Annotated in this window: 44 protein-coding genes (2 of these 44 only partly in view); 22 read left to right on the forward strand and 22 right to left on the reverse strand. The window is 59.6% G+C overall.

What is annotated here, in order from left to right; translation table 11 throughout:
• The 3 genes from AC1D2R_RS20470 to AC1D2R_RS20480 all read left to right on the forward strand — a co-directional run.
• Positions 1 to 1,160 carry the 3' portion of an FGGY-family carbohydrate kinase gene (locus AC1D2R_RS20470; RefSeq protein WP_477969867.1) on the forward strand. Its footprint begins 223 nt before the window's first position, so only the last 1,160 of its 1,383 coding nucleotides appear in the window; the start codon falls outside the window, past its left edge; the stop codon is at positions 1,158 to 1,160.
• A gap of 81 nt (positions 1,161 to 1,241) precedes the next feature.
• Positions 1,242 to 2,009, forward strand: coding sequence for a fumarylacetoacetate hydrolase family protein (locus AC1D2R_RS20475; RefSeq protein ID WP_477969869.1), 768 nt, complete (start codon positions 1,242 to 1,244; stop codon positions 2,007 to 2,009).
• Positions 2,010 to 2,104: 95 nt separating this feature from the next.
• Positions 2,105 to 2,608: a hypothetical protein gene (locus AC1D2R_RS20480; protein ID WP_477969871.1), complete on the forward strand. Its 504-nt coding sequence runs from the start codon at positions 2,105 to 2,107 to the stop codon at positions 2,606 to 2,608.
• 60 nt (positions 2,609 to 2,668) lie between these two features.
• Here the strand turns inward: AC1D2R_RS20480 and AC1D2R_RS20485 are convergent, their stop codons facing one another.
• The 3 genes from AC1D2R_RS20485 to AC1D2R_RS20495 form a co-directional block, all read right to left on the reverse strand.
• Entirely contained in the window at positions 2,669 to 3,850 is a 1,182-nt protein-coding gene (locus AC1D2R_RS20485; protein WP_477969872.1) for a hypothetical protein, read from the reverse strand.
• 62 nt (positions 3,851 to 3,912) lie between these two features.
• On the reverse strand, positions 3,913 to 4,701 hold the full coding sequence (locus AC1D2R_RS20490; RefSeq protein ID WP_477969874.1) for a CpsD/CapB family tyrosine-protein kinase: 789 nt from the start codon (positions 4,699 to 4,701) through the stop codon (positions 3,913 to 3,915).
• 55 nt (positions 4,702 to 4,756) lie between these two features.
• Entirely contained in the window at positions 4,757 to 6,298 is a 1,542-nt protein-coding gene (locus AC1D2R_RS20495; protein WP_477969876.1) for a GumC family protein, read from the reverse strand.
• Positions 6,299 to 6,812: 514 nt separating this feature from the next.
• On the opposite strand from AC1D2R_RS20495, the gene AC1D2R_RS20500 reads away from it, so the two are divergent.
• Positions 6,813 to 8,069, forward strand: a complete 1,257-nt coding sequence (locus tag AC1D2R_RS20500; RefSeq protein ID WP_477969878.1) for a polysaccharide biosynthesis/export family protein — start codon at positions 6,813 to 6,815, stop codon at positions 8,067 to 8,069.
• 151 nt (positions 8,070 to 8,220) lie between these two features.
• Positions 8,221 to 9,729, forward strand: coding sequence for an O-antigen translocase (locus tag AC1D2R_RS20505; RefSeq protein ID WP_477969880.1), 1,509 nt, complete (start codon positions 8,221 to 8,223; stop codon positions 9,727 to 9,729).
• 390 nt (positions 9,730 to 10,119) lie between these two features.
• Here AC1D2R_RS20505 and AC1D2R_RS20510 read toward each other — a convergent pair whose 3' ends face one another.
• The 7 genes from AC1D2R_RS20510 to AC1D2R_RS20540 all read right to left on the reverse strand — a co-directional run bounded on the left by AC1D2R_RS20510 (position 10,120) and on the right by AC1D2R_RS20540 (position 16,904).
• Positions 10,120 to 11,022, reverse strand: coding sequence for a Hint domain-containing protein (locus AC1D2R_RS20510; RefSeq protein ID WP_477969881.1), 903 nt, complete (start codon positions 11,020 to 11,022; stop codon positions 10,120 to 10,122).
• Between the two features lie 383 nt (positions 11,023 to 11,405).
• The gene (locus AC1D2R_RS20515) at positions 11,406 to 12,587 is read right to left on the reverse strand and encodes a DegT/DnrJ/EryC1/StrS family aminotransferase (RefSeq protein WP_477969883.1); all 1,182 of its coding nucleotides are present in this window, start codon (positions 12,585 to 12,587) and stop codon (positions 11,406 to 11,408) included.
• Entirely contained in the window at positions 12,584 to 13,558 is a 975-nt protein-coding gene (locus tag AC1D2R_RS20520; RefSeq protein ID WP_477969885.1) for an SDR family NAD(P)-dependent oxidoreductase, read from the reverse strand. The genes AC1D2R_RS20515 and AC1D2R_RS20520 overlap by 4 nt, the downstream gene beginning before the upstream one ends.
• Positions 13,555 to 14,271: an acyltransferase gene (locus tag AC1D2R_RS20525; RefSeq protein WP_477969887.1), complete on the reverse strand. Its 717-nt coding sequence runs from the start codon at positions 14,269 to 14,271 to the stop codon at positions 13,555 to 13,557. The genes AC1D2R_RS20520 and AC1D2R_RS20525 overlap by 4 nt, the downstream gene beginning before the upstream one ends.
• On the reverse strand, positions 14,261 to 15,367 hold the full coding sequence (locus tag AC1D2R_RS20530; protein ID WP_477969889.1) for a DegT/DnrJ/EryC1/StrS family aminotransferase: 1,107 nt from the start codon (positions 15,365 to 15,367) through the stop codon (positions 14,261 to 14,263). Before AC1D2R_RS20530 ends, AC1D2R_RS20525 begins: the two co-directional genes overlap by 11 nt.
• Positions 15,364 to 16,401, reverse strand: a complete 1,038-nt coding sequence (locus tag AC1D2R_RS20535; RefSeq protein WP_477969891.1) for a Gfo/Idh/MocA family protein — start codon at positions 16,399 to 16,401, stop codon at positions 15,364 to 15,366. The genes AC1D2R_RS20530 and AC1D2R_RS20535 overlap by 4 nt, the downstream gene beginning before the upstream one ends.
• Complete coding sequence (locus AC1D2R_RS20540) at positions 16,398 to 16,904, reverse strand: acyltransferase (protein ID WP_477969893.1); 507 nt, start codon at positions 16,902 to 16,904, stop codon at positions 16,398 to 16,400. The genes AC1D2R_RS20535 and AC1D2R_RS20540 overlap by 4 nt, the downstream gene beginning before the upstream one ends.
• Positions 16,905 to 17,417: 513 nt before the next feature.
• Here AC1D2R_RS20540 and AC1D2R_RS20545 point away from each other — a divergent pair.
• Both AC1D2R_RS20545 and AC1D2R_RS20550 read left to right on the forward strand, forming a co-directional pair.
• Entirely contained in the window at positions 17,418 to 18,551 is a 1,134-nt protein-coding gene (locus tag AC1D2R_RS20545) for a glycosyltransferase (protein WP_477969895.1), read from the forward strand.
• Between the two features lie 7 nt (positions 18,552 to 18,558).
• Entirely contained in the window at positions 18,559 to 19,797 is a 1,239-nt protein-coding gene (locus tag AC1D2R_RS20550; protein ID WP_477969897.1) for a glycosyltransferase, read from the forward strand.
• Positions 19,798 to 20,110: 313 nt separating this feature from the next.
• Here the strand turns inward: AC1D2R_RS20550 and AC1D2R_RS20555 are convergent, their stop codons facing one another.
• From AC1D2R_RS20555 to AC1D2R_RS20585, 7 genes are all read right to left on the reverse strand, one after another.
• Positions 20,111 to 21,520, reverse strand: coding sequence for an HlyD family type I secretion periplasmic adaptor subunit (locus tag AC1D2R_RS20555; RefSeq protein ID WP_477969899.1), 1,410 nt, complete (start codon positions 21,518 to 21,520; stop codon positions 20,111 to 20,113).
• A complete protein-coding gene (locus AC1D2R_RS20560) occupies positions 21,517 to 23,655 on the reverse strand; it encodes a peptidase domain-containing ABC transporter (protein WP_477969901.1) in 2,139 nt (712 codons plus the stop codon). The genes AC1D2R_RS20555 and AC1D2R_RS20560 overlap by 4 nt, the downstream gene beginning before the upstream one ends.
• A 32-nt stretch (positions 23,656 to 23,687) precedes the next feature.
• Positions 23,688 to 23,993 (reverse strand): hypothetical protein, encoded by a 306-nt coding sequence (locus AC1D2R_RS20565; RefSeq protein WP_477969903.1) that lies wholly within the window; start codon positions 23,991 to 23,993, stop codon positions 23,688 to 23,690.
• 29 nt (positions 23,994 to 24,022) lie between these two features.
• Positions 24,023 to 25,246, reverse strand: a complete 1,224-nt coding sequence (locus AC1D2R_RS20570) for a GTP-binding protein (protein ID WP_477969905.1) — start codon at positions 25,244 to 25,246, stop codon at positions 24,023 to 24,025.
• A 10-nt stretch (positions 25,247 to 25,256) separates the two neighbouring features.
• Positions 25,257 to 30,521: a DUF4082 domain-containing protein gene (locus tag AC1D2R_RS20575; RefSeq protein WP_477969907.1), complete on the reverse strand. Its 5,265-nt coding sequence runs from the start codon at positions 30,519 to 30,521 to the stop codon at positions 25,257 to 25,259.
• Between the two features lie 482 nt (positions 30,522 to 31,003).
• Positions 31,004 to 31,951, reverse strand: a complete 948-nt coding sequence (locus AC1D2R_RS20580) for a glycosyltransferase family 2 protein (protein ID WP_477970032.1) — start codon at positions 31,949 to 31,951, stop codon at positions 31,004 to 31,006.
• Positions 31,952 to 32,284: 333 nt separating this feature from the next.
• The gene (locus AC1D2R_RS20585) at positions 32,285 to 33,454 is read right to left on the reverse strand and encodes a glycosyltransferase family 2 protein (RefSeq protein ID WP_477969909.1); all 1,170 of its coding nucleotides are present in this window, start codon (positions 33,452 to 33,454) and stop codon (positions 32,285 to 32,287) included.
• A 304-nt stretch (positions 33,455 to 33,758) separates the two neighbouring features.
• Here AC1D2R_RS20585 and AC1D2R_RS20590 point away from each other — a divergent pair, with 304 nt between their 5' ends.
• Positions 33,759 to 34,553, forward strand: a complete 795-nt coding sequence (locus AC1D2R_RS20590) for a WecB/TagA/CpsF family glycosyltransferase (RefSeq protein ID WP_477969911.1) — start codon at positions 33,759 to 33,761, stop codon at positions 34,551 to 34,553.
• Between the two features lie 286 nt (positions 34,554 to 34,839).
• On the opposite strand, the gene AC1D2R_RS20595 is transcribed toward AC1D2R_RS20590, so the two are convergent.
• Positions 34,840 to 35,061: a hypothetical protein gene (locus tag AC1D2R_RS20595; RefSeq protein ID WP_477969913.1), complete on the reverse strand. Its 222-nt coding sequence runs from the start codon at positions 35,059 to 35,061 to the stop codon at positions 34,840 to 34,842.
• A gap of 250 nt (positions 35,062 to 35,311) precedes the next feature.
• On the opposite strand from AC1D2R_RS20595, the gene AC1D2R_RS20600 reads away from it, so the two are divergent.
• The 4 genes from AC1D2R_RS20600 (at position 35,312) to AC1D2R_RS20615 (ending at position 38,043) form a co-directional block, all read left to right on the forward strand.
• Positions 35,312 to 35,854 carry a copper chaperone PCu(A)C gene (locus tag AC1D2R_RS20600; RefSeq protein WP_477969915.1) on the forward strand — a complete coding sequence of 181 codons (543 nt, stop codon included), beginning with the start codon at positions 35,312 to 35,314 and terminating at the stop codon, positions 35,852 to 35,854.
• Between the two features lie 51 nt (positions 35,855 to 35,905).
• Positions 35,906 to 36,274, forward strand: a complete 369-nt coding sequence (gene copC / locus AC1D2R_RS20605) for a copper homeostasis periplasmic binding protein CopC (protein ID WP_477969917.1) — start codon at positions 35,906 to 35,908, stop codon at positions 36,272 to 36,274.
• Between the two features lie 21 nt (positions 36,275 to 36,295).
• Entirely contained in the window at positions 36,296 to 37,174 is an 879-nt protein-coding gene (gene copD, locus AC1D2R_RS20610) for a copper homeostasis membrane protein CopD (protein WP_477969919.1), read from the forward strand.
• A gap of 266 nt (positions 37,175 to 37,440) precedes the next feature.
• Positions 37,441 to 38,043: a HupE/UreJ family protein gene (locus AC1D2R_RS20615; protein ID WP_477969921.1), complete on the forward strand. Its 603-nt coding sequence runs from the start codon at positions 37,441 to 37,443 to the stop codon at positions 38,041 to 38,043.
• Positions 38,044 to 38,105: 62 nt separating this feature from the next.
• Here AC1D2R_RS20615 and AC1D2R_RS20620 read toward each other — a convergent pair whose 3' ends face one another.
• A complete protein-coding gene (locus tag AC1D2R_RS20620) occupies positions 38,106 to 38,516 on the reverse strand; it encodes a response regulator (protein WP_477970034.1) in 411 nt (136 codons plus the stop codon).
• Between the two features lie 286 nt (positions 38,517 to 38,802).
• On the opposite strand from AC1D2R_RS20620, the gene AC1D2R_RS20625 reads away from it, so the two are divergent.
• The 8 genes from AC1D2R_RS20625 to AC1D2R_RS20660 all read left to right on the forward strand — a co-directional run bounded on the left by AC1D2R_RS20625 (position 38,803) and on the right by AC1D2R_RS20660 (position 52,807).
• Entirely contained in the window at positions 38,803 to 44,277 is a 5,475-nt protein-coding gene (locus AC1D2R_RS20625; protein WP_477969923.1) for an alpha-2-macroglobulin family protein, read from the forward strand.
• Positions 44,274 to 46,355, forward strand: a complete 2,082-nt coding sequence (gene pbpC / locus AC1D2R_RS20630; RefSeq protein WP_477969925.1) for a penicillin-binding protein 1C — start codon at positions 44,274 to 44,276, stop codon at positions 46,353 to 46,355. Before AC1D2R_RS20625 ends, pbpC begins: the two co-directional genes overlap by 4 nt.
• Before the next feature lie 28 nt (positions 46,356 to 46,383).
• Positions 46,384 to 47,583: an amidohydrolase family protein gene (locus tag AC1D2R_RS20635; RefSeq protein WP_477969927.1), complete on the forward strand. Its 1,200-nt coding sequence runs from the start codon at positions 46,384 to 46,386 to the stop codon at positions 47,581 to 47,583.
• A 150-nt stretch (positions 47,584 to 47,733) separates the two neighbouring features.
• Positions 47,734 to 50,220, forward strand: coding sequence for a heavy metal translocating P-type ATPase (locus AC1D2R_RS20640; protein WP_477969929.1), 2,487 nt, complete (start codon positions 47,734 to 47,736; stop codon positions 50,218 to 50,220).
• Between the two features lie 9 nt (positions 50,221 to 50,229).
• A complete protein-coding gene (gene cueR, locus AC1D2R_RS20645; RefSeq protein ID WP_477969931.1) occupies positions 50,230 to 50,625 on the forward strand; it encodes a Cu(I)-responsive transcriptional regulator in 396 nt (131 codons plus the stop codon).
• Between the two features lie 158 nt (positions 50,626 to 50,783).
• A complete protein-coding gene (locus tag AC1D2R_RS20650) occupies positions 50,784 to 51,323 on the forward strand; it encodes a sigma-70 family RNA polymerase sigma factor (protein ID WP_477969933.1) in 540 nt (179 codons plus the stop codon).
• Complete coding sequence (locus AC1D2R_RS20655) at positions 51,310 to 52,077, forward strand: anti-sigma factor family protein (RefSeq protein ID WP_477969934.1); 768 nt, start codon at positions 51,310 to 51,312, stop codon at positions 52,075 to 52,077. Before AC1D2R_RS20650 ends, AC1D2R_RS20655 begins: the two co-directional genes overlap by 14 nt.
• Before the next feature lie 19 nt (positions 52,078 to 52,096).
• A complete protein-coding gene (locus tag AC1D2R_RS20660; RefSeq protein ID WP_477969936.1) occupies positions 52,097 to 52,807 on the forward strand; it encodes a Bax inhibitor-1/YccA family protein in 711 nt (236 codons plus the stop codon).
• A 132-nt stretch (positions 52,808 to 52,939) separates the two neighbouring features.
• Here AC1D2R_RS20660 and AC1D2R_RS20665 read toward each other — a convergent pair whose 3' ends face one another.
• From AC1D2R_RS20665 to repA, 3 genes are read right to left on the reverse strand one after another with little or no spacing between them, the layout of a single operon-like run.
• Complete coding sequence (locus AC1D2R_RS20665; RefSeq protein ID WP_477969938.1) at positions 52,940 to 54,064, reverse strand: RHE_PE00001 family protein; 1,125 nt, start codon at positions 54,062 to 54,064, stop codon at positions 52,940 to 52,942.
• 2 nt (positions 54,065 to 54,066) lie between these two features.
• Positions 54,067 to 55,056 (reverse strand): plasmid partitioning protein RepB, encoded by a 990-nt coding sequence (gene repB, locus AC1D2R_RS20670; protein WP_477969940.1) that lies wholly within the window; start codon positions 55,054 to 55,056, stop codon positions 54,067 to 54,069.
• Positions 55,053 to 56,249, reverse strand: a complete 1,197-nt coding sequence (gene repA, locus AC1D2R_RS20675; protein WP_477969942.1) for a plasmid partitioning protein RepA — start codon at positions 56,247 to 56,249, stop codon at positions 55,053 to 55,055. The genes repB and repA overlap by 4 nt, the downstream gene beginning before the upstream one ends.
• A gap of 197 nt (positions 56,250 to 56,446) precedes the next feature.
• Here repA and cobF point away from each other — a divergent pair, with 197 nt between their 5' ends.
• Positions 56,447 to 57,214 (forward strand): precorrin-6A synthase (deacetylating), encoded by a 768-nt coding sequence (cobF, locus tag AC1D2R_RS20680; protein WP_477969944.1) that lies wholly within the window; start codon positions 56,447 to 56,449, stop codon positions 57,212 to 57,214.
• 66 nt (positions 57,215 to 57,280) lie between these two features.
• Positions 57,281 to 57,671 carry the 5' end (the start) of a precorrin-3B synthase gene (gene cobG, locus AC1D2R_RS20685; protein WP_477969946.1) on the forward strand. 974 nt of this gene lie beyond the right edge of the window, so the window shows 391 of its 1,365 coding nt (coding positions 1-391); its start codon is at positions 57,281 to 57,283; its stop codon lies beyond the right edge, outside the window.

A 57,671-nucleotide genomic window follows, 5' to 3' on the forward strand; every position in this document is an offset into this window, starting at 1 on the left:
CCATCTCGATCACCACCCATGGCGCGTCCGCCGCATTGCTTGACGCAAGCGGTGCGCTGGCCATGCCGGTGCTGGACTACGAACACGAATACCCGCAGTCGATCATCGATGCCTACACCGCTCTGCGCCCGTCCTTTGAGGAGACCTACTCGCCGCGTCAGTCGATGGGGCTGAACATTGGCGCACAGTTGCACTACCAGCAGACTGTTTTCCCCGAACTGTTCGCCAAGGTCGCGACGATCGTCACCTATCCGCAATTCTGGGCGGCGCGGCTGACCGGTGTTACGGCCAATGAGCTGACATCGCTTGGCTGCCACACCGATCTGTGGAATCCCCGGGGGTCCGTATATTCGGGCCTCGTCGACAGGCTCGACATTCGCGGGTTGATGGCACCGATACGCTCGGCCTTCGACGCTCTCGGTCCGCTGTTGCCCGCGATCGCTGCCGAGATCGGCGTTGCCGCCTCCGTACCGGTCTATTGCGGCATCCACGATTCCAACGCGTCACTATTGCCCCACCTGGTCAACCGGGAGGCGCCCTTCGCCGTCGTCTCGACCGGTACCTGGGTGATCAATTTCGGCGTTGGCGGCAATCTCGATCATCTTGATCCGACGCGCGATACGCTTGCCAATGTTGATGCCTATGGGCGCACCGTGCCCTCATCCCGCTTCATGGGCGGGCGCGAGTTTGAAATCCTGTCCGCCGAGATCGGCCCTGTACCGAAGGATCAGGCGACTGCCGCCATCGCGCCGGTGATCGAAAAGGGCATGATGCTGCTTCCCAACGTGACGCCGGGGTCCGGCCCGTTTCCGGGCAGGGTGAGACGCTGGATCAATGCCGAGAATGCAAGTTCCGAAGAGCGCCACGCTGCCGCCTGCCTCTATCTGGCGCTGATGACGGAAGCCTGTCTCGATCTGATCGGGGCCAAGGGACCGATCATCGTCGAAGGGCCGTTCTCCGTGAATGAAACCTACCTCGGCGTTCTCTCTGCATTGACCGGCCGCGACGTGATCGCCGTCCCGGGTTCGACAGGTACGAGCGCCGGTGCGGCACTTTTGGCCGGCATCAGTCCCGTGCATGGCGCCGAGAGGCACTTCGCGCCTTCTGACGTCGCCGGCCTTCGGGATTATCGTGATCGTTGGTATGTGGGGATGGCATAGCAGTCTTCCCCGATCCGGTCTTTGCCCCATTTACGAATGGCGATAGTGTGGCGCTTTCAGATCAGGTGAGGAAAATACGACATGGCAGCTTCTTCCGCCAAGGATTTCGATCCGCGGGCTCTTGCAGCACGTCTTCACAGTCTCCAGAAGGCTGGCAAGACGGCGCCGACGGCCGACTTCGCATTGCCAGCGACGCTGCAGGACGCGATGGATGCGCAGAATTTTCTGGTGGCAGAAGAGCGGATCTCCACGCATGCGTGGAAAGTGGCGGTGTCGCCCGAGGGACAACCTGTGACTGCACCACTCAATCCTTTTGTTGAAGCATCGTCGGGTGCGACGATTGCCTGGAGGCCGGGCATCAGGTTCGAGGCGGAAGTGGCCGTGCGTCTTGGCAGGGATCTGCCGGTGCGCATTGACGGCAGCTATACACGCGCCGACATCGCCGACGCGATTTCCGAGGTTCACCTTGGCGCAGAACTGCTGGCGAGCAGCGTCGTTGAAAGCGGCAAGGTTTCCTTTCTGCTCTTTCTGGCCGACCGGCTAGGCAACAGGGGCTACGTACTCGGCCCGGTCGTACCGAAGACCGTAGTCGACACCATCACGAACACACCACTCAGCGTGACGTTCAATGGTCAGCCGATCTTCGATGGCCCCGCGCAGCATCCGAAGGGAGACGTGCTGGTCTGGTTGCAGGATTACGCCAATGACAGGCTGCGTCCTCACACGTCGCTGAAAGGCGGTGCGCTGATCACTACCGGTACGCTTTGCGGTGCAATCGAGCTGACTTCCCCTGGCACGATAGAGATTGTGCTCAATGGCGAGGTTCGTCTCAGCGTCACCGTCGCCTGAGGAACCAGGCGCTCATTCGTACGCAATCTTCTGGTTCTGCGGGAACTTTGTGCTGCGTGATGCATTTCTAGCGGATGCGCCATCTGGAGGACGTCATGAGGAGCTTCTACGCGACTGCGGTTGCAGCATTCCTTGTTGGCGCGAGCAATGCAGGCGCAACCGAAGCGCCCTTTCTGAAGTCGCTTGCCGGCGAATGGGCCGGCGGCGGAATGATGAAGCGGACTACCAGTTCTTCCCCCATAAATCTCGATTGCAACTTTCATTCGAAGTCAGACGGGGAAGCATTCTCGATGACCGGCATCTGCCGCGGGATGATCGTTCTGCAGCGCGAGGTTTCGGCACAGCTGACGGCGACCGGCAACCAATATGCGGGTCGCTACATTGGCCCGTCCGGTGGCGTTTCGAACCTCAGCGGTGGGCGCAGTGGTGATGCTATCAATCTTGCCGTCCGGTGGTCCAAACTGATCAACGGCGATCGCAGTGCCAACATGACGATCCAGCGCGTCGGCGATAATTCCATACGCATCAGGACTGTGGACAGGGATCCTGAATCCGGCCAACAGGTCGTGACCAGCGAAATCACTTTACGCAGGCAATAGGAGCTCGACGCCCAGAATGCTATAGCCTGTCAGGACTTTGTCTAAAGATAGAGACGGACACTAGCTCTGGTCAAAGTCAGTCGCGGCGTAGCCGCGCTTGCACTGATACGGTGCAAAGGTAACGTTGGAGAGTCCCCATGGTTCGTATGTCAACTTGGCGGGCTCATTTGCAAGATTGAGGATAATCTTATACTCGCCGCCATCGGTTTGAGTGGAGCATGCTTCAAAGGGGTAAGGCATGCCGGCATTTTCGCCGTCGCGCACGGACGGCAGGACAACCGCCGGACGTCGCCCGCCCTTGATTTTATCCACCAGGACATGATCGATCTCGTCGATCTGAGAATGAAACTGCTTTAGTTCCATCAGCAAGTCGTCCGGTGTCGCGTCGTATGAAAACTCAGGCGAAAATTTGAACGTGAAGTAGATAATGCCGACCGCGCCGTGGATGATCGATGACCAGACCTGCACCCGGAACTCTTCGGGTGTGGTCTTGCGACCTTGCGACGCGTCGTACTGCGTTAGCGCGACAAACGAAAACTGCGGCCTGCCCCCACTCCAGCGCGACAGGCGGTCGATGGCGTGCCCTTGTGGCGTTGACGCGTAGTTATCCAGGTCAATGACCAGATCCGTGCCTGAGGAAATCGGATAGCAGTCCTGGCCAAGCCAATCAATATCTGCACTATCGGCATAGTCCGACATGATTTTCTCGAGGTAGATGTTGTTGATGTGATTGCCGACATGATTAATCCACAGCGGCTTTCCCCCCGCCGACAGCGCATGCGCAACAATATCAAGCTGCTCTGGGGGTACTGCAACATCTTGATAGGTAATACCTGTGCCACCGGGCCTCAGGTTTGATGGTTCATCCACCAAAGCTACCGCCAGGAGGGACGGGTTTGCGACGTCGTGCTCAAATGCGGTTCGATCGGTGAGATTGTAGTTGCGGTCGATCCCCGCGGGCTCCCGGACGACATACAAGCCGTGCTTCATCGCCTCGTTGGTCCATTGGCTAAGATCGCCACCACTATTCATTGTAAAGATGGTGTTTACGCCGCGGCCCTTCCAATCAGCCATTTTTTCTAGGGGCTGCTGATAGACTCCCTTTACGAAGAAGTTCGGTCCAGGATGAAGAGGTCGCTCATCAGCACTCGCCCATCCTTTTTTGCCCATCGCCAGTGCGACATTTGCGATCGGCAATAGAAGTGTGAATGTGAGGACGCTGCGCCGACTTGCGTGAACCATGATTGTACCTCACTTGGAAGTCGAGTTGGGGGGGTGGATGGTCGGGAAAACCCGCGGGAACGTCAGTAGCCATACTTCTCCGCACTGAACTGGCACTTGTTCAAGACGACTCCCAGCACGTTGGACTTTTCCGCAAGACTTTGTTCGCAAACGTCCACCTCGCTGAGTGTTGTGTGCTCGGCCGCCGCAACCAGTATCACGCAATCCACATTCGGCAGGAACGCCAATGCATCATCGGTAGAGAGCATGGGTGGCAGATCGTACAGTATGATGTCCGGGTTCATCTTGTGTCGCATGTCCTCAAGGGCTGAGGCAGAGGTTGCACTTTGCAGAAGTTCCGCAGAGAACTGTGCTGGAGTGCTGTTCGCTGCGATTGCAAGATTGTCTCCGTGGCGCATAAAGAGGTTTCGGACTTCGGCCTCGCCCCTCAGGAAGCTCTCCATTGAACCGGCGTTTTTTACGCCGAGCGTCTTGCCGACTTGAGGCCGCTTCATATCGAGATCGAGCAGGAGGGTTCGGCAGTCCTGCTGGTTGGCAAGACTGAATGCAAGGTTCAGGGCGGTGAATGTTTTCCCGCATCCGGGGGTCGGCGAGGTGATGGCAACTGATGTCCAATTGTTCTGTCTAAGGCTCTGCAGCAACCTTGTCCGCATCATATCGAACGCGACATGTGCTGTGTGCGAGCGAGTTGCCGTCACGATACGGTTTCGTGCTATTGCAATCGGATCGAGCTTGAGCCGGGGCAACTCATTCCATGCCATTTCACTCACGTCCTCCGGGTGAGATACGAGCCTACGATCTTTGTCCTTCGACGAAAGCGAGCTCAGCGTTGATACGACGGTATGTTCCATAGCCTATGCCTCGATCGTTCTTTATTGAGGTACGCGAGTCTTCACGGAGGTGATCCTAACCAGTCTTGCCGAAGCCGGATAACAGCTTCTGGACGGCGACTCCCAAGGGCATGAAGCAATAGTGAATGACCAGCAGCGAGGCCGGAATCACGGCGGCGGATAACGCAGCAATAAGCCCTCGCCCGAACTGGCCGCCACGTGCCTCCGATGGTCCCACGATAAAGGGTATAACCGCCAATGGCTGACGTTGCAGCATCTGGGTGAGCTCGGACGGCCTGCGAATGGTTTTGTTGAGCATTTCCATGAGTGCGACATAGGCCAGCGCCAGCGCAATTCCGGCCGCCATGCCCGCTGCAACAATCAGGCGACGGCGCGATCGCAGAGCGGTCTCCGGAGGAGTAGCAGGTTCCAGCAACGAAAATCGTCCGCCGTCTGATCGCACCTCGATTTGATTTCCAAGAGAGGCTTCCGCGCGTCTTGCGATGGCGGTGTTGTACTGGGTCTGAATGTTTGCGACTGTCCGCTCGATCGCGTTCAGCTGAATTTCAGTTGTGGGCGTGGTGCTGACCGACTCGGTAAGCTGGGCGATGCTGGTCGTCAGAGCCGATCGTTCCCGCGCTATGGCCTCGAGGCGCTCGGTGATATCTGACAACTGTAGATCAAATCCGGTCGACGCCGTCTTTTCAGCAGTGTGATCGTCCTTCGCCAGGTCCTTGTTGCGCAACGAGGCTATTCGGGCACGGAGCGCGATAATATTCGGACTTGATTCAGAGAAGATAGACAGCTGATCGGCCAGCGCCCTATTGAGGTCCTGAAGCATTTGCTGCTCAGGGCTAACTGGTGCGTTGGCATACTGACCCGTGGCGCGATAGCTCTCAACGAGCATACTGCGTCTCGCCCGAAGGTCGGCCTCCTCGCGCTGCAGCGATATTAGCCGCTCTTGCTGGCTGCTCTGCTGTTGACGGCGAAAGCCAAGGCTCTCCGGAAGTGTATCCTTGTGCTCGTTCTTGAATTTAAGGAGCTCCGCCTCGATCCTGCTCAGCTCCATATCGAGCCGCTTCACCTCGTCATTGAAGAGCTGGAGCGTATCGCCGGCCCGGTCGGTGCGCTGGCGCTGGTTGCTCGTCAGGATCAACGTAGCGAGTTCATTAGCCCCCTTGGCAGCCATCACAGGTGTTTCGGCGTCGAACGCAACGTTGAAGACCGTTGCAGTCGCAACACCGTCCTTACTCAGCGGCAGTTCCTTGAAGCTTATTCGGGACTGCATGTCCTTGATTAGGTCATCCCCCGACGGTTTGTCATCCACGCCGCTGTAGATGTCGAGCTTCTCTGCCAGCATCTCAAGGTTCTCGCGCGTTGTTATCTGCTGCTGAATGATCTGAAACTGCTGCAATGAGCTTGTGGATACCGTCGATCGTACCAACTCGGCTGAAATCTGGGGTGCCTCAACAAGGATCTTTGCTGCGGACTGATATTCGCGCGGCATAAGCAGCGCGACGCCTATGGCAGCAGCTACGCAAAGGCATACAATCGCTACCACGGACGACAACCTCCGCAGAAGAATTGAGAAGTAGAAATTGAGATCAACAATACCCATTACGCGATTACCCGAACTTAAAAGCCCTAAAAGCGGGTCTATACGAATCCATCTATATTGAGTTCGGGAAATTGGGGAAGTTCATCGATAGTGGAACTGGCGCCAAAGGTTCTAGTACCTTTGGCTAAGTACAATTTTGCGGCGCGCGCATCCACTTAACCCAGTGAAAGAGGTCGTGGCTGCTAGGAGCAGGATTTTGCTTGCATTTTCATTCATAAGAAGAACAGTCATCCTGCGCGTTGTGGCCAGCCTTCGGCAATCGGAGACACTCGCGCCTCGCCTCATCATTATTCGGTAATACCGGCGCGCTTGCTTCATAAATACCAGTATTGAATAATACGTTGTCGACGCGTAGAAGTCCGGTTTGACATCTCAGGAAATTCTTTAAATGTTTTCCGGATATACTGTCTAAATAGTAAATTTAAGCCAGTCCATCGTCGAGTGTATCGGTAAGCTGGAGAAGTACATGCGCGTTTCAATATGTGCCCGTCGGCAAACCTTGCATAGAGGGTGGGTGGGATTGATCGCCATCGGGGCAGCGATGATAGCAGGTGCTGCCGATGCTGCTCCTCTTCCTCCCCGTACAAAAATCAAGCTGACGGTCGTCCAATGGATGCCGACCAAAGGCACCTACGAGCAGTGGGGATCAATCGGAGGCGAATTCGCTGTTTCCGAAGCAGGAACCATCTCCTTGCCTGTCTTGGGAAGCATCCCAGTCGGCGATCTTGACGATACCGGGCTTGCTGCCGACATCGCGAAGCGCCTCAAAGAAAAGATCGGACTGGTTGAGGCCCCGACAGCAACAGTCGAGGTTTTAGACTACGCGCCGATTTACGTTGTCGGGGACGTCAACAAGCCGGGGGAATACAGGTTCAACGCAGCGCTTACCGTTCTTCAAGCCTTGGCGATGAGCGGAGGCGAAATCCGCCCCACAGGCGTTTTCCAGAGCTCCCTGGACATCACAAGACTGATCGGAGACTTGAAAGAACTGGACGATTCGATTCTCCGAAGCAGTGCCAGGATCGAGCGCCTCCAGGCCGAAATGTCGGGTGCTAAGGATGTCGACTTTAGCAAGCTGTCGAACAAAGACGATCAGTTCGCGGCGGCTGTCTATGGACAGGAACAGGTCATATTAGCAGCGCGCAACAACGCGCTGGGACGCAAATCCAAGTCGCTGCTCGAGCTTCGTGATCTTCTTACGGAAGAGATACACGTGCTCGACGAGAAGACCAAGAGTACGGATGCCAACATTAAATCGGTGCAGGAACAAGTCGACAGCACGACCGCACTGGTTGCAAAGGGCGCACTTGTCGCCACACGCCAGGCCGAAGTGGAGCGCGCGCTCAGAAGCTATCAAGACGATCGACTGGATATAACGACGGCCATTATGCGCGCGCGGCAGAGCATCAGCCAGACAACACGGGATCTCCAGGCTCTCTACGATGAACGACAAACGGAAGTCGCTTCCGAGTTGCAGGCTGAACGCGCTACGCTTGTTCAGCTCAAGGTCAAGAGGGAAACCAGCCAGAAGCTACTGATGGACAATTTGTCTGCGGTGGCAGGCTCGCCTGGTCAAAACGAAAAACCGGTGGTGTCGTTTACGGTGGTTAGACGCGACAATGACGGTGTGACCCAGATCGATGCATCGGAGACAACTGCTTTGCTGCCTGGAGATGTCGTGAAAGTCACACTGAAGGGCAGCAACAGCTTCATGCCGCTCGGCCAGACTTCGCCGCTTGCGGCGCTGGACAAGGAGCGGGCCAGCCAATGATCTGTGGGAAGTGCCCCTGCCGCACAGCAATCGCCACAAGTGGCCAATGCCACTCGTTCGGAGACAATCGCCGGGGTATTCAAGCCGGACCCTGCTTCAGTGCTGTCGCAGCGAGGGGTAGCCGCGCAAAACTCGAGGTCGGCGCGGATTGATGTCCCTTCCATCAAAATCTGCTGGCGGCCAAAGCCACATTCACATCCTCAAGTCTACGATTCTCATCGGTGGATCTTCAATCGTCAATGTCGGCTTCTCGATCATCCGAAACAAAGCAATGGCACTCTTGCTAGGCCCCGAGGGCGTCGGCTTGATAGGCCTTTTCAGCGCAACGACGGACATCGCCCATACACTGGCAGGGCTTGGAGTCAATGCCAGCGGCGTGCGTCAGATCGCAGAGGCAGCAGGAAGCAACGACGCCGAGAGGATCGCTCGAACGGCGACCGCCTTGCGGCGTATTTCGGTGGGTCTCGGACTATTGGGAACACTTTTGATGGCGGCTTTTGCGGTACCCATCGCAAGGCTCACATTTGGCGACGACGAACACGCTTCGGCAATCATGCTTCTCTCAATGGTGGTCGCCTTTCAGGTCATGGCGGGAGGGCAAGGAGCCCTTCTGCAGGGTATGAGGGATATTGCTGCCCTTGCCCGCATCAACGTGCTTGGAGCGTTCTTTAGTACAGCGATTAGCATACCGGTCATTTACTTCTTCGGCGCGCGAGGGATCGTTGCATCACTCGTGTGTGTGGCGTTGGCGACCTTGTTGACCTCCTGGTGGTACAGTCGAAAGGTTAAAATCAGTCCGTATCGCCTGTCGCTCAGGCAATTGCACACGGAAGCAGCGGGTCTGTTCAAGCTCGGCTTCATCTTCATGGTCAGTGGGTTTCTAACGTTCGGAAGCGCTTACGCTATCCGCATTATCGTCTCGGATGATGCAGGGATCGCGGCGGCCGGCTTGTATCAGTCGGCGTGGTCGCTGGGAGGGCTCTATGCAGGCTTTATCCTTCAGGCCATGGGCACCGATTTCTACCCACGCCTGACTGGCGTTGCGAACGACAACGCAGAGTGCAACCGCCTGGTCAACGAGCAAACGGAGGTAAGTGTCTTGCTTGCAGGTCCGGGGCTTCTTGCGACCCTTACCCTGGCGCCGTTGGTGATGCAGGTTTTCTACTCACCCGCGTTCTTTGGTGCCGTCGACCTTCTACGCTGGATTTGCCTCGGAATGATGCTCCGTATCATCGCCTGGCCGATCGGCTACATTGTGCTCGCGAAGGGGGCCAAGAAAATCTTCTTCTGGACGGAGGTGGCTGCGGCGATCGTGCACGTTGGGTTAGCCTGGCTGCTTGTCTCGATATTCGGAACCATTGGTGCAGCGATCGCGTTCTTTGGCCTCTACGTCTGGCATAGCGTTCTGATCTACTGGATCGCGCGGCGCTACACGGGGTTCCGCTGGTCTCCAGCCAACAGGAGCCTCATTCTCCTATACCTCCCCCTGTCGGGACTAGCCTTCTTGGCGTTCCAGTTTCTGCCATTCTGGCAGGCAACAGTGCTCGGTTCGGTGGCGACTGTAGGAACGGGCCTCTATTCCCTGAAGATGCTGGCCGGCCTACTGGCACCTGGCGCCTTTCCGGCAGCGATTCTCACCAAATTCTTTCGATCAGCCTAAACATTGTGAGACGCCGCTTTCACAGGTGATGGACACTCTCGATCGCGGCTGTAACAACACGCTCACGAACATCCTTCAGCGATGCGACCATGAGTGCTGGCCTCTCGCCGGCGATCATCGTTGAACAGGATAAATCGGATATTTGCTTTAGCCTGGCTCCGGCGCGCCGTCCGGCGGCCATTTGCATACGTCTAACGGAGGGATGTCGCGGGTTGCCGTGCGGGTGCCGATCCGGCCCAGAAAAGGAGGCCGTCGGAGCCTTCCGAAGGCTACACGCAACGATGCCTGACGAATTGGGTTCATCGAAAGGCTGGAGTATGCCCGCAAAATAGATCAATCCTCCATCAAGGGAGGATTGATCTGATGCCCTTAAATCTAGGAGCCATTGGACTACTCGACCAACACCGCTGCACGACCTGCAATCCGGTCTGAAACATCTTTGAACGGATCGCGTACCGGAACCACGAACGACACGCCGAGCAACAGCAGCGCCTTCAGGTGTTGGCTCCCGCTTTCCTCGCCGGCAACTGGCGCGAATGATCTCATCAGAGGGCGTTGATCCGCAGCGCAAATCTGCTCGTACTCAATAAAGTTATCGAACTTCTCGTAGTTGTCGCCGAAGAGTTGGAATGTCTCGACAGGCATACCGTCCGCCATGACCACTTGGTGATCGTCGAGCATGATATTGTAATATTCGATTGTCTCTCTGCCTGCAGGAAGTGCGCGAACAATCGTGCTGTCATTCAGCAAGTCCTTCGCGCGGACAAGGATGCCTTCAACATACAGGGCGTGCCCGGGAGAAACATAAAGATCCCGGCTCGGCATACCCTCGTCCAAGGCGTTCCGCGAAATACGTATCGACAAGACGCTATCGGGCCAAGACGCGCGGCTCTTCTTGAAGGTTTGGCGACCGATCCAGCGGATCGATTTGGGTCCACCCGACACTGTTTCGACAAGGTCGCCGATGCGGAGACGCTCGATCGGTATCTCACCTGTCGGAGTCATGATCGACGTGCCCCTGAGCATGCAGTTCGCGCCGCCGCCGCCGCCGCCGCCAGCGTCATGCCCCCCGCCGCCATTGCCGCCGCCATGGCCACCACCATTGCCGCCGCCGCCACCACGACCGCCACCACGCCGGCCCCAGTTCCGTCCAAATGCATAGGCGGGCGAAGAGGCGACTGCCATCGATACAGCCGCGACACCGGCAACCCTCACGCCTGCGGCAGCAGCCGCACCAAGGAAATGTCGTCGTGCACGGTTAAGGGGTAATTCACGCGGATCCATCGATGACATTTCACTCTCCGTCGTTTGGGTTACGCCTATCCACTTTTAGTCTCTGTTAACCATTCTACAGCAAGTTGCATCCCGATAAACTCGTCCGAATAGCTTGGTGCCTACGCAAAAAGTCGTAGGCACGAAATGCCCTACTTTTCGGGTTCTAAAATCATAGATTGCATTATTGAAAAGACAAGAACACGAGCTGCGGAGGCCGCTTCCCCGGGATGAGCCGGTTTTGACCGCATTTTTCTACGGGTACGCAACTAAAAGGTGTTTCAGCCTCGCACTTCTGTGCCTGTGGCACCATGCCGTATCCTTGACTACCGGCGTGACCGCCCGCGCTTTCGGTGCGAGCACGTTTCAGCAGGTTCCTGCTAGCCGCCCGACGGATCAATCATTCATCCCGCCGAGGCTGTCGCCAACTCGGGAAAAACAGGTCCATGTCGGAGAGCCTCGACGACCAGCAAGATCTCGACATCGGTCATTTGCGTGAAAAGCGGCAGGATGACTGTTTCATTTTGCGCCTTGACGCTATTCCCCAGGCCGCTCGCGATCCGGTGCGAGGCCGTTCCCATATAGGCTTTCTCGAGGTGGCTGTTCATGATGCCCCGTCGGGTCGATATGCCGCGATCCAGCATCGCCTGCATGAACGCCGGCTGTTCCCACCGGTCCGGCAACCCGACGCAATAACTCTGCCAGTTGCTGCGCGCCCAGTGCGGCTCAACCGGCGGCTTCATGCCTTTGATTGCGGCTAGGTGTTTGCCATATCGCTCGGCAATCTCCCGCCTGCGTGCGACAATCTCCGGCAGGCGCTTCAACTGCTCTCGTCCAACTGCCGCCTGCATGTCGGTCATTCGGTAGTTGTAGCCAAGTTCGGGATAGCTCTCGAAAATCACCTGCTTGGAGCCATGCCGCACCGTGTCGTTGACGCTCATGCTATGCTGCCGCCAGAGCCGGAACTTCCGATCGTACTCCGGATTCGCCGTCGTCAGCATGCCGCCGTCACCGGTCGTTACGACTTTGCGCGGATGGAAGGAGAAGCAGGCGATGTCACCATGCGGCTTGCCTATTTTTTCCCACCGGCCTTTCCAGAGGATTTCGCTTCCGGTGGCACAGGCGGCGTCCTCGATAACAGGTATCGAGCGACGACTGCCAATCTCAACGATGCGAGACAGATCGCAAGGCATCCCGAGCTGATGCACGCACAGGATTGCCTTCGTCCTCGGCGTGATCGCCGCCTCGATCAGATCGGGATCGATATTGAAGCCTTCCCGCTCGATATCCACAAACACCGGTATCGCGCCGCAATAGCGGATCGCATTTGCCGTTGCGATGAACGAGTGGCTGACCGTGATGACCTCATCGCCTGAAGACACTCCCACAGCCATCAGGGCAAGGTGAAGCGCGGTCGTGCAGTTGGAAACGGCACAGGCGTGCGCCGAACCGACAAAATCGGCAAACTCCGCTTCGAAGGCGGCGACCTCGGGCCCCTGCGTGACCCATCCGGACAGGATCACGCGGCGAACCGCTTCGACCTCCCGCTCGTCGAGAACGGGCTTGGCGACCGGAATCTGGCTCATGCTGCCTCTCCCGTGCTCAGAACCTTTTCCTGTCGCCACCAGGCGACGAGATCGCGAAGCCCTTCTTCCATGGTGATTTCAGACTTGAAGCCGAGAAGTCCTTCTGCCTTGGCGGTGGAAGCGAGACGGCGGGGCACGGCATTCACCTTCCGCGCCGGGCCGAATTGCGGCTCCATGGAGGCGCCCATGACGTGGGTCAGCAACTCGGCCAGTTCGCGCAGGCTTGTTTCTTCGCCGCTCGCCACATTGAACACTTCGTCCGTGACCTTCGATTTTGCCGCGAGCAGGTTGGCGCGCGCGATATCGTGCACATGGACAAAATCCATGGTCTGGGTGCCGTCGCCGAGGATGATGGGCGGCAAGCCACTGGCGATGCGCTCCATCCAGCGGATCAAGACCTCCGTGTAGGCCCCGTGCACATCCATGCGTGGTCCGTAGACATTGAAATAGCGGAGGGCGACGTAACGCAGACCATACATTTCGGCAAAGCTGCGCAGCAGACCTTCGTTGAAGGCCTTGGCGGCGCCGTAGATCGTCCTGTTGTTGTAGGGATGATGATCCTCGGTCGTCGGGAACGTTTCGGCAAGACCCAGCACGGATGCCGAGGAAGCGGCCACGACCTTTGAGACGCCCGCCTGCACGGCCGCTTCGAGCACGTCGAACGTGCCGCCCGCCAGAACGTCGAAGGCGAGACGTGGTTCCTCGGCACATTGCGTAATTCTGATGGCTGCCTGGTGAAAGACGACATCGATGCCCCCGACGACGTCTTTCAGGAGCGCGCGGTCCCGGATATCGCCTTCGACGATCGTCACTGGCGCCGACTGGATGGCCTGGGCGAGGTTCTCGCGCCGGCCCCGCACGAAATTGTCAAGGACGACGATTTCGCGTGGTCCTTCGAGTGCGACGAGATCGGCGATGTGTGAGCCGATCAGCCCGGCGCCGCCGGTAATCAGAATCCGCTTGTCTTTCATGGCTTTTCAAGCCTTTCCGCTGTTGACGGGTCGCATTCTTCGCGCCACCGGATGAATTTGGCCGGCACGCCGGCGACGATGGAAAAGGGTTCGACATCAGACGTCACCACGGCTCCGGCGCCGACGATCGCGCCCTTGCCGATCGTAACGCCCGGCAGGATCGTGGCGTTTGTGCCGATGTCCGCCCACGCGCCGATGCGAACGGGTTTGATCTCGAGATCCGTACGGATGATCGGCACATCGACCGGTAGAGCGGTGTGGCTCGATCCGAGAACCTTTGCCCCGGGTCCCCAGCCGACGCACTCTTCCAGGATCAGGTTGCGGGCGTCGAAGTAGGCTTGTGGACCGATCCAGACATTGTCGCCTATCCTGCAGGTGCCGTCGTATCTGCCCTGGATATAGGCCTGGGCGCCGATGAACACGCCGCTGCCGATCTCGAAGGTTTCGGGATGCTTGAAACCTACGCCACTGCCAACCTGCAGGCCGGAGCCACATGTGCGCGCCAAACTTTTCCAGATGACCTTGCGCATGAATGCGTCGACGAAGCCGTCGCCGGTGGTGAAGCGAGCGTAGAGCTCGATAAGACCAGCCGTTCCGTATGACTGTCTGAGCTCGTTGGCCAACGCCACCTGATAATCGGGATCGGAGGGAGGATCCTGGCGACCGTGCATGGCTTTGACAAGCCGCGCGGCAGAAGTGAAGTCAACTGACATAGGCATCCTGCTCCACCGCGGCAACAACCTGCTCGATCTGCCGCATCGTCAACTCTGGATAGATCGGAAGCGAGAGTACCTCGAGCGCTGCGGCTTCAGAGACCGGGAAATCACCAGTCCCGTAGCCGAGATCCGCATGTGCTTCCTGAAGATGAACCGGAACCGGGTAGTGCAGCCCGGTGTGAATGCCTTCGTCGCGAAGAGAGACTTGCAACTGGTCCCGGTCTCGACTTCTGACCGCATAAACATGGTATACGTGACGGCGATCACTCATTGCTGTCGGGGGCCGCACGCTTCTGGATCCGGCCAGAAGGGCAGAATAGCGTGCCGCGCGATCGCGCCTTGCCTCTGTCCAGTCTTCCAGGTGTCGGAGCTTGATGCGCAGGATTGCGCCCTGGATTTCATCCATGCGGTAGTTGAAGCCCTTCATCACATGGTGATAGCGCTGTTGCTGGCCCCAATCGCGCAGCATGCGCATGGTTTTTGCCTGTTCGTCATCGTTCGTGACGATAATGCCACCTTCCCCGCAAGCCCCGAGGTTCTTGCCCGGATAGAAACTGAAGCTACCTGACAGTCCGATGCTTCCAGCCCGCTGTCCCTTGTATTCGGCGCCGTGAGCTTGGCACGCATCCTCGATGATCGGCAAACCGTACTTGTCGGCAATCGCCTTGATCGCATCCATATCCGCCATCTGGCCATAGAGATGCACCGGCACGATAGCCTTGGTCTTTCGCGTTATTGCCGCTTCGAGCTTGGCCGGATCCATGGTGAGTGTTTCTGGTTCCACATCCACGAAAACGGGTCGTGCGCCTGTGTAGCAGATTGCGGCCGTGGTTGCGACGAAGGTGAGGGAAACCGTGACGACCTCGTCATCCGCGCCGACTCCGGCGGCGAGCAACGAAAGATGCAAGGCACTCGTGCCGGTGTTGACGGCGATCGCGTGCTTGGTTCCACAATAGGCTGCGAACTCCTCCTCGAAACGCGCGACTTCCTCGCCAAGAACATAGTGGCCCGAGGCGAGAACCCGAAGAACGGCCGCGTCGACGTCGTCTTTGATCGACGCATATTGGGCTTTCAAGTCAAGCAGGGGAATCATGCAATCAACCTCGCCTGTTCCAGTTCAACAATGCGGCCTCGCTGGGCCAGAGATTGTGTTGCGGCCTCTAGAATTCGCACGACGCGCAGCCCCGCATGGCCATCTGCAAGGGGCTGGGTGTTTGTGGCGACGCAGTCGATGAATTGCTTCAATTCGCGACCGAGTGCTTCGGTCATATCGAGCTGCGGAGCGTACATGTCTCCGGTGCGATAGCCGACACGCATCTCGAACACTTTTTCGCCGTTCTGTTCGGCGTCGCCGGTCAAGGTTATGCCCTTGTCGTAGACCTTGATCTTTTCGCTCGGCTCGAGATCGTCATAGACGATCATCTTGTTGCTGCCGCCCACAAGGGTCCGGCGGACCTTCACAGGTGCAAGCCAGTTCACGTGGATGTGCGCGATCAGCTTGCTTTCGAAGAAGAGTGTAAGGTAGGCGATGTTCTCTGGTTCGCCGGCCACGTGCCCCATGCCTGTCGCCGAGACCGCCACCGGCTTTTCCGGCAGCACATAGTCCATTATGGAAAGATCGTGGACCGCAAGGTCCCAGACGACGCTGACATCATGCTGGAAGAGGCCGAGGTTCACGCGCACCGAGTCATAATAGTAGACGTCGCCAAGGCCGTTTTCGATGATCTCGCGCATCTTTCGCACGGCACCCGTGTGGATGAACGTGTGGTCGACCGCAAGGATGAGACCCCTGCGTGCAGCTTCCTCTACCATGCGCCGGGCTTCTTCCGAAGTAGATGCCATCGGTTTTTCCACGAAGACATGCTTGCCGGCCATCATCGCCTTCATCGCAAGCCGGTAGTGTGCCGAGACAGGTGTGGCGATTGCAATCGCATGGACCCGAGGGTCACGCAGAACTTCGTCGAAGTCGTCTGTGATCTGCACCGTAGGATAGCGCATCTGAACGGCGCCGAGCCGTTCCTTCTTGAGATCGCAGACCCAGACCAGCTGTGCGCCAGGGGTTTCTGCGAAATTGCGGACCAGGTTTGGCCCCCAGTAGCCATAGCCAACGACGGCAACTCCAATCATCGTGCTCTCCCAGATGCTAAAACTTCGACGGGCGCATCCTTGGCGCGGCCGATGACCACTGCCGGTACGCCAACTGCGATTGAATAGGCCGGAACGTCCTTGGTCACGACCGCACCGGCGCCGACCTGCGCGCCCTCGCCGATCGTTATGCCTGCGACGATCGTTGCGTTGCTGCCAATGGAGGCGTAGCGCTTCACCAGCGTGGGCACGACGGCCCAATCGCCATCTGCCTGCAGGGCCCCGTCAGGGTTGACCGCGCGTGGATGGAGATCATTGGTGAACATGACGCCGTGACCGACGAAGACGCCGTCCTCGATCGTCACGCCCTCACAAACAAAGGAATGGCTGGAGATCTTGCAGTTTCGACCGATCGTCGCATTCTTCTGGATTTCGACGAAAGTGCCGATGCGGGTGCCAGCCCCGATCGCGCAGCCATAGAGGTTTACGAGATCCGGATGATGGACCACGACGCCCTCTTCAAGAGCAACACTCGATGCAATCATTGTGAAAGACCCATCATAACAAATACAGTTCCGTTATTTCTGTCTATTTCCTGTATTTTTGTCGGCGTTCATCGATACACAAGAAATAATCATGAAATTATCTTGTATACTTTGTTGTACAAAAGCTCTTTTCTAGGAAATCGTAAAGAAAACAAAATGGGGTACTATTTCCGCCAAAAGGGGTATACGGCCTGGAATATCTATTCTCCGATGACAATATCGCGGCCATAAGCACGCGATAACGCAGCACGTGACGGTGCAGGGGGATACGGTATGGTGCCGACAGTTGCCTTGCCATCAGCTATAGGGCGCAAGCTATTCCACGTTTGGTTAGGTGGAAAATAATTATACTTTGGATATTGTTCGAGATATATTTATGGAAGAACCAACGTTGCGAGCGCGTCCGTTTGAATGGCTGAAGCCGCCGAGGCGGGAGACGCCACGGAGGCTATCGATCACATTCTGGGCTTGGCGAGAGCTGGCCTGACGAGATGAGCCCGGGGAGCTGCCGACATGAGACGACCGTCGTTAGGCATCGCAAGCGATGCTTCAATAAGACAGACGAAAGGCCGTATCGGAAAGCCTGTCCCTGCGCTGCGCAGATGCAGCGTAAGCGTCGTGATACCCTGCTACAACTATGGGCATTATCTGGCACAGTGCGTCGAGAGCGTTGTGTCTCAGCCGGGAGTCGATCTTGAGATCATCATCGTCGATGACAAGTCCACCGATAACAGCCTGGATGTCGCCCTGTCGCTTCAGCAACGACATCCTGGGATAAAGGTTATCGCTCACGAGAAGAATAAAGGCCATATCGCCACGTATAATGACGGTCTGGCCCTGGTGACTGGAGAGTTCCTGCTGCTCCTCTCGGCCGACGATCTTGTCACACCAGGTGCGCTTACCCGGGCGGTGGCGTTAATGACGGCAGAACCGTCGGTCGGGTTGGTTTACGGGAATGCCATCGAATTCAGCTCAGGCGTGCCGACCGGCAGGAATGCAGACGAGAGCTGGATTGTTTGGCAAGGCGTAGACTGGCTCAAAGAGCGCTGCCGAGCGGGTTATAACGTCGTTCCGTGTCCCGCAGCCGTCATGCGAACCTCCGTTTTTCGCGATATAGGAGGGTATCGAGCCGATCTTCCGCACGCTGGCGATTTCGAGATGTGGCTTCGCGTTTCCGCCGTGTCCGATATTGGCTTTATCGCCGGGGTCGATCAGGCTTGCTATCGTGTTCACGGGTCGAACATGCACAAGAGCAGGTTCAACGCCGGGACGGCCAAGGGCGGGCTCATCGATCTGGTACAGCGTTGGCAGTCTTTTGAGGCGGTCCTCGGGGAAGCCGAAGACCATTTGGGCAACAGGGCGTCTTTGCTTCACCTTGCCCGCCAAACGCTGGCTCAAAGTGCGCTGGAATCCGTTTGCTATGCCTATGCAAGGGGCGTTCGTGATTTCCCCATCGAGGACTACGAGGCGCTGGCGTTCCAGATCAGCCCCGAAGTTGTCGGTACGCAGAGCGCTCGAGTGCTTGCGCGCCGAAAGAAGACCGGTATGGCGTCGCTTCCGTTACGTCCGCTCTGGGCGATAAGTATTTTTGGGTACTACGTGCGCCGACGTTTTCTTGATCGCCGGCGGCGGGCCGTCGGCATCTGACCCCGGCATGTCAACCAAGCATCTGCTTCCGTGGGAGGTCTCCATTTCCAACTCTGTAGCGTCGTCCACGCAGGTTTTCCCGGGTTGCTGGGACGGCTTGATTGTGCTGTGCGCGGCCAACAATCTGGACGGCATCAAATTGGCCGACCAACACGTCGCCGAGCGTCTGAGCGCACTCCGCCCCGTCCTCTATGTCGATCCGCCCATCTCGCTGCTTAGCGGCCTTCGGAGCACCGAAGCGGGCCAATCGCTCAAGGCGCCTCGGCTACGCTTGCAGGCGCCCGGTCTTGCTCGCCTTACACCTGTGGTTCAACCATTCCCTGGGCGTGCGCCAATGGTACCATTGACGAACTTTCTCGTGCGAAGGCTGGTGCGCCATGCGGTCGGCAGGCTGACCGGCGATGTTTCAGCTGTGATATCCGCTTGGCCAATGTATCCGGTGCTTGGCGAGTGCGGAGAGAAGGTAAAGGTTTATTGGGCACAGGATGATTTCGTAGGTGGCGCCTCTCTCTTGGGCAGCGACGCTACGCGGCTGGCGGCTGGTGAAGCCCGGTCGGCCAGGGAAGCCGATGTGATTATCGCCGCAAATCCAACTGTCGCGGACACCTGGCAGGGACGGGGCTATACTCCATCGCTCATCCCGTTCGGAGTCGACACCGCCGCCTATAAAACCGATCAGGACGCGGGCGCGGCACGGCCCGCAGACATCAGACTCAACGGACCGATTGCCGGATTCGTCGGTCACATCAACGACCGGATCGATATAGCGCTCCTTGAAGCTGTTGTTTCGACGGGCACTTCGCTCTTGCTCATTGGACCACGAAGCCATTCGACCGAAACCGACCGATGGGCTCAGCTTTTGAATCTGCCGAATGTTCAATGGGTCGGCCCCAAGTCGTTTCAGGATCTGCCAGGATATTTTCAGGCGATCGATGTAGGACTCGTCCCCTACAACAACAGTGCCTTCAACATCGGCAGCTTTCCATTGAAGACGCTGGAATACTTGGCCGCCGGTCGGCCAGTGGTTTCGACGAATTTGCCTGCGAGCCGATGGTTGAATACCCCAATGGTGACGATCGCCGACGCTCCGACCGCTTTCGCAGAGGCGGTTTCCGGCTGGGCAATTCGCCCGCGCCACCCCGGCGACGCAGAAAAGCGCCGCGCGTTCGCGAGAAATCACGATTGGTCGATGCGGGTTAAAAGCATGCTCGATGTCATCGACCAAGCGGCCTACGCCAAACTCTGAGCAAGTATCGATGATCGACCCACTGCACAATCTTCGCGGCATGACCGTGTCTGAGGTAAGGCTCAGGCCGGTGTTGGCGGTTGCCTATTCCAGATTCGGCTTCCTGCGGTTTGATCCGGCGGGAAAGCGACAGCGACCCGCTTTTGATAGTGACGCACATGCGGGTAGCAAGGGCGCGGGTCGGGTGGGGCCATCGCACTGATCGCAATCTGGAAATCCAAAGCGCCTTATCCCGACTGGCGGAACCAAAGGCTTGGGCATCCCGAGACGAGCTCCATCGCCAGCCGGCACATTGATCCAAACACCCAAGGCTTCACGGCTCCCGGATCGCCGTATCCAGTCCCTTGAGAAGCGGATACAAGAAATACGACATCACGGTCCGGCGTCCGACCATGATCTCGGCTGAGACTGCCATCCCTGGCAGCAGCCTGACCGGATCGTTTGCCGTGCCGAGGCGCGCATCTGAAAGCAGAATGCGGGCTTTGAAGAACGGCGAACTGGATTGGGTTGCGGCCGCATCCTGCTGTGAGGGGGTGAAGGTGTCGCGGCTGACCGTTCTGACTGTGCCCGACGCGGTGCCGTATTTCTGGAAGGGATAGGCGTCGAACTTGATCCGCGCTTCCTTATCGGTCGCTATACGCCCGATGTCGCGCGAATTGATCGAGACCTCCGCCTCCAGCGGAACGTTCAGTGGCACAAGCGTTACAATCGGCTCCGCTTCCTTTACGACCGAGCCAACGGAGCGTTGGGCAAGGTCGAGCACGACCGCATCGGCCGGCGCCGTCAGGGCGACCATGTTGCGACGAAGTTCCATCTTCTTGAGTTCTTCGCCTGCCGTGTCGCGCTGACTGCGCAGATCCACGAGCTGTTCCATCAGGGCGCGACGAAAGTCTTCAATGAAGGCCTGACGGTCAGCCTCGAGTTTCGCATAGGTGTGCTCGGCCTCATCCGCTCGCCCCTTTACCGCCGACAGGGCGGCTTCGACGTCGAGACGCGCATCGCGAGAACCGAGGAGGGTGATCAGAGAACCGCTTTCACGATTGTAGAGGCGTTCGCGTGCGCTCTCGATTCGTGACAGGTTTTCTCGGCGGTCGATCAGTACCGCCTCCTGGTTCTTGCTAGCCGCAAGCGCCGAGGCCTGGCCTGCGATCTGTTGCTGGAAATTCTGCAGCTGTGCGACGTAAAACGCCCGTCGCTGTCCAAATAACTGGACTTGCAGTATTTCGTTCGATGAGGTTCCGGCCATCGTTGAATAGTCAGCGCCAGCCAGCTCCGCCTCGATCCGTTTCACCTGTGCGTCGAGAGCTGCGAATTTTGCTGCCAGTTGATCGACATCCGCCTGGCTGAACGTCGCGTCAAGTGTCGCAAGCGTCTGGCCGGCGCGCACCACTTCGCCCGCCGTAACATCGATCGTCCGGATGATCGATGTTTCGAGAGGCTGGACAACAATCGTGGGCTGGGTGGTGACCAGCTTGCCGGGCGCGATCACAACCTCATCGATCGAGGAGAGCGAAGCCCACAGGACCGCCGAGCCGATCAACGCCGTGACACAGTAGAGTGTCATGCGTGCAATTCGCGGCGGTGCACGCTCTTCGAGCTCAACCGCATCTGACTGAAATTCCGCGATCACCGGCGAAAACGAACGTCTCGCCGTCAGGTCGTTTCCTTGCCGCTTGGCTGGGACCGGCAGGTTATCCTTTGGTTTCTCGGCGCGCGCGTTCATGCTACCTGCCTCATCTGTTGCGACCAGAGATGCCGATAGGTCATGCAGCGCGACACGAGCTGGTCATGGCGGCCGATGTCGGCGATCTTCCCACGTTCCACGACGAGGATGGCGTCGGAGTCGACAAGCGTCGATAGGCGATGCGAAACGATGATAACCGTCCGCCCAGCCGCGATCTGGCTGAGATTTTGCCTTATGATCGCTTCGCTGTCTGGATCGAGTGCGCTGGTAGCCTCGTCAAAGATCAGCAGCTTGGGATCGGTGATAAGCGCACGGGCGATCGCCAGACGCTGCTTCTGACCGCCCGACAGATTGGATGCGTTCTCTTCCAGCATCGTTTCGAACCCGCGCGGAAGGCGCTCGATGAACTCCTCGGCGCCGGCGATGCGTGCGACCTCGACGATCTCCTCGATACTCGCATCCGGCTTTGCCGCCGCTATATTTTCGCGCACCGTGCCACGGAAGAGAAAGTTGTCCTGGAGCACAACGCCGATGCTGCTTCTGAGATGAACGAGGTCGATCTCGCGGCTGTCGTAGCCGTCGATCCGCACCAGCCCCTGCTGGCTTTGATAGAGCCCCTGGATAAGCCTGGTGATCGTCGTCTTGCCAGAACCGCTCTTGCCGACGACCCCGAAGACCGACCCGGCTGGGACGGCGAAGGACACGTCGTCGAGTGCTGGTGGGCCTTCCGGACCGTATCGGAAGCTCACCTTGTCGAACTCGATACGCCCCTTGAGCTGCGGCCGGATGCCCCGGCCCCGACCGAACTGCTCCGGACGCTGGTTCATGATCTCTCCAAGCATGCGGACCGATAGCGCAACCTCCTGGTATTCGTGGACCATGGTGACGATCTGGACAAGGGGTCCCGACACCCTGCCGGCCAGCATGTTGAACGCAACGAGGGCACCGACAGTCATCGCGCCGGAAAAGACGTCAAGCGCGCCAAGGCCGATGATTGCAACGCTCATCAGCTTCTCGAGAAGCCCCGTCAATGATTGTGCGACGGTCGAGATCTTCTCCACCCGAAAACGCACTGAAATTGCCTGGGCGGAGCAATCGTCCCACACCTTGCGTTGCCGCGGCTCCAGGGCGAGCGACTTGACGGTGCGCATACCGTGAACGGTTTCGACCAGCAGGGCCTGCTTGTCTCCTTCAGCCAGATAGAGCGCCTGCAATCGCCGCTGGAATGGGCCAACGAGCATCATGACCACAAGGCCGACGAGTGCGGCGAAGCCGAGCACGACGAGCGTGAGCTTGACGCTGTAGAGGAGCAGGATCGGCACGAAGACCAGAAGCGACAGACCGTCGAGAAGCGTCAGGAAAAGGCGACCCGTCAAGAACTCGCGAATGCGACCGGTTTGCTGCATGTGCTTGACGATAACCCCGGCCGACGCCTGCTCGAACAGTGAGATCGGCAGGTTCAGGAGATGCCCGAATGTCCGCGTGGCTATTCTGATATCGATCCTGTTTGTTGCGTAGAGCAGCAGATAGCGGCGCAGAAAGCTGAAGGTCGCGTCGAAGATGAGCGCAACGGCGATACCGATCGTCAGAACCGTAAGCGTCGCGTAACTCTGATGCACCAGGACCTTGTCGATCACGAGCTGGAAGAACATCGGCGTGGTCAGGCCGAGCCCGTAAAGAACGAAAGCGGCCAGTGCGACATCGCGGAAGAAGCTTCGCTGCCGGATGACTTCAGGGATGAACCAGCGAAAGCCGAAAGGCTGGTCATCGTCCTTCATCTTGTAATTGCGCTTCATAAGGATGACGGAGCCATGCCATGATCTGGAGAGCTGCTCTTCGTCCAGGAGGATGAACTCCGGACGCTCCGCCAGCGGATCGAGTATGCGGACCCGCTCGCCGTCATCGTCGGTGGTCGTGCCGGCTATGACGATCCAGTTACCGTTGTCAAGTTCGGCCAACACCGGATAGGCATTGCCCAATTCAAACAACGATCGCCAGGTCAGATCGACCTGCTTGGCGCGCAGACCGGCGTCCTTCGCCATGCGCAGAAGCTGGCGCATGGCGACCGGCTCGTCCGTCACGGCATAATCGTGCTGCAGCCGCTCCGGCGAGAGGTCGACACCGTGATGGCGGGCGACGAGAGCAAGGCAGTGTAGATTGGTGTGCAAAAACATACGCGTGGCCCACCCTGGCGATATCTCTGTGGTTAGTTGAAGTTCGGCGATGCGTTGACAGGCGCATGTGCCGGCTGAGCTGCATCATCGATCGGCGGCTGAATATCGCCGATGCGACGCACGGCCCCTGCTTCGACCAGACCGCTAAGGGCCTTCTGCATCAGGTCCACCGCATTGGCGAAAGCCTCAACCGGCATGATGATCCGTTGGCGAAACACCGGTTTGGGATTGTTGCCCGCATCGCGTTCGGTGGCGGAGAGCGACATCAAGTCGATCCTGACGATCGTCCCCGTAACGGTGATTTCCCCGATACCGTCTGCGTAAAGTTCGTTGCTCATCGTAAGCCCCTTTGGTTTTCCAGTTTCTGTCATGCTGTGTGGGCGTGTTGCCACGCGGGAAAGGGATCGTGCAGATCTTGCGCCGTCTGCAGATCGAAGCCGGTGTCTTCGCCGAGCAGGCAATCGTCGAGCGCCGCACAGATCGCCTCCTCGTCAAGCCCGGCGCCAATGAACACGAGTTCCTGCCGCCGATCGCCCCAGACCTCGTGCCAGTGCCGATCAAGCAACTGCCGAAATTGCGGATAGCGCGGCCACTGCGCCTTCGGAACGGTTGCCCACCAGAACCCCTTGGTGCCGATGGTGCGTTGTACGCCCGCGATCGATAGCAGGCCGATTTCCTCTGGACGGGTTGCCAGCCAGAAATGGCCCTTGGCACGAATGAGACCGGGCCATTCCCGCGCAAGAACGTTCTGAAGCTTCAAAGGATCGAACGGTCGCCGCGCGCGATAGACAAAGCTCGCAATGCCATATTCTTCTGTCTCGGGAACATGGTCTCCCCAGCCGTACAGTTCCTTGTGCCATAGCGGATGTCTTGCGGACTTCGTCTCGCTGAACAGGTGCGTGTCGAGGATCGCGGCAAGTGGCAAATGGCCGAAATCCGTCTCCACGACACGGGCATCAGGATTGAGCGCGGCAACGATCTGACGGACGGCGGCCCGGGTATCGGCAGTCACGTCGGAGATCTTGTTGATAACGACGACGTCGGCGAATTCGATCTGCTCGACGATGAGGTCGACCAGGGTGCGCTTGTCATCGGCATCGCGGCTCTCGCCCCGATCGCTGAGAAAATCCGTGCTTGAGAAGTCGGCCAGCAGATTTGCGGCATCGACGACTGAAACCATCGTATCGAGCCTTGCGATGTCGCAGAGTGCTGCACCGCTCTCGTCACGGAAGGAAAACGTCGCGGCAATCGGTAGGGGTTCGGCAATACCTGTGCCTTCGATCAGCAGGTAGTCGAACCGTCCCTCGGCAGAGAGCCGTCGGACTTCGCCAAGCAGATCGTCACGCAGCGTACAACAGATGCACCCGTTGGTGAGTTCCACCAGCGTCTCGTCTGTCTGCGACAGATTGGCGCCACCGTCTCGGATGAGGTCGGCATCGATGTTGATCTCACTCATGTCATTGACGATGACAGCAACGCGACGTCCCTCGCGATTGCACAGGACATGGTTGAGGATCGTGGTCTTGCCGGCGCCGAGAAAGCCCGCCAACACGGTCACCGGAAGTCTGCCATCACCCATCGTCCGTTCCATGCTCAATCCATTAGGCTGCGAGTTGCGGCTTGAAGGCCACGTCTACGTAATAGTTCGTGCTGTTGTAGGTGCTGGCCGGGAAGAGCCCGCTTGCGCCATAGGCGTAGACGCCGTTGCCGCCGCTCAGTGCTGACGACAGAGCCTGCAAATTGCCGTTGGACGTATCGGCATTGAAATAGCCGCCCGTCGCCGAGTAATTGCCATTGGTGCTGTAGGAGACGACATACGTCGTATCGGCGTCGATCGCGACCTGTTGAGACAGATTGACCGACTGCCAGCCGCTCGCGGTTTCGTTCGAGAAGGTGGCGCTTGCAAGCAGTGTCCCGGTCGAAGTCCAAAGGTATCCGCTATGCGAGCCGGTGTTGCTCTCTCCCTTGTAAAAGCGAATGCCGGTGATCCAGCCGGACGTGTCGGCCTGAAATTTCATCCCGAGATTGACAGGCGTATTGTCGTTGACCGAAAGGATCGTCGGCGTCGTGCCGGCAGCAAAAACGTTCTGTTCTGGCCCCTGCGCCGGATTGGTAACTGTCAATGAGACCTGGGCGGAAGCCGTTCCACCCGTGCCATCGGAAATCGTATAGGAGAAGCTTGCTGCTCCCGAGTAGCCGGCCGCCGGCGTGAAGGTAATCGTGTTGGACTGACTGTTGAACGCGACCTCGCCGTTGACACCGCTGCCGACACTCGTGATCGACAGGGTGTTGCCGTCGGGATCGCTGTCGTTGACGAGCAACGTGGAGCCCTGGATGGCCAGTGGCGTCCCAACCGCAGTCGAAAAGCCTGTGTCGTTGGCTGCGACCGGAACCGTGTTCTGCGATCCGCCTTGATAGAGCACGTCGACCCAGTAATTCGTTGCATTGTAGCTCGCGGTTGGAAACAGGCTGCCCGTGCCGTAGGCGTAAACTCCATTGCCCCCGGTTGGCGCGGTCAATGCGCCATTCGAGTAGTTGCTGGTGAAAAAGTTCGGCGTTGCAGCGTAGAAGCCATTGGAGTGATAGCTGGCGACGTAGGTGACACCTGCCGTGATCGTGATCGGTTGCGAGAAGTTCACCGTCTGCCATCCGCTCGTGCTCTCATTGGTGAACGTCGCGGACGTGAGAAGCACGCCCGTGCTGCTCCAAAGAGAACCGATGTGAGTGCCGGTGTCCTGTGCGCTCTTGTAGTAGCGAAGGCCAGTGATCTGGCCCTCGGAAGAGGCGATAAACTTAACCCCGAGTTCAACCGAACCAGGATCGCTGTCAGCGGCGATACTTGGCGTCTGCGAGGTGGAAAAAAGGCTCGACGTGTTGGTAGCGGGCTGATTGACGGTCAGGTTCACCGTCGCGGATGACACACCGCCCCGACCGTCGGAGATCGCGTAGGAAAAGGTCGCGGTGCCTGCATAGCCGCTCGTGGGCGTGAACAGGACGGAATTGGTCTGGCTGTCGAACGTAACAGTACCGTGCGTGGCACCGCTTGCGCCGGTAATCGACAGAATGTCGCCATCGGCATCGGTGTCGTTTGCCAGAAGGGCGGCAGCGGCTATCGACAGAGCTGTGTTTGCGTATGTCGTAAAGCCATTGTCGTTTGCCGCGACTGGCACATTGTTTACGGTCGCCTGGTTGAAGACGACATCCACCCAGTAATTCGACGCATGATAGTTGGATGTCGGGAAAGTGGTGCCTGAACCATAACCAAAGACACCGTTGCCGCCGCTGGCTGCGGAAGAGAGTGCGGTTAGCACGCCGCTGGTGTGAGCTGTCGTGAAGTAGTTTGCGGTCGCAACATAGGTCCCAGTCGTGTGGTACGAAGCGACGTAGGTGGTGCCAGCCGTGATCTGGATCGGGCTTGAGAAGGTCGCGGTTTGCCAGCCGCTCAGGGTTTCGGCCGCGAAGGTCACGGTGCCCAGCAGGGTTCCATCCGCTGACCATACCGAGCCGGTGTGTGCTCCGAGGTCACCAGCGGCCTTGTAGAAGCGAATGGCAGTAACCGTTCCGCTGGCGGACGAAGCAAATTTCATCCCAAGTTCGACAGCGGCATTTTCGTTGAAGCCGCCGCTCGTCGGTCCGTCACTCTCCTGAAATACACTTACCCCGGTGGGAGTCGCCAGCACGGCGAGACTGACACCGCCTTGAGCGGTGCCGCCGCGCCCATCGGAGAGTGTGTAGGCGAAGCTTGCCGGACCCGTGTAATCTGCGTTCGGAACGAAGATGACGGTTCCGGTCTGTGCATTCAGGGACACCGTCCCGTTTAGGGCACTCCCAACGGCAGAGATTGTGAGCGCATCGCCGTTGGCGTCGGTATCGTTCGCGACAAGAGCTGCAATCGATATCGTCAACGTCCCGTTGCGGCTGACCGAATAGCCGCTATCGTCTGTTGCCATCGGCATGCTGTTTGGCTCGGCGTCGAACACCACGTCGACCCAGTAATTCGAGCCTGCGGGGCTGTTGCCGGGGAATGTGCCGGCGTTGGCGCTATAGATATACGCTCCGCCGCCATCGACCGCCTTCAGGAGGCCGTTGCTGTAGGGGGTGCCAAAATAGTTGTCGGTCACCGAGTAGAAGCCATTGCTGTGGTAGGATGCGACATAGGTCGTTCCGGCGGCGATCTGGATGGGGCTGGAGAACATGACCGTCTGCCAGCCTGCAAGCGACTCGCCGGTGGAAATGCCTGTCGCCAGAAGCGTACCGTCTGCTTTCCAGAGACTGACGACGTGCTCCCCGATATTGTAGAATCCTTTGTAGAAGCGGATTCCCTGCACCGACCCGTTGGTTGTCGACTGGAAGCGAAGGCCGAGTTCCACACCATCGCGATCGATCGCGGTCTCCGTGACTGGAGTTGCGGCGAGCGTCCAAAGGCTGGCCGTCGCGGGCAGGGCCACGGTGACCTGCTTGCCTGTCGACGGCGTTTCCATGTTGACGCTGTCGTCGACGGCGCGTGACATGATGGTGTAGGTGCCGCTTGCCTGAACGACCCAGTTGTAACTCCAGTTTTCCTTCCCGGTTGCCTTGAACCAGTGCTGACCGCCGTCGGTCGAAATTTCGACGCCCGCGATAATGCCGCCGCCGGTGTCCTGTGCCGTACCCGTTATTGTGACGTGCTGCCCTTCCAGGAAGCTGCCGCCAACGGACGGCGACGAAATGCTCGACGTCGGCTTCAATGTATCCGTCGATTGGGTGGCAAGGGCCAGGCTCGCAACCAGCGTGGTCGGCTGGATACCCATGTCGGCGAACATGTTGACCATGGCTTGCTGGACGTTCGGATCGGTTGGCGTGTACGCGCCTTCGTGGTTCGAACTCAATCCCCATGACCAGAATACGGTTCCGGCGCCGAAAACGAGCGCCCCACTCTCTGCTCGATACATGGTCAGGCTGTGCGTGGCAGTGTTGCTTCCAACCGTGCTGCCGTAGTCAAACAGATAGCTGTCGACGGCGACGGTCGAAAGCGAAAGATTGATGAGACCAGCTGGTCTGAAGCCATTCTCGACGTCGGAATCCCACTCATAGCCGAGCAGGTTTTGCACCAGATTGTAGGATTCTCCCGGCTGCAGGTTTGCGACGTCCGTGTCGCGCCAGAACCGAAGGTTGGAATAATCATAGGGAATGGAAATGGTGTCGGCGCGGTAGCTGTCGACCTGAAACATCGTGCCTGTCAGCGCATTCTCGGGCTGCTGTCCCGGGTCCGCGTAGCGGGGGTCACGCCATGTGCCGGTGCCGATCGCGCTCGGATCACTGCTGGTGCCCCAGGTTTCCTTGTAGCAAACCATGGTGCGATAAGGTGTGCCATTGCCGTCGATACTGGTTTCCCAGCGAACCTTCCAATAGACTTCGTTGCCGCTCCAGAACGCCAGGTTGACACCGCTGTCGCGCGCCGCTTCAACGTTGCTCCTTTGCTCGGCAGACCAGTACTCGTCATGCCCGACCGACAGGTAGGCCTGGTGGTTGAGCAACAGGCTCCCGTTTCTCGTGGCATCGACACCTGATATGTAGGAAACGTCATAGCCATTCTGTTCAAGCCACTCGATCGCCGGCTGTTCCGCCCCGAAAATGAAATCGTGCGTCCCGCCCATGGGGCTCGTATTGGTAATGATCGGACGGTTGTAGCTGACCGCGGATGCGCGCCCGATGGCCGTCAGGCCGCAGCTGCAATTGGGCGGCAGGTAACCGATCATGTCAGCGGGGTCTACAGGGACTTCCCCGTAGTAGAGGCTCGCGCCGCCCCAGGCATTGTAGGCCTGCCAGGTGGTGTCCGATGTCTGGAAGACGATGTCGCTCGCCGAAGCATCGTCACGCACGACAAAGGGGATGATGCTCGCTCCCTCTGTACCGTCCTCGCGAACGAGCTTGGCGAAGTAGACGCCTGAAACGGCATCCTCGGGAATTTCCCAGCTCGCAGATACCGACCAGTTGCCACAGTCGATCAGCCCGAGCGACATATCCACGATCGGATGAGGCTGGATCTGTGCGGTGGTCAGCGACTTGTCGATTGAAGCGACCTTGCGCGCGCCGTCGCCGCCATAATAACCCATGCGGTAAATGTCGATGCGATAATGCGTCGAATCTGTCGCGATCTTGAAGTCGACGGTCTGGCCGATGTTGGTGCTGATTTCGGTCGCAAAGCCCTGAATGTTCCCGTCGCCGTCGCCCTCGATAGCCCACTCGCTACGCGCGGTGCCCTGCTTCATGTTTTCGAGGGCGATCTTGTTTGGTGTTACCGCGAGGGCGGCTGCGAGGGCGGCTGCGGGGGCGGTTGCGGGGGCGGCTGCCGCTGCCGTCGCAGCCATGATGCCAGCGGGTTCGGTCGTAGCCGAGTCGAGCACGGTTTCAGCCGTCGTGGTCGAAGAGAGCCGCATAACCGGCGAAACACTCGACGCCGGGGCGTCGAGCGACGAGATGCCGTTGACAGATGGCGCTGCGTCAATCTCGCTGGCGGTGCTGCTGCCCGTTAACGCGCTTGATTGGACCGAAATCGGAGATTCCTCCACCGAGAACACTTTGCGTGCCGGCTCGGTCGCTGTCGCTATCGGCGTCACAGCGGACGGGAGGACGGCTGTTGTCGTGGAATCGGCGGTCACATAGGAGGACTGCGCGTCTTGTCGAAGTGTCGATATGGACGTCGTTGGGGCAAAGTCCTCCGCCGCTTGAAATACCGAGGGTGTTGTTTTGACCCCATCACCGGACGGAGCCGACACTTCCGGCCCCGTACTGACACGCCAAGCATTGGAAGTGACATACACGCTGCTCGCGCCGCCGAAAACACCGAGATACTTGTTATCCTTGACGCGCATCTTGAACATCATAAACACTCATCGCCTTTTACTAGGATTTCATCCTGCCATCTTTCGTGGTGGAGGAAACGACGGCAATGAGTGGTAGACGAAACAGCCGTCTGTACTTCGTTATGATTAGTTACTTGCTTATACTTCATAAGAGGTCGACAGGCGGCGTCTTTCGCGCAGGGGTATCGAGTGCAAATTGGCCTTGGGCGCGCCTGCGGTATGCTCTCCCGATCAGCGCGACCGGGCGGGGAGTCTTGGCGTTGCCCCGGGCAGCCCTGCTGCCAACTATGGCGGTCCTGCCGCCGAAATGCACTCCGCCGGTTTTTGCGAATGCTGCGAGGCGTTTGCCAGTTTTTAGAGCCGAATGGGTGGGGGCCTTCCTGGCGAGGTGATGGGTGGACATCGACATTGCCGGGTGCTGCCTGGCACCTCTTTCCGCGTCGCCGCGCGCATTGTGACAAACGCATGGAAATTGTCGCGCCGGCGTTTCCGGGTTTTACACTTCAGCTACGCAGGGTCATGAAATCTGACCCGGGCACCAGAGGTTTGATGGCGCCATAAAAGGCCGCCCGGTGCGACGTTCCGCGCCAACACCTGATTGCCTGCCCGACAACGACACCCAGTCTGAACAGCGAGGTTTGGAAGGCGCCATGGTGACGAGCGTAGTCGCGGATCTTGTTGGCAGTCATCAGCGCAAAAAGCCGCGGATTTCTGCCGCTTCCGCCTCCGGCGTGCATGACCTGCGATTCCGGCTCGTAAAGCACCTCAAAGCCTGCCTCGCGCACGCGTCTGAGATAATCCACCTCCTCGCTGTAGAGGAAGAACGTTTCGTCCCATTCGCCGACCATGCGTCGTGCACGCGCCGAGATCAGCAGAGCCGATCCGGTTGCCCATTCCACCGATCCGCGGCGAGCGTAGCGGTCTGCCTTGCTGATGGTCTCTCCCCATCCACAGCGCCCGGCAAGCCCGCCACCCAAAATTGCATCTGCCCATGCGGTCAGGATGGATGGTTCGCGCCGCAGCGTGTGATCGATCCTGCCATCCTCCGTGTAGTTCAGCGGCACGGCGACGCCTGTCGACGGTGTTGCGACATGTTCCATCAGCGGTTTTGCAGCGCCGGGATACAGCCTGAGATCGGGATTGAGGATGAGGACATCGGACTGAGGATGCACCGTCGCTGCCGCAGCATTGATGGCCGCGGCATAGCCGGCGTTGCGACCCATCCGGATGACGGTCGGGCGTACGGGATGGCCTTCGGCCAAATCGGCGGAGCCGTCCTGGGAATCGTTGTCGACGATGATGACCTCGAAGCGATCAATCCCCGCGAGACCTGCGGGAAGCGAATCCAGAAGGGGAGGCAAAGCGGCGGCGCTGTTATACGTAACGATGATGACGGACAGTTTGGCCCGAGCGGCCTCTTCATCGAATAGGTTGTGTGTATCCTGGTGCATTTTTTCCGGCATTGACCCCTCCAAAGCCCTTCGATGCTAAAGCATGACCATCTTTGCGCTGCCAATAGTGACGCACAGTTCCGAAGGTCCGGCGCAGTGTCTGCGCGAACTGACACAGACCCTTGTTGACGTCAGACTATCTGCCCTTGCGAGAGGAAGGTAGTTACACAAAAGGTCAATCTCCGGTTTGTTTCCAGATTCATGATCATTTGCCATGTAATAATGGAATTTATACATGGAATGTCTCGCCGAGACAGGCGCTGATATAGTAATTTCCAGCAGAAGCGTGCTCAATTGCTGGCAGAAAACGTTTCGTTATTCCACCGGATCAGTTCAGTGTGGCCCCGTTCGGTCCGTTCTTACCCACTCGGCTGCGTTGCCGGCTAACAACGTCTTCGGATAGCGCTTGATCTTTGACACTGCGTAGCGAGGTACCTGCGCCAGGCTTCGAGGAGGCAGGACGGTCCTTCCATACGCAATCCATGCAACGCCAGCGGCAAAAAGGAACAGGACGGCGCCCGTCATGGCTATCGCCAGCGGGAGCAATCCTCCTCCCAGCAACGCAAACACACCGGTCATAAACATCATTGACACCACAGCGGCAGCCAGCAGCGTGAGCGGCGGCACGAGGATATCGAACAACAGAGCGACATACCCGATGTTCCTCCAGGTGCTGGGCCGTGAAAGCGAATTGATCGCGAAGCGCATCATGGAGAGGTGGCCACCCTCCCATCGGCGTCGCTGGGTCTCGGTTCCCTCCTTCGAGTGGGGAAAGAAACTCGTGACCAAGGCCTGCTCGCAAAAGCGTGGTGCGTGCCCGGCTCGCGCCAGATCGAGTGCGAACTTCATGTCCTCGACCTGATGCCCGGTCGAAAGGTCTGCATCCTCAAGCAACGACCAGGGAAGCGCCATGCCCGTTCCTGTCATCAGACATGGCAGACCCAGCCTGGAGAGCCCCAGAGGCCGGACATGGTTCTTGACGAGGAACGCAAACTCGGCTGCCGCCAGATTGAGACCGGCTTCGGGCGGCGCGATTTGAAGATTGCGTGCCTGAACGGGTCGCTTCGTCACCAGGACTGCTGCGGCAAGCTTGTCCAGCGTGCCCCTGGCAATGCGGCAATCGGCATCAATGAAGACGACGATCGGCAGGGGAGCCTGTCTCAGGTACTGGATGCCAGCGTCCAGCGCAAAACCCTTGCCGCGTCGCAACGCGTCGTGGCGCTCCACAACGTATGCACCTGCGCTTCGAGCCATGTCTGCTGTCTGGTCATCGCAATTGTCTGCCACGACCACGATCCGGTCACCCGGTTTCATTTCCCTTTGAATATTGCTCAGCGTCTCGGCGATGCCCACACTTTCATTGTGTGCGGGTATTAAAATGGCGACGGGCGGGCGGATCAGGATTTCGGCTGCTGGTGCCCGTCTCAAAGGCCAACTTCCGACGATGCATTCGACGGCGAAGATGAAGACGGGGATGGCAAATATCCCACTTATTACTATCATCAGCGTAAGTATTGCCACGTATAACACAGTATGTACCTTTCGGAAGCAGTGAAAATCCAAACAATACTCAATTCAACGATAGCATGGGATGGCGGATGCGGACCACCGGTCTTTGATAATGCTTTCTGATGAGTATGCGACCACCGACATACCGCGCGTACGCCGAATTGCTGAGTGACGGATAATTGCGCGCGAGCCTCAATCCGATAGTCTGAAATAGAAAGCAAAATCAAATATTTGAAGCTTGTCTTGTCAATTGACGGGACCGAGGCGGCTGGCTGTCGCCAAAAACAGGGACAATATCATGCCGGCATTGGAAATATCCCCAGTTCGATCGGCCGCTTCGCCCCGGGGAGCCCGACATTACTTCCTTGGCGCGCCATTTGACGACATTGCCCAGGATAGGGCACTGGACCTTGTGCGCGCCAGCGGTGATCAATCGAAATTCCGCTATGTCGTCACCCCCAATGTGGATCACGTGGTGCGGCTCAACGGCAATCGGATGCTGGCGCCCTATTACGACGACGCCTGGATGTCGCTTTGCGACAGCAAGCCGATTTCCGCTCTTTCGCATGCCGTGGCGCTTGATCTTCCGGTTGTTACCGGGTCGGACCTTACCGCACGCATGTTCAAGACCGTGATCAGGGAGGGCGATCGGGTGACACTGATCGCAGCAAATCCCGTGATTGCGCGTGATATGGAGCTGGCCTTTCCCGCCGTGCGGTTCAGAAGCTTCGTTCCTCCGCAAAACGTCCAGAACGATCCGGTTGCCCTCAAGGCTTGCGTTGATTTTGCGGCCGCCGAGCCGGCGCGCTTCGTCTTCATTGCAATAGGCTCGCCACAATCCGAAAAGATTGCCCATGCTCTGTCGCAGAGGCCAGAGGCATGCGGTGTAGGGCTCTGCATCGGAGCGTCGCTTGAGTTTCTCGTTGGTGCGAAAAAACGCGCGCCATCCTGGATGCGCCACGCAGGACTGGAATGGTCCCATCGCCTGGCCTCGGATCCGAAGAGACTTTGGCGCAGATATCTCCTTGCGGTCGCTCCGCTTGCGCATCTGTTCTACAAGGAACTTGTCAGCCGTGCGCATCACCGGGCGTAGCGGACCTCCCCCACGCTCTCGGCTCAACGCCTTGGAATTCCGCCACGGTGCAACCTTGCCATCTATCGGGTCTGGCGTCCTGGCTCCAATATTGGTTTAATTGCCGTATTGAGAATTATCGGAATATTCCGTACAGACAACGGAACCGAGAGGCGGCGAGGAACAGGTGAGAACCGCAAAAGCGAACATGGCTCAGTGGCTGATGCGCATGATATGCGCCATCGCTCTGCTGTTCGTCGGTTTTGCCCACCAGGCTCCGGTGTTCGCAGGCGGCGCCTTCGTTCCATTAGAGTTTGCCGAATACGCTCTTCCTGATGGCACGCTGCCGGTCATCTGCATTGCCGGCAAGGTCGAGGGAAAGCACAGGCACGAACAGGCGCATGCCGTTCAGTGCGAAGCCTGCCGGATAAGTTCCGCGGCCCTCTTGCCTGATCCCGTTTGTGGCCCCAGCGATCGTTTTCGCATAGAGGCAAACGCTGCGCGGCCGACTAAGGTCGTCGTTGTTCACGGGCAACTATTTCCTCACAGCAGAGGCGCAAGAGCGCCCCCCGGCACTCTCGCGCGTGCCTGAACGAGCGTTCCGGCAGACGTCGTGACGCTTGTCGCCATGCCAGCGCTGAGCCTCGATTCATCGCGTTCGGCGCTATCCAGATCATAGTCATGTCCAATTTCGTCTCACACCGACGGCCGTCGCCAAGCGCTACGCTGGCACGTCGCGCACCGTCAGGACGAGACACCGTCCCGCAAGGAGCAACAGAATGAAAAAGTTCATTATTCTTATGACAGGCCTGCTGTTTGCCGGTCTGCTTGCCACTTTCGCAGCAGCTCACGGCTTCAAGGTGGGCGACATCGAGATCGGCCACCCGCATGCCCGCGCAATGGTCCCCGGCGCCAAGGTCGGTGGCGGTTACATGAAAATCACCAACAATGGGAACGCCGACGACAGGCTGGTCAGCGTGATCTGCGATCGTGCGGCATCAGCCGAAGTTCACCTGATGAGCGTCGACGCTGGCGTCATGACCATGCGGCCGGTGAGCGGCGGTCTGACGATTCCGGCCGGCAAGACCGTCGACCTCAAGCCAGGCGGCTACCACATCATGTTCATGAGCGTGGCGCAGCCCTTCAAGAGCGGCGAGATGATCAAGGCAACACTGACATTCGAAAAGGCCGGTGCCGTCGAGGTCGAATTTGCCGTCGGCAACGCGGGCGGATCAAACGAGGGCGGTGACCACTCGGACATGGATCACTCGGACATGGATCACTCGGACATGGGCGGCATGGATATGTCCAAGCCACAATAGGCACCAGTTCGACCGCGATTTCCCATTTTGATCCGATAAGGAGACATCCCCATGCTTGACCTCAGGCGCCTTCTTCCCGCCTCCGCCATCGTAAGCCTCGGCCTTTGCGGCCAGGCGCTGGCGCATGCACACCTCACCACCAGCGTTCCCGCCGACAAGGCCACCGTCGCAAGTGCACCGACCGAGATCGATTTGCGCTTTTCGGAGGAACTCGAACTCAAATTCTCCGGAATTACAATCGTTGGACCGGACAAGGCGGCTATCAACGTCGGCAATGCCAGGCTCGCGGACGAAGGCAAGACGCTGGTGGTCCCTGTGACCGGCAAGCTCGATGCCGGTCGCTACACAGTGGAGTGGCATGTGCTTTCGGAAGATGGCCACAAGACCAGGGGTACCTATGACTTTATCGTCAAACCGTGACCCCCTGCCGTGACCCCGGCCGTGACCGTTGACCTTGGCCTGATGCTCTGTCGCTTTCTGTTCGACGGGGCAGTTCTGTTCCTGTGGGGCGCGTCGGCATACCTTGCCTGTCTCTTGCCGGCACAGCTGTCGAGGCTGTTGGATCAGCGACTGCGCACGCAGCGCAACGTCGCGATCCTGATGGTGGTTGCAACGACGATGGTGATGCTTCCATTGCGGGCGGCGGCGATTGGCGACGGATGGGCCGATGCCCTTTCGCCTCCCGTGCTGCAAACCGTCGCGCTTGAGACGAGCGTAGGTCGTGCGTGGCTGGTACAGGCGTGCGTCACCGCGCTGCTCATCGGCACGCTTGTGCTGCCAGTCAGGCATCGTCCAGCGGCCCGGGCCGTCTGTGCTGGCCTGCTATTGATCAGCCTTGTGATCAGCGGCCATGCGGCGATGGATAGTGGCTGGTTGCGGACGTTCCATCGGGCAAATGATGCCCTCCACCTTTTGTCGGGCGGCGCGTGGCTCGGCGCGCTCATACCGGTCCTGGCTCTCTTGCCGTTGATTCACGATCGGCGATGGCAACATGACGCCCGCGTGGCTCTGGCGCGGTTTTCGACGGGGGGGCATGTCGCCGTCGCGCTTGTTCTTCTGTCGGGTATCGTCAATACGATATTGATCGTCAGCGGCGTCCCGTCGGACTGGTCTCGCGGGTATCAGTTGCTGCTTGTGGCAAAGATCGGGCTGGTCGGCGTGATGGTAATCCTTGCGATTGCCAACCGATATGTGCTTGTGCCGCGTCTTGCCCGAAGCCGGTCTCTGGTGGCGCTGAGGTTTTCGACCACTGCCGAGATAAGCCTCGGCATCGCTGTCGTCGCGCTTGTGGCGTGGCTAGGCACTTTGCCGCCGGTCTGACCCATCTGTGGGACGGCCCGGTTTGCAAGGGATCTCCAGTTCCGATCGTGGCAATCTGCAGCGTAGGACAGCTCCTCTATCGTGTGGCGATTGGTATTACGACAACAGGAATCCGCGATCCCGGTTCGAAGGGCGGTTCCACACCACCCGTTTCACAACCCTCCACCCTCTACGTCAAATGACGGTAGTGCCCGTTTTTTCTCTTTATCGGGGTACTTTGCCGTGTCATTTTCCAATGCGACACAGCACGTTTTCAAGGGGCACACATGTTTTCAAAGAATGTTAAATTCTGCGCCGCGGTTGCGGCTCTTCTTCTTGCTCCGTCGCTGGCCCTTGCCCACACCGGCGTTGGCAATACCGCCGGCTTTGTTCATGGTTTCGGCCATCCGCTTTCCGGGCTGGATCACGTGCTGGCCATGGGGATGGTCGGGGTACTTGCCTGGCAGCTCGGCGGCCGCGCCGTTTGGATCGTGCCGACGACCTTTGTGCTGGTGATGGCTGTCGGCGGCGCACTCGGCATGATGGGAATCGCAGTTCCCTTTGTCGAGATCGGCATCGTGCTGTCGGTGATTGTTCTTGGAGCGATCGTTGCACTCGGCATTCAGGCTCCAGTCGCGATTGCGGCGGGCATCGTCGGCTTGTTCGCTATCTTTCACGGTCATGCTCACGGCGCCGAGATGCCCGCAGCAACAGGAGGCATCGCTTTTGCGGCGGGCTTCATGATCGCAACTGCGACGCTCCACGCCGCAGGCCTTGCGGCCGGCTATCTGATCGGAAAAGCCGGCGACGGCAATGGCGCATTCGCCACGCGCGCGGCTGGCGGCATCGCAGCACTCGCTGGCGTCGGCCTTCTGACAGGCGTAATCTGACGACGCAGCCCGGCGAAAAGCCGGGCTTTTCCTGTTGGGGGTCGGTCTGCGGGTGTGGCCGCCTATGAGGCGAACCCGCCGCGCGCCGCTGCCGCGTGCTTCAACGACCTCTCCACAGCCGACTGCATCGCCGGCTTTGTGACGACCCCGAGTGCGCCTTGCAGTCGGCCCGCCACCGCCTCGGGGTTGCCTGTCATGAACACGACCGTGACGCCATATTCCTCCACCAGTCGGCGGCCGATCTCCGGCCCTGTGGGGCCATCGGAAAGATTGACGTCGACAAATGCGATGTCGGCTGCCGGGGCGAGTTCCAATGCCTGATCCTTGCTCGTCGCAAGCCCGGCCACGGCAAATCCCATGGCCCTGACAGTCGCCTCGAGATCAAGGGCGATGAACAGCTCATCCTCAACGATCAAGACGCGGTGTTTTTCGACGGCCCCACGCTCCAGGTTACGCTCTACGCTTGTACCAATCACGGTTCTTGCCTTCCATGTCGAAGAACTCAAGCACACAACGGGCCGGAACGACATATGTTCCGCCACGACGCAGATTTTTGCCTGTGTAAGATATTGTTAACATTAAAAAATATTTAACGGGACGTCTTCCTGTCGGGTGTTGGTCACACCCGTCCCATGGGCGTTGCCGAGTGTTGCAAAACCAAACCAAGGTTGGTCGCGGCATAGCCCGCACGCCGAGTTGACAAGCGCAACGGTAGGCCGGAGAGTGGCGCAATCCAGCGCCAGCATCTTGGGAGGCTCTATGTCTGCACGCGTGTTTTTCGCGGCTGTCGCCGTTACTCTTTCGACACTGCTTGTCGGCGCCGCGGCTGGCGCTGCGGAGACGAGACGTGAGATCCAGACCGTCCGGGACGCCGACTATTTCGGCTTTGACCTGCGCACCGAGCAAAACGTCACGCTCGATCAGTGCAAGACGAGCTGCATCGGCGACAAGGCCTGCAAGGCGTTCACCTACAATCCGACCGCCAAGTGGTGCTTCCTCAAGTCAGACTTCAAGACGATGAACGCCTTCCCGGGCGCCATTGCCGGAAAAATTGTCGGGACCGCCAAGGAGCAGGAGCCGGATATCGGCGCGGCCCCCCGTATCAAATTCCTGTCCGGCGACGTCCTTCAGCAGGCGCGTGACGACAAGGCCAATCTCGAAGTTGCCGAGGACCAGCAGGGCCAGACTGCCGACAGCCTCGTCGCCAACGGGCGCATCGATCTGACGGCCGGCAATGTTGTCGACGCGTTGAAATCCTTCCGCAGCGCTCTGGCGTTGACGCCGGAGAATGCCGACTTGTGGCTGGAAACGGCGCGCGCTGGCGACAGCTTCGTCAAAACCGATGCCAGTAGCGGAAGCGACATCTACGCGCAGGCGGTTCTTGCAGCACTCAACGGCTACGATCTCAGCCGGACCGCGACCGGCCGCGCCGACGCGCTCGCAGTGCTTGCGGTTGCCCTTGAGAAGAATACGAACTATCGCGCGGCTCTCAATGCCTACAAGGCAAGCCTCGCGCTTGTGAACTCCAGGGAAGTGCAGGCCGCCTTCCTGCAGCTGAAATCAACGCAGGGCTTTCGCATCACCGACCACACGGTCGACGCAGACAGCGCGTCGCCGCGCGCCTGCGTCACCTTCTCGGATACCCTCGTCAAGACGACCGACTACACGCCGTTCGTGACACTCAACGGGGCCTCTCCGAAGGCGCTTGAAACCAAGGACAGACAGATCTGCGTCGAGGGCCTGACGCACGGCGTAAATTACAAGATCGCGTTCCGCACCGGTCTTCCGTCCTCCGTCGACGAGGTTCTGGAAGCTCCGGTGAGCCTCGACATCTATGTCAAGGATCGCACTGCGAGCGTACGTTTCACCGGCGACAGCTTTGTTCTGCCGTCGACGGCAAGGCGCGGTATTCCGATCGTTTCGGTCAATATGGCGTCAACCAATCTCAAACTTTATCGCATTGGCGATCGCGGCATCGCTCCGCTGCTGACAAGCTCACAGTTTCTCACCCAGCTCGATGGCTACAGCGCCCAACGCATTGAGGACGAGAGCGGCGAGCTGGTCTGGCAGGGCGCAATCGATATCGCCAACGATCTCAACAAGGATGTCGTTACCAGCTTCCCGGTGGACGAGGCGCTGCCGGAGCGCAAGACCGGTGTTTATGTGCTGACGGCAACGGCACCCAACGCGCCGGATCAGGACTGGAATGCCCAGGCAACGCAATGGTTCGTCGTATCCGACATCGGCGTCACGACCTATGCCGGTACGGATGGCCTCAACGTGTTTGCCCGCTCGTTGGCCTCGGCCAAGCCGATGGCGGACGTCGAGCTGCAGCTACTGGCAAAGAACAATGAGGTTCTCGGAACGGCCAAGACGGATGAAAGCGGCCGCGCGACCTTCACGGCCGGCCTGATCCGAGGCGCATCGGCGCTGACGCCGGCCGTGATAACGGCAAAGAACGGAACGTCCGACTACGTCTTCCTCGACATGACACGCGCCGGCTTCGACCTTTCCGACCGCGGCGTTACCGGCCGCAGTTCTCCCGGCGCAATCGACGTTCTGACCTGGACGGAACGCGGCATATACCGGGCCGGCGAGACGGTTCATGCTGCAGCGCTTGCCCGTGACACCGATGGAAATGCGATCGGGAGCCTTCCGCTAACCTTCATCTTCCTGCGCCCGGACGGGGTCGAGGATCGCCGGATCGTCCGCCAGACCAGTGATATCGGCGGATACGCGCTCGACTTTGACGTTCAGACAAATGCCATGCGGGGCACCTGGACGATGAACATCCATACCGATCCGAAGAGCTCGCCGATCGCGACGAAAAGCTTCCTCGTCGACGACTTTGTGCCTGACCGTACCGATATGGAGATCAAGACCGAGGCCAAGGTCATCGGTCCGCAGACACCTGCGACCGTCAATGTCAGCGGGAAATATCTCTACGGTGCGCCTGCCGCGGGCCTGACCCTTGAGGGCGACGTCGTCATCAAGCCAACCCGCCAGAGTGACGCATTCCCCGGTTATTTCTTCGGCCTTGCTGATGAAGAGGCAAGCGAGGATGCGCGCCAGTCCATCGAAGGGCTGCCGGAACTCGATGAAAATGGCGAGGGTGTCACGGATCTGACGGTCGGCGATCTGCCGGCGACGACGCAGCTTCTCAACGCAACTGTCTATATCAGGATGCAGGAGACCGGCGGTCGCGCCATCGAGCGCTCGCTGGTCATTCCGGTAAAGAACCAGGGGCCAATGATCGGCATCAAGCCGGAATTCTCCGGCGATCTCGGCGAAAACTCGATCGCCAACTTCACTGCCATCGGCGTCAGTGCTGACGGTCAGAAGGAAGAGATGAAAGGGCTTCGCTGGACGCTCTACAAACTCAACCGCGACTACCAATGGTATCGCGACGGGACAGCGTGGAAATACGAGCCGGTCTACACCGCCGAGCAGGTCGCGAACGGCAACGTCGACGCAAGCATGGACGGGGCCAAGATTTCCTCGCCAGTCGGATGGGGTCGCTACAGGCTGGAGGTTGAAAGTACGAAGGCCGAGGGTCCGACGTCGAGCGTCGAATTCGACGCTGGCTGGTTCGTTCAGGCAACCTCGACGGAAACGCCTGACGGGCTGGAAATCGCGCTGGACAAGGACAGCTACAAGGTCGGCGAGACAGCCAGGTTGAAGGTTTCTTCGCGCTATGCCGGCGAGCTGATGATCGCGGCGGGGACTGAAACGCTCGTTGCCGTCCAGAATGCAGCGATCGGAGACAAGGGTGGCGAGGTCGATATTCCTGTCACCGACGACTGGGGTGCCGGTGCTTATGTCACCGCGACCCTGTTCCGCCCCGGCGATGCCCAAGACAGCCACATGCCGATGCGCGCCATTGGCGTCAAATGGCTGAAGGTCGATCCGGCCGAACGCGCGCTGCAGGTGAAAATCGACGCGCCGGAGAAGATGCTGCCGCGTGGGTCGCTCCCCATCACTCTTGCCGTTGCGGGTGCCGGTGCCAACGAGGATGCTTATGTGACGGTTGCTGCCGTCGACGTCGGCATTCTCAACCTGACCCGCTATGAGCCGCCGAATCCGCAGGACTGGTATTTCGGGCAGCGTCAGCTCGGTCTCGAAATCCGCGATCTTTACGGTCGTCTCATCGACGGCTCATTGGGTGCGACCGGCAAACTCAGAACCGGCGGCGATGGCGGCGCGGTCGCGCTGCAGGGCAGCCCGCCCACACAGAAACTTGTCGCATTTTTCTCCGGCCCGTTGAAACTGGACGCCGAAGGCAAGGCGCATGTGAACTTCGATATTCCGCAGTTCAACGGCACCACACGCGTGATGGCGGTGGCGTGGTCGAAGTCGGGCGTCGGTCAGACGACGAGGGATGTGATCATCCGCGATCCTGTCGTCGTGACGGCGAGCCTCCCGCGCTTTCTCGCACCGGGAGACAAATCCGAGCTTCGTCTCGATATAGCCAACACGGATGCGCCGGCGGGTGATTACAAGCTGGCAATCAGCGGCAATGAAGCCGTTGCCGTCGACAATGGTTCGCAAACCATCCGCCTTGAGGCCGGTGCCAGATCGGCCGTGACGCTTGCCTTGACCGGTAGGCAGCCCGGTAACGGCAGCGTTTCGATCAACCTTTCCGACGCCGCCGGGCTGTCGCTGGACCAGAGCGTCGATGTGCCGGTTCGGCCTGCGGTGTTGCCGCTGACCGTGCGTCGCGTGCTGGCGCTCAAACCGGGCGCCAGGCTGACTGTCGACAAGGCGCTGCTCGCCGACAGCGTCCTGCCGGGCGCTTCCGTCAGCGTCAGTGTCACCCGGTCTGCCGCGTTCGACATTCCAGCGCTCCTGATGTCTCTCGACCGCTATCCCTTCGGCTGCGCCGAGCAGACGACCAGCCGCGCCATGCCACTGCTCTATCTCAGCGAGCTCTCCAAGCAATCCGGCCTGGAAGACGACACGGATGTGAAGAAGCGAGTTCAGGATGCAATTTACCGGGTGCTGTCATATCAGGCATCAGTTGGCAGCTTTGGTCTCTGGGGCCCGGATAGCGGCGATCTCTGGCTCGATTCCTACGTCACCGACTTTCTGACGCGGGCCCGCGAACAGAAGTACGACGTGCCGGATCGGGCGCTCGCGCAGGCATTGGAAAATCTTCAGAATGCCCTCAGCTACGACGTCAACGTCAAGGATCAAGGCGACCAGATCGCCTATGCGCTCTATGTCCTTGCCCGCAACAAGAAGGCCGCTGTCAGCGATCTGCGCTATTACGCCGATACGATGATCAACGACTTCCCGACGCCACTTGCCAAGGCCCACATTGCCGCGGCCCTTGCGCTCTATGGCGACGCGACACGCTCGAAAAACATCTTCGTCGATGCTCTGCAGATGTCCGAGCAGTCGATGGTGACGCGGGTCAACCTGTCTCGCACCGACTACGGTTCGGTTCTGCGGGACGGCGCGGCCATCCTTGCGCTTGCTGCGGAAAGCCGCCCCGTTCCCCCGGTGGTGCCGGAACTCGCCAAGGCGGTCGCCAAGGAGTGGGATCGTGCCAAGTACACCAGCACGCAGGAACAGGCATGGATGCTGCTTGCCGCCCGGGCGATCCAGGGCGGCGACGAAACGCTCAACATCGACGTCAACGGTGCGCTCCACAGGGGCGCCTATATGGCGACGATGACGGGCGAGGCCCTGATGGGCAATTCGCTGACGCTCACCAATCAGACGGGCGATCCGGTATCGGCCGTCGTGACGACGGTTGCTGCCCCTGCTGTCCCGCTGCCTGCCGGCGGCGATGGATTTGCCATCGATCGCAGCTATTATACCTTGGATGGCGAACAGGCGAATGTGACCGAAGCCAAGCAGAACGAGCGGTATGTGGTCGTCGTGCACGTCACGGAGAGCAACAACTGGCCGTCGCGCATTGTCGTCACCGACCTCTTGCCGGCGGGCTTCCAGATCGACAATCCAAGCCTCGTCGATAGTGCTCAGCTGACCAACTTCGACTGGATCGGGGATGTGACAGCAGCCCATGTCGAATTCCGCAACGACCGGTTCGTCGCGGCGTTCAACCGCTCGGCAGACGACAACCGCGAGATCAACGTTGCCTATGTCGTGCGCGCTGTAACACCTGGCAGCTACGATCATCCGGCCGCTAGCGTCGAGGACATGTATCGTCCGCAGCTGTCGGCACGTACGGCGACCGGCAAGATGGAGGTTGTGGCAGCGCAGCCATGAGACTGAGCCGGAAACTTGCGATCGGTGTCCTGGGCGGCGTCTTTCTGGCAGGCGCAGGGGTTGCTGCGCTTGACGCGGTGGACAGGGCTTTTCCACCGCCGCTCGACAGGGCCGATACGGTCTCGTCGGAAGTGCTGGACGCCGACGGCCAGCTCTTGCGCGCCTTTGCGACGCCTGAGGGTCGCTGGCGGCTGAAGACTGGCGTCAACGACGTCGATCCTCAGTTCCTGCGAATGCTCGTTGCCTATGAAGACCGCCGCTTCTACGAGCATCGCGGCGTCGATCCATGGGCGATCGGCCGCGCCGCCTTGCAACTCGTCACCAGCGGCCGCATCGTTTCCGGCGCCTCGACGCTGTCGATGCAGGTGGCACGACTGATCGAGCCGCGCCAGGGCCGTACGCTGTCGGCAAAACTGTTGCAGGTCGCGCGCGCAATTCAGATCGAACGGCGGCTTTCCAAGGAGCAGATTCTCGATCTCTACCTTACCCACGCACCCTATGGCGGCAATCTCGAAGGGGTGCGTGCGGCAAGCCTTGCCTATTTCGGCAATGAGCCGAGGCGCCTGACCGTGGCACAGGCTGCCCTTCTGGTTGCCCTTCCGCAATTGCCCGAAAGGCGCCGGCCGGACCGCAATCTGGCGGCGGCTGAAGCCGCGCGCAAGCGCGTCCTGGAGCGCGCGGCCGTCATTGACGCTGTCGGAGACGGCGAGGCGCAACGTGCCGAGGCCGTGCTGGTACCTGCGGGGCGCATGCAGCTGCCCGCTCTCGCCGCCCATGTTGCGGAAGCCGCATTGCGCAAGGAGCCTGGTGTTTCGCGCCACCACACGACCCTGAAGAAACAGGTGCAGGACGGGCTGGAATCGGTCGCGAGGGCGGCTGCCCTCAAGCTTGGACCGAAACTCTCTCTGGCGATGGTCATGGCGAATGCGCAGACGGGCGAGATCGTCGGTGAAGTCGGTTCAGCCGACTATTTCAACGCGAGCCGTTCCGGCTGGATCGATATGACGCGCGTCAACCGCTCCCCAGGCTCCACATTGAAGCCATTCATCTATGGCCTTGCATTCGAAGAAGGGCTGGTCAGCCAGGAAACGATCATCGAGGATCGCCCTGCCGACTTCTTCGGCTATCGGCCGCGCAACTTCGACATGAGCTATCAGGGCGATGTCACGGTGCGCGAGGCCCTGCAGCTGTCGCTGAACGTTCCCGCGGTCAAGCTGCTCGACGCCGTCAACCCGGCGAAACTTCTAATCCGTTTCCGGCGCGCAGACGTGCATCCCGTCCTGCCCCCAAACGAGACACCGGGATTGGCGATCGGGCTTGGCGGGCTTGGGATCACGCTCAAGGACCTGGTGCAGCTCTACACTGCACTGGCCAGTCATGGCCAGGCGGTCAGGATCGGCGACGGCATCAGCAGCCAGCCCGGCAGGATCGACGGTGAGGGCCTGCTCGATCCGGTCGCCGTCTGGAACGTGACCGATATCCTTTCGGGCGTCGTTCCGCCGGCGGGAGCCCCGCAGCGCGGCATCGCCTACAAAACGGGCACGAGCTATGGTTACCGCGACGCCTGGTCCGTCGGATATGACGGGCGATATGTTCTCGGCGTCTGGGTCGGCCGGCCCGACAACGGGGCTGCGCCGGGATTGACCGGTTACGGTACGGCTGCCCCCATCCTGTTCGAAGGCTTTGCGAAGTCGGGCATTGCGACAACACCCCTCCCCCGCCCTCCGTCGGGTGCGACGCGGATCGCCCAGTCGCAGCTGCCTATCAGCCAGCGCCGGTTCGCCATCAATCCAAGTGGGCTTCTGGCGACGTCTGGCCGCGAGCCCGCACCCCAGATCGTCTACCCCCCCGAGGGCGCGCATGTCGACCTCGGCGCCAAGAGCGGCGACCTGTCGCCGCTGATGCTGAAGCTGCAGGGCGGGAGGGCGCCCTTCCGCTGGCTTGCCAACGGCAAGCCGTTGCCGGATATCTCTCGACGCCGTACCAATCAATGGATGCCGGATGGCGGCGGCTATTCCAAGCTCACTGTGATCGATGCCATGGGCCGGGCCGCGAGCGTCGGCGTTTTCGTCGATTGATCAACAATAACAAAATCGGAGCAAGACATTGTCCTTCAGCCAGACCCTCTTCAAGCGCGCAAAATTCCCCGACGGACAGCTCCGGACCGTCACCGTGACCGCAGGACGCATTGCAGCGATCACAGCCGGCGAAAGCGAGGCAAAAGATGGGCAAGAGGTAATCGACCTCGCCGGTTCTCTGATACTGCCGGGTTTCGTCGAGGGTCACATCCACCTCGATACCAGCTTTTACGGCGGCAAATGGATTTCGCACAAGCCTTGCACTGATGGTTTCGACGTGCACGAACGTGTCGCGTTTCAGCATCAGAACATGGCGATCGCCGAGCCGATGGATGTCCGCGCGCGCAAGCAACTGGAGCTCTGCATTGCGAATGGCGCCACGGCCATGCGCAGCCATGTGATGGTCGATGCCTCGGTCGGTCTCAAGTCGCTGGAAACCATCCTCAAGGTTCGCGACGAGTACCGCGATCTGATCGACATTGAGCTTGTTGCCTTCCCGCAAAGCGGCATCCTGAAAAGCCCCGGTACGCCGGAACTGATGGACGCCGCAATCGGCCTCGGCGCCGATCTGGTCGGTGGCCTCGATCCCGCAAGCTTCGACCGTGATGTCGAGGGCCACCTCGATGTCGTCTTTGGTATCGCCGAGCGGCGCGGTGTCGGTGTCGACATTCATCTGCACGATGCCGGAACGCTTGGCGTCTTCACCATCGAGCAGATTTGCGACCGTGCGTCAGCCCATGGCATGCAGGGTCGCGTCGCCGTCAGCCATGCCTATGGACTTGGCGACGTGTCTGCGGATATGGCGAAGCGGACAGCGCAAAGACTTGCGGTCTCGGGCGTTTCCATCATGACAAACGCACCCGGTGCCCACAATTTTCCGCCGGTCGCCCTGCTGCGTTCAGCCGGTGTTACGGTGTTTTCAGGCAGCGACAATATCCGCGATTCCTGGTGGCCGTATGGCGACGGCGACATGTTGAGCCGGGCGATGATGATCGGCTATCGCTCGGGCTTCTATACAGACGAAGAGCTGGAGGCTGCATTCGACATCGTGACTGCTGCCGGCGCCAAGGCGCTTCGGCTCGACGGCTACGGACTGGTCGTGGGCGCCAAGGCCGATTTCGTCGTGCTCGAGGCCGAACATGTTGCGCAAGCGGTCGTCGAGGTTCCAAAGCAGCGTTCTGTCTACAAGGGCGGCCAGCTCGTTGCGAGAAACGGAAAGCTGATCTGAGGGCTTCAACGTCAATGGGTGGCGAGACCGCCGTTGGCTCGCTGCCCGGCCGTCGTCGCATATCCCGGTCTTCATCATTTTGTTCTTGACCTTCCAGTTGCTGGAAGGTTCATAAGCCTATCCACTGCCTTAAAGGCGAAGGAGAATCTTATGGATCACACGCGCAACCACCATGACCACGATCATCATGACGAGGCCGATGAAGCTGTGGTGCGCGATCCAGTCTGCGGCATGACTGTAGACCCCAATGCGGGAAAGCCCTCGCTGCATTATGAGGGCCACACCTACCATTTCTGCTCTGACGGGTGCCGCAACCGATTCGAGGCTGCGCCGCAGGATTACCTGACTGCCATGGACCCGGTTTGCGGGATGAACGTCGATCGTGCCACTGCCAGGCATTTCCTGAAGCACGAAGGCGAAAAGGTGTATTTCTGCTCAACCGGTTGCAAAACCAGGTTCGAAGCAGATCCCGCGGCCTATCGCGATGGCAGCAGGCCGGCCGCAGCGGCTATGCCGAAGGGCACGCTCTATACTTGCCCGATGCATCCGGAAGTCGTCAGCGATCACCCGGGCGATTGCCCGAAGTGTGGCATGGCGCTGGAGCCGATGGGCGTTCCACCTGCGGACGAAGGTCCGAACCCGGAACTTGTCGACTTCACGCGTCGGCTCTGGGTCAGCGCAGCTTTGTCTATCCCGCTGCTGGCCATCAGCATGGGCCCGATGGTCGGGTTGCCGCTGCGTGGATGGATCGGTGAACAGCTGTCGTCCTGGATCGAGTTGTTTCTGGCCACGCCGGTCGTCGTCTGGGCGGCCCTGCCCTTCTTTCGCCGGGCCTGGGCCTCGCTTGTCAATCGCAGCCCGAACATGTGGACACTGATTGGGCTCGGCGTCGGCACAGCTTACCTCTATAGCGTCGTGGCAACGCTTGCGCCGGACCTCTTTCCGCACACGTTCCGCAGTCATGGCGATGCCGTTCCGGTCTATTTCGAAGCGGCAGCGGTGATCATCGCGCTCGTCTTCGTCGGCCAGGTGCTCGAACTGAAAGCACGCGAAAAAACGGGGTCAGCCATTCGGGCCCTTCTTGATCTTGCGCCGAAGACGGCAAGACGGCTTGGTGCCGACGGCGCGGAGACCGACGTTCCGGTTGACAGTATTGTGGTTGGCGACCGCTTGCGGGTGCGCCCCGGCGAACGCATTCCCGTAGACGGAGCGATCAGCGAAGGGCAAACCACTGTCGATGAATCCATGATCACCGGTGAAGCGATGCCTGTCGAGAAAGACACGGGCGATGTCGTGACCGGTGGTACCATCAACAAGAACGGCATGCTGATCATGACCGCCGAAAAAGTGGGTGCTGAGACCACACTGTCACGGATTGTCGACATGGTCGCCAAGGCCCAACGCTCGCGCGCGCCGATTCAAGGAGCGGTCGATCGCGTTTCGGCAGTCTTTGTTCCCGCCGTCGTGGCCGCTGCCCTCCTCGCCTTCCTGGCATGGGCTTTCATTGGTCCTGAGCCACGCATGGCGCATGCGCTGCTTGCTGCCGTCGCCGTACTGATCATCGCCTGCCCTTGTGCGCTCGGTCTCGCGACACCGATGTCGATCATGATCGCCACCGGCCGCGGCGCTCATGAGGGCGTGTTGATCAAGGATGCCGAAGCGCTCGAGCGGTTCGCAAAGGTGGACACCCTGATTGTCGACAAGACGGGCACCCTCACTGAAGGTAAGCCACGGTTGACGGATGTCGTCCCGCTCGGACGGCTGGACGAAGGACAGCTTCTGCGGCTGGCAGCCAGCCTCGAGCGTGGCTCCGAGCACCCGCTTGCCGAAGCGATCGTCTCGGGCGCCGGGGAACGCGGCATCGCCCTGACCGACGTCAGCGAGTTTGCGGCGAAAACCGGCAAGGGGGTCATGGGCAGGGCCGGAGAGGCAGCAATAGCGCTCGGCAATGCGGCGATGATGGAGGATCTCGGGATCGACGTTGGGCCGCTTGCCGCCCAGCTTCAGTTGCTGCGAGACGAGGGCAAGACCGTCATGTTCGTGGTGGTGGACGCAGAGCTTGCCGGCTTCGTGGCTGTTGCCGATCGGATCAAGCCGACGACGGCCGCCGCCCTCCGAGCGCTCCATGCAAGTGGTTTGAGGATCATCATGGCGACCGGCGACAACGAGCGGACGGCCCGTGCCGTTGCAAGAAGCCTCGGGATCGACGATGTTCGCGCCGATACCCTGCCCGAAGGCAAGAAGGCGCTGATCGACGAATTGCGTGCCAAGGGCGCGGTGGTCGCCATGGCAGGCGATGGCGTCAACGATGCGCCGGCGCTTGCTGCGGCCGATGTCGGGATCGCCATGGGCACGGGCGCCGACGTTGCGATGGAAAGTGCAGGCATTACCCTGGTGAAGGGCGACCTCAATGGCATTGTCCGGGCGCGCCGGCTTGCGGAGGAAACGATGCGCAACATTCGACAGAACCTCGCCTTTGCGTTCGGCTACAACGCGCTCGGCGTACCGCTGGCTGCCGGCGTGCTCTATCCGGTCTTCGGCTTGCTGCTGTCGCCGATGATCGCTGCGGCGGCGATGAGCCTGTCGTCCGTGTCTGTCATCAGCAACGCATTGAGACTGAGGTTCGTCAGATTATAGGAGACGACGATGAATATCGGTGAAGCATCGGAACGCTCCGGCCTGCCGTCGAAAACCATCCGCTACTATGAGGATATCGGCCTGATCAGCCCCGACCGGGGCACAAACGGCTATCGCGACTACGCGGTGACCGACGTTCACAAGCTACGATTTCTCCAGAGGTCACGTGGCCTTGGTTTCTCTGTCGAGGAGTGCCGCCAATTGCTGGCGCTCTATGAGGACAAGAGCCGCGCAAGCGCCGATGTCAAGGAGCTCACCCAGACCAAGCTTTCGGAAATTGACCGGAAGATCCGTGAGTTGACGGAATTGCGCCAAACGCTCGAGCATCTCGTTCATGCCTGCCATGGCAACGACCGCCCGGATTGCCCGATCCTTGGCGAACTGTCGGGTGAAAGCGCCGTCTAGGATGCCAGCCCCAACCGGAGCGCGCTGCAACGGCCCGGGGCCCCCTCGGAAAGGCAATCTGCGCGATGGGCCGCACGCGATCAGAACCGGCGATCATCAGGTTTCATTTTTTTTGATTTCCCGGGAATAAAATCAGGCGCAGGTTCGTATACTCATTCATGGAACGGAAAGAACGCCCATTCGATGTCATTGGCCAGCTCGCAGCGCTTCGGCGCTACGCTCGTTCGCTCGTGCGCAATTCGGATGACGCTGAAGATCTGGTTCATGATGCCTTGGTTCGGGCATTCGAAAAGAGGCAGAGCTTCCGTCGCGGTCGCAATCTGCGCACCTGGCTCCTCTCGATTGTCCATAACGCTCACATAGACCGCGTCCGGCAGAGCCGATCCCAGACGCGACGGCACGATGAAGCCGCAGCCGAGGCCGACCAGTCTTTGCAGGCTGGCCAGGAGCATGCCGTGCGGTTGCAACAGGTGCGCGGCGCATTCTTTCGCCTTCCGGAAGAGCAGCGCGAAGCGCTTCACCTCGTGGCGATCGAGGATCTCTCCTACCAGGAGGCAGCCGCGGCACTTGGTATTCCGCTCGGCACGTTGATGTCGCGGATTTCGCGTGCCCGTGCGCAGTTGCGCGAGTTCGAGGAAAAGACGCCACGTAGCTCGCATTTGAGATTGATCGAAGGGGGCAGCAATGAAAACAGTTGATCCGATCATCGATGCCGATCTCGATGCCTATGTGGATGGCGAGCTTGACGTTGCGCGCCGTATCCAGGTCGAATCCTATTTGTCCGAAAATCCCGCAACGGCGGCCAAGGTGATGGCCGACCTCAGCATACGCGGCGAGTTGCGCCTGGCGCTGGCAAACGAAACTGCCTTTGGCCGTGCGGAGACGCGCGATGCTGCGCGGCGCCTCGAGCGCGGTCTTGCCTATGGTCGCATATTCCAGACAGTCCAGCGGATCGCTGCTGTTGGCGTTCTCGTTGCGGCAGGCTGGGTAGCGCACACGTCCTTTGGTGCGTTTACTGCAACCGAGGTCGTGGCCTCCGTCCCTGCCCCGGCCTATGTGGAAGACGCCGTTCGGGCCTATCAGACCGCTGTGCTACGACAATCCGTGCCCTCGCAGGCCGTTGCAAGCTACAGGGCGGAGGATATCCGCGCCGCAACTGCGATCGTGATGCCGCAGATTCCGAAAGACTGGACCATCTCCGATGTGCAGATTTTCCCGTCGGAATTCGGACCGAGCGTCGAGATGGCCATCCGCACAGAAGACGGCAAACAGATTTCGCTTTTTGCCGTCCGGCCCGGCGTATTTTCGGTCCGGTCGGTAAACCATATCGCACTGGACAATGCTGAAGCAGCCTATTGGCAGATCGGTGACGTGGCCTATGCCCTCGTCAGCGCCGACCGCACCATCCCGCTGGACCGGGCAGCCGACCAGCTTGCCCGCACCCTTTACTAGTTCAATCGAGGAGATCTGTATGAACCCGATCAATCAACGCTACGGCTCTGCCGTTGGCTCACAGGCACTCTTTGACGAGGGTCTTCGCCAGCACATGCTGCGCGTCTACAACTACATGGGCATCGGCCTCGTCATAACCGGCATTGTCGCATTCATCGTCGGCAGCACGCCGGCCCTCTATGTGCCGATCTTCCAGTCGCCGCTGAAGTGGGTCGTCATGCTGGCGCCGCTCGCCTTCGTCTTCTTCTTCTCGTTCAAGATCCAGACGATGTCGGCTAGTGCAGCACAGACGACCTTCTGGGCCTTTTGTGCCGTCATGGGCCTGTCGCTGGCATCTGTCTTCCTCGTTTTCACCGGCACGAGCATTGCGCGCACCTTCTTCATCGCAGCAACGATGTTCGGCACGACGAGCCTTTTTGGCTACGTGACGAAGCGCGATCTTTCCCGCATGGGCTCCTTCCTGATGATGGGCCTGATCGGTGTGGTGATCGCCAGCGTGGTCAATATCTTCCTTGGCTCCACCGCGCTGCAGTTCGCGATCTCGGTCATCGGTATTCTGGTTTTCGTCGGTTTGACCGCCTACGACACGCAGAACATCAAGGAGCAATTCTCCGAGAACCACGATCAGGAATCGAACCAGAAGCTAGCCGTCTTCGGCGCGCTGTCGCTCTACCTGAATTTCGTCAACATCTTCCAGCTGCTGCTCAACTTCACGGGCGAGCGGGAATAGGAACAAGCGCTTCTGGGGGCAATGGAAGCGCTCGAGCGCCCGGTCCGCAGTCTGTGACAGGATGCGTGGATCGGGTGTTCACCAAAGGGAAGTGGCCGGGTTTTGCCCGGCCACTTTCTTTTTGCCCGCAGTTCAGATGATGCCCCAGGCGCGGTAGCGTCCCCGTCCTGTGATTTCGCGGATACCGATATCGTTCAGCAAATTGAGCGCACCGCGGCTACTGACCCTCAACTCGCGGGCGACCATGGACGACGAGACCATCGGGCGCGACAGAACGAAGTTCGCAAGCTCCGGCAGGCTGCTATTGGAGCGGCGATCCTTGAAACGCATTTCCATTTGCGTCTGTGCAAGGAGCAGGCGGTCCATCTCCTTCTGGCCAAGAACCGCGCTCTGCGCCATGGCATCGAGAAAAGACTGCAGCAGTATCAATCGGTCGCGTGAGCGACGCCGCTCGTGGCGAACCGTCTTCAAGCCCGCATAGAAGGAAAACAGGTGTGACGCGACCTTGCCGCGCGCCCGCAGATAGCTTGCGACGAGCAGGCCGCCAAGCCAATGCTGGCGTCGCAACGGCTCGATTTTCTCCCAGGCCTCGAAAAGCACTGCAGCTCCAACTGTCGGCGGCAGTTCGTCTGCGATGGGAATAACGTTTCGCCATTCGTGCAGTCGCTCTGCCTCGTCCCACTCCTCGTCGTCAAAGAGACCAAGAGGGTCATCAGGGCGGCTTTCCTTCACGAGCCGGGCAAAGCTGTCCGGTTGTGCCTTTCCCAGATGGCTGTCCAGCAAGCGCTGGGAACGCTCCAGCACGGCGTCGATCTCTGCAAGTTCCGCCGACAGTGGCTCGTCCAAGTCGTCGTCGTCTTCCGCCACCAGCTGTTCTGCGCTTTTGCTTTCGGGAGCCCTCTCCTCACCTGCGCCAATCCCAGCCAGGACCGTGAGACCTGCATTGCTGAGCGCCCAGGGGGGAGCGCTCGTCCAGATCCGGCGTCGCGCTCTCAGGATCCCGTGTGCGATTGTCAGCTCATGGCTCGGTGCGCGCGCGTCCATATGCGCATCGTGAAGAACAAGGTCCTCAAGATGCACAAGTTCGCCTGCGACCCACATGGCACCGACGGCGTCGAAGAAATGACCGCGCTCTGCGAACCCCTCACCGACCGACGAGCGCTGTGCTCTCTCATCCAGCCGTGCCAGCCCGTCCTCCGCGTGAACCAGGCCGGGCAACAAATTCTTCAGCAGGGAGGCATCGATGTCATAGGCCATCGCTAGGTCTGCTTGCCTGTTCGATAGGCTTGATAAAGCTCGTCGAGCTTCTGGGCCAGATACTCTCCGAACTGCGGCGCATCCCCCATCTTCAGCGCAATCGTAAACGAATTGTGGAGGCTCTTGATGCGGCCTTTGATCTTGCCATCAGTCGCGGGGGTCCAATCATATTCCACGGCGTCTGGTTTTTCCTGCTTCCTCGCGAGCTCGGCAATCACCAATTCGAAGCGGCGATCGCTTTCGAGGCCACCGAAAGCCTCCGAATTGACCAGCGTCTGAAGCCGCGCCGCTGCCGCGGCACTCCACCCCTGCGCCAACGCTGTCCATTTGCGCCTTCCCGTGGCCGGGGCGGCGCCGATAGCCGCGATGATCTCCATCGGCACCGCTTTCGCGACGGAGATCAGCTTGGAAAGCTCTGTCTTGTCGGTCGACAAGGCCTTCATGATCACGGGCCGACCGAATCCCCTGTTTTCGAGATTGAAGGCGAAAACAGCCCGCTCGATATATGAAAGGTCTCGCCTTGCCGAGTTCTCGATCCCCTGCGCGATGACGACATCGGTGTCATCGAGGTTGCGGACGACTGCCTGCACCTTGCCTCCGAGCAGACGGATCGCCTGAAGCCGACGGTGACCGTAGGCAACCTGATAGCGTGTCTCGTCTTCCGGATGGGGCCTGACGAGAATGGGCACTTCCTGCCCATTTTCGGCAATCGATTGCACCAGTTCGTCATCCGTATCGAGTGGCAGATCGCCAAGCCGATCGCGCATGAAGGAGACATCGATCAGAGCGGGGTCGAGCTCGACAATACGTTCACCGGAGAGCAACGCTTTCTGCATTGCCCTGCTTTCTTCCTCCATGCGACCGAGGGTCAACGCCATCGAGCGCACAGGCCCCGCCGGTCCTCGTACGGGCGACTGATCCTCCAGGTTGGCCGCGGCCAACTCCTGCGCCGTATCGTCAAAAAGTCCCTTCAGCCGATCGCGTCTGCTCATCTCCGACCCCATGCCTTATGGATTTCCGCAAGCACTTCACCGTTTGCCGCATTGACCGATTCCAGCGCCCGGTCATAGGTCGACCGACGCACCTGGCCCCTTTCGATCTCGTAGAGAGATTGTTTCGTCAGTCCTGCATCCGCAATCGCCGTCGACTTCAGGATCGTCGCCGCCAGCACGTCATCGCTAAAAAGATTGCGCAGCAGCGCCACGATCTGGGACTGTGGCGCATCGAAGGGCTCGTGACGGGTCACAACATATTTGATGAAGTCGTGCTGCAGGTCGCCGCCCGCCTTGCGCACCACGGACAGAAGGTCCGACGTCATCAACAGGAACTGCGACATCGACGCGACATCGACCATCTGTGGATGGATCGTGATCAAAAGTGCGGTCGCCGCGCACACTGCCCCGAGCGTCAGATAGCCAAGCTGCGGCGGGCAATCGATGACGACCACGTCGTAGTCCGCTTCGACTTCGCAGATCGCCACGCCGACGCGCCGAAAGAACACTTCCCCTGTCCGCTGGCGGTCGCTCAGGGCGCGAGGGGTTTCATGCTCGAACTCCATCAGTTCGAGGTTTCCAGGTACGAGATCCAGCCCATCGAAATAGGTCTTGCGGACGATATCCTTCAGTGATCGGCGGTTGTCGTCGTAGCGGATTGCGCCGTAGAGCGTATCGCCATCATCAAGGTCGAACTCCGGTTGGACGCCAAGCATGGATGACAGCGACGCCTGCGGATCGAGGTCGATCGCCAACACGCGATACCCGTTGAGCGCCAGGTATTGCGCAAGATAGAGCGTCGTTGTCGTCTTGGCCGAGCCGCCCTTGAAGTTGGTCACAGCCACAGTCTGAAGCGTCTCGCCAGGCCGGCGCCGCGGCAAATAGGATAGCGCATCCTTCGGCTTTATCGTCGCCATATGCAGGCGAAGCTCATTGATCTGGCCGAGAGTATAGGACCGCCGGCCGCTCGCCGTCACATCCGGCAGTGGCCCTTTGCCATCGAGCGAAAGCTGGCGCAGGTAGCCATCAGACACACCGATCATCTGCGCCGCTTCGCCAGAGGTGAAAGTCCGCAGCGTCTTTTGCAACAACGGCGAAAACAGCTTTTCGCGCAGAAGCTTCAGCTGCCGCGAGAGTTGGTGCGCATGCCGCTCGATCCGGATATCCGTCGTCGATACGCTAATGTTGTCCAAGACACCCGATCTCCAGCGATGCGCTTTTTGGTCGATTCTTCGACAAAAAGCGTATCGAGGATGGCACGATTCGTGATTCGCGGCAATGATAGCGGTGAGCGGGCGCAGCCAAGTTGGCCGCGGCCAACTTGGCTGCGTGGCCTTGCGGAGACCGGCTGACTGCTGCAAAACGGGCGCAATCGATCAGAGGAGCCGGCGTGCGTCACATCCACATCATTGGCATCGGGACAGGAAACCCCGAGCACGTCACGGTTCAGGCCATCAACAGCATGAATGCCGTCGATGTGATCTTTGTGCCAACGAAAGGGACGGCGAAAGAAGGCCTGGCTTCGGTTCGTCGTGATATCTGTGAGCGCTACCTGACCAACGCGCACACGACGATTGCCGAATTCACCGTTCCGACACGCGCGACGGTAGGTCGGACTTACATAGAAAGCGTGGACGAATGGCATGCTGCGCTTGCGCAAACCTACGTGCGCCTGATCGACGCGCTTCCCGACGATGGCAGGGGCGCGGTTCTCGTCTGGGGCGATCCCAGCCTCTACGACAGCACCATCCGCATTATCGAGCGAGCAAGGCAGATCGGTGCTGCGGAGTTCGACTTCACGGTCATCCCCGGCATCACCAGCATCCAGGCGCTTGCCGCAAGTCACCGCATTCCCCTTAATCTCGTCGGGAAACCCGTAGAGATCACGACCGGCCGCCGACTGGCTGAAAACGGCAATCGCGCCGATAGCACGGTCGTGATGTTGGATGGCGAGCAGGCGTTCTCGAAGATCGAGGACCCCGATGCGGACATTTTCTGGGGTGCCTACCTGGGAACGAAGGATGAAATCGTGATCTCGGGACGCCTGGCCGATGTTGCCGATGACATTGTCAGGACGCGAGCCGATGCCCGGGCGCTTCACGGCTGGATCATGGATATCTATTTGCTGCGCAAAGGTCACGATTTCGACGATCTTTGATCGCCTCGACCGTTTTGCTCTGAGTGCCTCGATCATATAAGGACATGATCGAAGGAATTGGCGAACATGGCGCGCGGCACACTGACAGAAAAGCAAACAACCGACGGGCAGATATCGCCGTCGGCTCGGCGTGGTGCCTGCCCGACCCTGTCGCTGCCCATGCAGACCGGCGATGGCCTGCTGGCGCGCTTGCGACCGGCCGGCGGCGTCTTCACCCTCCATCAATTCAGGCAGCTCGCTCGCGCCGCGCTGCGATACGGAAACGGAATCCTCGAGATTACTGCACGTGGCAGCGTCCAGATCCGTGGGCTGGCGGCCGACACGGTTGACCCCATGGCATCCGCGATCGACGCGGCCGGCATCTCCGTTTTTCCGGGGCCGGTGATCGAGCTGCCGCCTCTGCACGGCATTCTTGGCGATGATGTCGCGGACGCAGCCGCGATGGAGCATCTCGTCC

It is taken from the genome of Rhizobium sp. P1_C7 (assembly GCF_056406295.1).

Bases quoted from the DNA above. Each gene is read 5' to 3' on its own strand.
- AC1D2R_RS20585 (WP_477969909.1), bottom strand. From the start codon at position 33,454: ATGATAGTAATAAGTGGGATATTTGCCATCCCCGTCTTCATCTTCGCC.
- AC1D2R_RS20665 (WP_477969938.1), bottom strand. From the start codon at position 54,064: ATGGCCTATGACATCGATGCCTCCCTGCTGAAGAATTTGTTGCCCGGC.
- AC1D2R_RS20520 (WP_477969885.1), bottom strand. From the start codon at position 13,558: ATGAAAGACAAGCGGATTCTGATTACCGGCGGCGCCGGGCTGATCGGC.
- AC1D2R_RS20570 (WP_477969905.1), bottom strand. From the start codon at position 25,246: ATGGAACGGACGATGGGTGATGGCAGACTTCCGGTGACCGTGTTGGCG.
- AC1D2R_RS20485 (WP_477969872.1), bottom strand. From the start codon at position 3,850: ATGGTTCACGCAAGTCGGCGCAGCGTCCTCACATTCACACTTCTATTG.
- AC1D2R_RS20550 (WP_477969897.1), top strand. From the start codon at position 18,559: ATGTCAACCAAGCATCTGCTTCCGTGGGAGGTCTCCATTTCCAACTCT.
- AC1D2R_RS20615 (WP_477969921.1), top strand. From the start codon at position 37,441: ATGTTTTCAAAGAATGTTAAATTCTGCGCCGCGGTTGCGGCTCTTCTT.
- AC1D2R_RS20530 (WP_477969889.1), bottom strand. From the start codon at position 15,367: ATGATTCCCCTGCTTGACTTGAAAGCCCAATATGCGTCGATCAAAGAC.
- AC1D2R_RS20545 (WP_477969895.1), top strand. From the start codon at position 17,418: ATGAGACGACCGTCGTTAGGCATCGCAAGCGATGCTTCAATAAGACAG.
- AC1D2R_RS20475 (WP_477969869.1), top strand. From the start codon at position 1,242: ATGGCAGCTTCTTCCGCCAAGGATTTCGATCCGCGGGCTCTTGCAGCA.
- AC1D2R_RS20580 (WP_477970032.1), bottom strand. From the start codon at position 31,951: ATGCACCAGGATACACACAACCTATTCGATGAAGAGGCCGCTCGGGCC.
- AC1D2R_RS20495 (WP_477969876.1), bottom strand. From the start codon at position 6,298: ATGGGTATTGTTGATCTCAATTTCTACTTCTCAATTCTTCTGCGGAGG.
- AC1D2R_RS20625 (WP_477969923.1), top strand. From the start codon at position 38,803: ATGTCTGCACGCGTGTTTTTCGCGGCTGTCGCCGTTACTCTTTCGACA.
- AC1D2R_RS20575 (WP_477969907.1), bottom strand. From the start codon at position 30,521: ATGATGTTCAAGATGCGCGTCAAGGATAACAAGTATCTCGGTGTTTTC.
- AC1D2R_RS20510 (WP_477969881.1), bottom strand. From the start codon at position 11,022: ATGTCATCGATGGATCCGCGTGAATTACCCCTTAACCGTGCACGACGA.
- AC1D2R_RS20525 (WP_477969887.1), bottom strand. From the start codon at position 14,271: ATGTCAGTTGACTTCACTTCTGCCGCGCGGCTTGTCAAAGCCATGCAC.
- AC1D2R_RS20540 (WP_477969893.1), bottom strand. From the start codon at position 16,904: ATGATTGCATCGAGTGTTGCTCTTGAAGAGGGCGTCGTGGTCCATCAT.
- AC1D2R_RS20640 (WP_477969929.1), top strand. From the start codon at position 47,734: ATGGATCACACGCGCAACCACCATGACCACGATCATCATGACGAGGCC.
- AC1D2R_RS20660 (WP_477969936.1), top strand. From the start codon at position 52,097: ATGAACCCGATCAATCAACGCTACGGCTCTGCCGTTGGCTCACAGGCA.
- copC (WP_477969917.1), top strand. From the start codon at position 35,906: ATGCTTGACCTCAGGCGCCTTCTTCCCGCCTCCGCCATCGTAAGCCTC.
- AC1D2R_RS20490 (WP_477969874.1), bottom strand. From the start codon at position 4,701: ATGGAACATACCGTCGTATCAACGCTGAGCTCGCTTTCGTCGAAGGAC.
- AC1D2R_RS20480 (WP_477969871.1), top strand. From the start codon at position 2,105: ATGAGGAGCTTCTACGCGACTGCGGTTGCAGCATTCCTTGTTGGCGCG.
- AC1D2R_RS20515 (WP_477969883.1), bottom strand. From the start codon at position 12,587: ATGAGCCAGATTCCGGTCGCCAAGCCCGTTCTCGACGAGCGGGAGGTC.
- AC1D2R_RS20505 (WP_477969880.1), top strand. From the start codon at position 8,221: ATGTCCCTTCCATCAAAATCTGCTGGCGGCCAAAGCCACATTCACATC.
- repB (WP_477969940.1), bottom strand. From the start codon at position 55,056: ATGAGCAGACGCGATCGGCTGAAGGGACTTTTTGACGATACGGCGCAG.
- AC1D2R_RS20555 (WP_477969899.1), bottom strand. From the start codon at position 21,520: ATGAACGCGCGCGCCGAGAAACCAAAGGATAACCTGCCGGTCCCAGCC.
- pbpC (WP_477969925.1), top strand. From the start codon at position 44,274: ATGAGACTGAGCCGGAAACTTGCGATCGGTGTCCTGGGCGGCGTCTTT.
- AC1D2R_RS20590 (WP_477969911.1), top strand. From the start codon at position 33,759: ATGCCGGCATTGGAAATATCCCCAGTTCGATCGGCCGCTTCGCCCCGG.
- cueR (WP_477969931.1), top strand. From the start codon at position 50,230: ATGAATATCGGTGAAGCATCGGAACGCTCCGGCCTGCCGTCGAAAACC.
- AC1D2R_RS20600 (WP_477969915.1), top strand. From the start codon at position 35,312: ATGAAAAAGTTCATTATTCTTATGACAGGCCTGCTGTTTGCCGGTCTG.
- AC1D2R_RS20655 (WP_477969934.1), top strand. From the start codon at position 51,310: ATGAAAACAGTTGATCCGATCATCGATGCCGATCTCGATGCCTATGTG.
- AC1D2R_RS20650 (WP_477969933.1), top strand. From the start codon at position 50,784: ATGGAACGGAAAGAACGCCCATTCGATGTCATTGGCCAGCTCGCAGCG.
- AC1D2R_RS20535 (WP_477969891.1), bottom strand. From the start codon at position 16,401: ATGATTGGAGTTGCCGTCGTTGGCTATGGCTACTGGGGGCCAAACCTG.
- AC1D2R_RS20565 (WP_477969903.1), bottom strand. From the start codon at position 23,993: ATGAGCAACGAACTTTACGCAGACGGTATCGGGGAAATCACCGTTACG.
- AC1D2R_RS20560 (WP_477969901.1), bottom strand. From the start codon at position 23,655: ATGTTTTTGCACACCAATCTACACTGCCTTGCTCTCGTCGCCCGCCAT.